General features: G+C 65.7%; 61 protein-coding genes and 1 pseudogene (1 of these 62 cut by a window edge). 26 read left to right on the forward strand and 36 right to left on the reverse strand.

Translation table 11 applies throughout. The annotated features are described in order from the left end of the window. The coding region (locus A5781_RS26205; protein ID WP_231990700.1) for a hypothetical protein at positions 1-253 on the forward strand (253 nt) is incomplete at its 5' end. Positions 254-508: 255 nt separating this feature from the next. On the opposite strand, the gene A5781_RS13155 is transcribed toward A5781_RS26205, so the two are convergent. The 3 genes from A5781_RS13155 to A5781_RS13165 all read right to left on the reverse strand — a co-directional run bounded on the left by A5781_RS13155 (position 509) and on the right by A5781_RS13165 (position 2521). Beyond that, positions 509-1018 carry a cysteine hydrolase family protein gene (locus A5781_RS13155; RefSeq protein WP_231990701.1) on the reverse strand — a complete coding sequence of 170 codons (510 nt, stop codon included), beginning with the start codon at positions 1016-1018 and terminating at the stop codon, positions 509-511. A 354-nt stretch (positions 1019-1372) separates the two neighbouring features. After that, a complete protein-coding gene (locus A5781_RS13160; RefSeq protein WP_067206275.1) occupies positions 1373-1618 on the reverse strand; it encodes a hypothetical protein in 246 nt (81 codons plus the stop codon). A 336-nt stretch (positions 1619-1954) separates the two neighbouring features. Next, positions 1955-2521 carry a dihydrofolate reductase family protein gene (locus A5781_RS13165; protein WP_067206566.1) on the reverse strand — a complete coding sequence of 189 codons (567 nt, stop codon included), beginning with the start codon at positions 2519-2521 and terminating at the stop codon, positions 1955-1957. Between the two features lie 259 nt (positions 2522-2780). Between A5781_RS13165 and A5781_RS13170 the strand changes: the two genes are divergently transcribed. Beyond that, complete coding sequence (locus A5781_RS13170) at positions 2781-4466, forward strand: GMC family oxidoreductase (protein WP_067206278.1); 1686 nt, start codon at positions 2781-2783, stop codon at positions 4464-4466. A gap of 157 nt (positions 4467-4623) precedes the next feature. Here the strand turns inward: A5781_RS13170 and A5781_RS13175 are convergent, their stop codons facing one another. From A5781_RS13175 to A5781_RS13210, 8 genes are all read right to left on the reverse strand, one after another. Next, positions 4624-5232 carry an LGFP repeat-containing protein gene (locus A5781_RS13175; RefSeq protein ID WP_067206281.1) on the reverse strand — a complete coding sequence of 203 codons (609 nt, stop codon included), beginning with the start codon at positions 5230-5232 and terminating at the stop codon, positions 4624-4626. A gap of 289 nt (positions 5233-5521) precedes the next feature. Then, on the reverse strand, positions 5522-7498 hold the full coding sequence (locus A5781_RS13180; RefSeq protein ID WP_369817720.1) for a protein kinase: 1977 nt from the start codon (positions 7496-7498) through the stop codon (positions 5522-5524). A gap of 155 nt (positions 7499-7653) precedes the next feature. Beyond that, complete coding sequence (locus A5781_RS13185; protein WP_067206287.1) at positions 7654-7899, reverse strand: hypothetical protein; 246 nt, start codon at positions 7897-7899, stop codon at positions 7654-7656. A gap of 198 nt (positions 7900-8097) precedes the next feature. Beyond that, positions 8098-8790: a YafY family protein gene (locus tag A5781_RS13190; RefSeq protein WP_067206290.1), complete on the reverse strand. Its 693-nt coding sequence runs from the start codon at positions 8788-8790 to the stop codon at positions 8098-8100. 21 nt (positions 8791-8811) lie between these two features. After that, positions 8812-9216: a nuclear transport factor 2 family protein gene (locus tag A5781_RS13195; RefSeq protein WP_067206294.1), complete on the reverse strand. Its 405-nt coding sequence runs from the start codon at positions 9214-9216 to the stop codon at positions 8812-8814. Between the two features lie 189 nt (positions 9217-9405). Further along, positions 9406-10299, reverse strand: coding sequence for a helix-turn-helix transcriptional regulator (locus A5781_RS13200; protein ID WP_067206297.1), 894 nt, complete (start codon positions 10297-10299; stop codon positions 9406-9408). A gap of 128 nt (positions 10300-10427) precedes the next feature. Beyond that, entirely contained in the window at positions 10428-11234 is an 807-nt protein-coding gene (locus tag A5781_RS13205; protein ID WP_067206300.1) for an SDR family oxidoreductase, read from the reverse strand. A gap of 260 nt (positions 11235-11494) precedes the next feature. Next, a complete protein-coding gene (locus tag A5781_RS13210; protein WP_067206303.1) occupies positions 11495-11740 on the reverse strand; it encodes a hypothetical protein in 246 nt (81 codons plus the stop codon). A gap of 283 nt (positions 11741-12023) precedes the next feature. Between A5781_RS13210 and A5781_RS13215 the strand changes: the two genes are divergently transcribed. Together A5781_RS13215 and A5781_RS13220 are read left to right on the forward strand one after the other, a co-directional pair. Then, positions 12024-12365: a hypothetical protein gene (locus tag A5781_RS13215; RefSeq protein WP_067206306.1), complete on the forward strand. Its 342-nt coding sequence runs from the start codon at positions 12024-12026 to the stop codon at positions 12363-12365. 139 nt (positions 12366-12504) lie between these two features. Next, a complete protein-coding gene (locus tag A5781_RS13220) occupies positions 12505-12993 on the forward strand; it encodes a hypothetical protein (RefSeq protein WP_067206309.1) in 489 nt (162 codons plus the stop codon). Between the two features lie 68 nt (positions 12994-13061). Here A5781_RS13220 and A5781_RS13225 read toward each other — a convergent pair whose 3' ends face one another. From A5781_RS13225 to A5781_RS13250, 6 genes are all read right to left on the reverse strand, one after another. Continuing rightward, entirely contained in the window at positions 13062-15404 is a 2343-nt protein-coding gene (locus A5781_RS13225) for a bifunctional diguanylate cyclase/phosphodiesterase (RefSeq protein ID WP_082939327.1), read from the reverse strand. A gap of 356 nt (positions 15405-15760) precedes the next feature. Then, positions 15761-16867, reverse strand: coding sequence for a methyltransferase (locus A5781_RS13230; protein WP_067206313.1), 1107 nt, complete (start codon positions 16865-16867; stop codon positions 15761-15763). A 440-nt stretch (positions 16868-17307) separates the two neighbouring features. Next, a complete protein-coding gene (locus tag A5781_RS13235) occupies positions 17308-17691 on the reverse strand; it encodes a DUF4267 domain-containing protein (protein WP_369817721.1) in 384 nt (127 codons plus the stop codon). Positions 17692-17712: 21 nt separating this feature from the next. After that, on the reverse strand, positions 17713-18030 hold the full coding sequence (locus A5781_RS13240) for an NIPSNAP family protein (RefSeq protein ID WP_067206316.1): 318 nt from the start codon (positions 18028-18030) through the stop codon (positions 17713-17715). Between the two features lie 45 nt (positions 18031-18075). Continuing rightward, positions 18076-18552 carry a DUF1772 domain-containing protein gene (locus A5781_RS13245; protein WP_067206319.1) on the reverse strand — a complete coding sequence of 159 codons (477 nt, stop codon included), beginning with the start codon at positions 18550-18552 and terminating at the stop codon, positions 18076-18078. A 167-nt stretch (positions 18553-18719) separates the two neighbouring features. Next, a complete protein-coding gene (locus tag A5781_RS13250) occupies positions 18720-19421 on the reverse strand; it encodes an SDR family oxidoreductase (protein WP_067206322.1) in 702 nt (233 codons plus the stop codon). 101 nt (positions 19422-19522) lie between these two features. On the opposite strand from A5781_RS13250, the gene A5781_RS13255 reads away from it, so the two are divergent. After that, on the forward strand, positions 19523-20356 hold the full coding sequence (locus tag A5781_RS13255; protein WP_067206325.1) for a helix-turn-helix transcriptional regulator: 834 nt from the start codon (positions 19523-19525) through the stop codon (positions 20354-20356). 296 nt (positions 20357-20652) lie between these two features. Further along, positions 20653-20952: a hypothetical protein gene (locus tag A5781_RS26210; RefSeq protein WP_082939328.1), complete on the forward strand. Its 300-nt coding sequence runs from the start codon at positions 20653-20655 to the stop codon at positions 20950-20952. Positions 20953-20972: 20 nt separating this feature from the next. On the opposite strand, the pseudogene A5781_RS13265 reads toward A5781_RS26210, so the two are convergent. From A5781_RS13265 to A5781_RS13275, 3 genes and pseudogenes are all read right to left on the reverse strand, one after another. Next, positions 20973-21242 (reverse strand): annotated as a pseudogene (locus A5781_RS13265) (hypothetical protein); the annotation flags it as partial. Between the two features lie 251 nt (positions 21243-21493). Continuing rightward, positions 21494-22306 (reverse strand): PPOX class F420-dependent oxidoreductase, encoded by an 813-nt coding sequence (locus tag A5781_RS13270; RefSeq protein WP_067206331.1) that lies wholly within the window; start codon positions 22304-22306, stop codon positions 21494-21496. A 122-nt stretch (positions 22307-22428) separates the two neighbouring features. Then, a complete protein-coding gene (locus tag A5781_RS13275; protein WP_067206334.1) occupies positions 22429-22659 on the reverse strand; it encodes a DUF167 domain-containing protein in 231 nt (76 codons plus the stop codon). A gap of 218 nt (positions 22660-22877) precedes the next feature. Here A5781_RS13275 and A5781_RS13280 point away from each other — a divergent pair, with 218 nt between their 5' ends. Further along, complete coding sequence (locus A5781_RS13280) at positions 22878-23582, forward strand: DUF899 family protein (RefSeq protein ID WP_067206576.1); 705 nt, start codon at positions 22878-22880, stop codon at positions 23580-23582. Further along, positions 23579-24055: an ATPase gene (locus tag A5781_RS13285; protein WP_067206337.1), complete on the forward strand. Its 477-nt coding sequence runs from the start codon at positions 23579-23581 to the stop codon at positions 24053-24055. The genes A5781_RS13280 and A5781_RS13285 overlap by 4 nt, the downstream gene beginning before the upstream one ends. Before the next feature lie 22 nt (positions 24056-24077). On the opposite strand, the gene A5781_RS13290 is transcribed toward A5781_RS13285, so the two are convergent. Next, entirely contained in the window at positions 24078-26381 is a 2304-nt protein-coding gene (locus A5781_RS13290; RefSeq protein ID WP_197503826.1) for a bifunctional diguanylate cyclase/phosphodiesterase, read from the reverse strand. Positions 26382-26547: 166 nt separating this feature from the next. Here A5781_RS13290 and A5781_RS13295 point away from each other — a divergent pair, with 166 nt between their 5' ends. From A5781_RS13295 to A5781_RS13305, 3 genes are all read left to right on the forward strand, one after another. Continuing rightward, positions 26548-26916: a hypothetical protein gene (locus tag A5781_RS13295; RefSeq protein WP_067206345.1), complete on the forward strand. Its 369-nt coding sequence runs from the start codon at positions 26548-26550 to the stop codon at positions 26914-26916. Between the two features lie 176 nt (positions 26917-27092). Next, complete coding sequence (locus A5781_RS13300) at positions 27093-27404, forward strand: DUF732 domain-containing protein (RefSeq protein WP_082939330.1); 312 nt, start codon at positions 27093-27095, stop codon at positions 27402-27404. A gap of 48 nt (positions 27405-27452) precedes the next feature. Next, entirely contained in the window at positions 27453-28013 is a 561-nt protein-coding gene (locus tag A5781_RS13305) for an FKBP-type peptidyl-prolyl cis-trans isomerase (protein WP_067206354.1), read from the forward strand. 25 nt (positions 28014-28038) lie between these two features. Here A5781_RS13305 and A5781_RS13310 read toward each other — a convergent pair whose 3' ends face one another. Both A5781_RS13310 and A5781_RS25595 read right to left on the reverse strand, forming a co-directional pair. After that, positions 28039-28482: a limonene-1,2-epoxide hydrolase family protein gene (locus A5781_RS13310; protein WP_067206358.1), complete on the reverse strand. Its 444-nt coding sequence runs from the start codon at positions 28480-28482 to the stop codon at positions 28039-28041. A gap of 83 nt (positions 28483-28565) precedes the next feature. Further along, the gene (locus A5781_RS25595; protein WP_197503827.1) at positions 28566-28715 is read right to left on the reverse strand and encodes a hypothetical protein; all 150 of its coding nucleotides are present in this window, start codon (positions 28713-28715) and stop codon (positions 28566-28568) included. A gap of 20 nt (positions 28716-28735) precedes the next feature. On the opposite strand from A5781_RS25595, the gene A5781_RS13315 reads away from it, so the two are divergent. Then, complete coding sequence (locus tag A5781_RS13315) at positions 28736-29386, forward strand: heme oxygenase (biliverdin-producing) (RefSeq protein ID WP_067206361.1); 651 nt, start codon at positions 28736-28738, stop codon at positions 29384-29386. Between the two features lie 37 nt (positions 29387-29423). On the opposite strand, the gene A5781_RS13320 is transcribed toward A5781_RS13315, so the two are convergent. Beyond that, positions 29424-30488: a hypothetical protein gene (locus tag A5781_RS13320; protein WP_067206364.1), complete on the reverse strand. Its 1065-nt coding sequence runs from the start codon at positions 30486-30488 to the stop codon at positions 29424-29426. 41 nt (positions 30489-30529) lie between these two features. Beyond that, positions 30530-31963 carry an FAD-binding oxidoreductase gene (locus A5781_RS13325; protein WP_067206368.1) on the reverse strand — a complete coding sequence of 478 codons (1434 nt, stop codon included), beginning with the start codon at positions 31961-31963 and terminating at the stop codon, positions 30530-30532. A gap of 242 nt (positions 31964-32205) precedes the next feature. Between A5781_RS13325 and A5781_RS13330 the strand changes: the two genes are divergently transcribed. Together A5781_RS13330 and A5781_RS13335 are read left to right on the forward strand one after the other, a co-directional pair. After that, on the forward strand, positions 32206-32889 hold the full coding sequence (locus A5781_RS13330) for a GAP family protein (RefSeq protein WP_067206372.1): 684 nt from the start codon (positions 32206-32208) through the stop codon (positions 32887-32889). Between the two features lie 52 nt (positions 32890-32941). Further along, a complete protein-coding gene (locus A5781_RS13335) occupies positions 32942-33712 on the forward strand; it encodes a class I SAM-dependent methyltransferase (protein WP_067206375.1) in 771 nt (256 codons plus the stop codon). An 11-nt stretch (positions 33713-33723) separates the two neighbouring features. Here A5781_RS13335 and A5781_RS13340 read toward each other — a convergent pair whose 3' ends face one another. Continuing rightward, the gene (locus A5781_RS13340; protein WP_156622721.1) at positions 33724-34959 is read right to left on the reverse strand and encodes an osmoprotectant NAGGN system M42 family peptidase; all 1236 of its coding nucleotides are present in this window, start codon (positions 34957-34959) and stop codon (positions 33724-33726) included. A gap of 202 nt (positions 34960-35161) precedes the next feature. After that, positions 35162-35557: a hypothetical protein gene (locus tag A5781_RS13345; RefSeq protein WP_156624613.1), complete on the reverse strand. Its 396-nt coding sequence runs from the start codon at positions 35555-35557 to the stop codon at positions 35162-35164. Between the two features lie 438 nt (positions 35558-35995). Between A5781_RS13345 and A5781_RS13350 the strand changes: the two genes are divergently transcribed. After that, a complete protein-coding gene (locus tag A5781_RS13350; RefSeq protein ID WP_067206582.1) occupies positions 35996-36742 on the forward strand; it encodes a sensor domain-containing protein in 747 nt (248 codons plus the stop codon). 10 nt (positions 36743-36752) lie between these two features. Here A5781_RS13350 and A5781_RS13355 read toward each other — a convergent pair whose 3' ends face one another. Next, the gene (locus tag A5781_RS13355) at positions 36753-37634 is read right to left on the reverse strand and encodes a CoA ester lyase (protein ID WP_067206381.1); all 882 of its coding nucleotides are present in this window, start codon (positions 37632-37634) and stop codon (positions 36753-36755) included. A 161-nt stretch (positions 37635-37795) separates the two neighbouring features. Between A5781_RS13355 and A5781_RS13360 the strand changes: the two genes are divergently transcribed. Continuing rightward, positions 37796-38719, forward strand: a complete 924-nt coding sequence (locus tag A5781_RS13360; RefSeq protein ID WP_067206385.1) for a class I SAM-dependent methyltransferase — start codon at positions 37796-37798, stop codon at positions 38717-38719. 9 nt (positions 38720-38728) lie between these two features. Here the strand turns inward: A5781_RS13360 and zwf are convergent, their stop codons facing one another. Beyond that, entirely contained in the window at positions 38729-40234 is a 1506-nt protein-coding gene (zwf, locus tag A5781_RS13365; RefSeq protein WP_067206388.1) for a glucose-6-phosphate dehydrogenase, read from the reverse strand. Between the two features lie 161 nt (positions 40235-40395). Between zwf and A5781_RS13370 the strand changes: the two genes are divergently transcribed. After that, positions 40396-40578 carry a hypothetical protein gene (locus A5781_RS13370; protein WP_067206391.1) on the forward strand — a complete coding sequence of 61 codons (183 nt, stop codon included), beginning with the start codon at positions 40396-40398 and terminating at the stop codon, positions 40576-40578. A 2-nt stretch (positions 40579-40580) separates the two neighbouring features. Here A5781_RS13370 and A5781_RS13375 read toward each other — a convergent pair whose 3' ends face one another. Together A5781_RS13375 and hrpA are read right to left on the reverse strand one after the other, a co-directional pair. After that, on the reverse strand, positions 40581-42074 hold the full coding sequence (locus A5781_RS13375; protein ID WP_067206394.1) for an FAD-dependent monooxygenase: 1494 nt from the start codon (positions 42072-42074) through the stop codon (positions 40581-40583). A 115-nt stretch (positions 42075-42189) separates the two neighbouring features. Then, positions 42190-46098, reverse strand: a complete 3909-nt coding sequence (hrpA, locus tag A5781_RS13380; RefSeq protein ID WP_067206397.1) for an ATP-dependent RNA helicase HrpA — start codon at positions 46096-46098, stop codon at positions 42190-42192. Between the two features lie 115 nt (positions 46099-46213). Here hrpA and A5781_RS13385 point away from each other — a divergent pair, with 115 nt between their 5' ends. From A5781_RS13385 to A5781_RS13395, 3 genes are all read left to right on the forward strand, one after another. Continuing rightward, positions 46214-46987 carry an enoyl-CoA hydratase/isomerase family protein gene (locus A5781_RS13385; protein ID WP_067206400.1) on the forward strand — a complete coding sequence of 258 codons (774 nt, stop codon included), beginning with the start codon at positions 46214-46216 and terminating at the stop codon, positions 46985-46987. A 2-nt stretch (positions 46988-46989) separates the two neighbouring features. Next, on the forward strand, positions 46990-47331 hold the full coding sequence (locus A5781_RS13390; RefSeq protein ID WP_082939332.1) for a DUF3253 domain-containing protein: 342 nt from the start codon (positions 46990-46992) through the stop codon (positions 47329-47331). A gap of 105 nt (positions 47332-47436) precedes the next feature. Beyond that, positions 47437-48114, forward strand: a complete 678-nt coding sequence (locus A5781_RS13395) for a cutinase family protein (RefSeq protein ID WP_067206404.1) — start codon at positions 47437-47439, stop codon at positions 48112-48114. 12 nt (positions 48115-48126) lie between these two features. On the opposite strand, the gene A5781_RS13400 is transcribed toward A5781_RS13395, so the two are convergent. Together A5781_RS13400 and A5781_RS13405 are read right to left on the reverse strand one after the other, a co-directional pair. Further along, entirely contained in the window at positions 48127-48801 is a 675-nt protein-coding gene (locus tag A5781_RS13400) for an IF2 family translation initiation factor (RefSeq protein ID WP_067206408.1), read from the reverse strand. Positions 48802-48827: 26 nt separating this feature from the next. Further along, positions 48828-49385, reverse strand: coding sequence for a CsbD family protein (locus A5781_RS13405; RefSeq protein ID WP_067206411.1), 558 nt, complete (start codon positions 49383-49385; stop codon positions 48828-48830). A 246-nt stretch (positions 49386-49631) separates the two neighbouring features. On the opposite strand from A5781_RS13405, the gene A5781_RS13410 reads away from it, so the two are divergent. The 6 genes from A5781_RS13410 (at position 49632) to A5781_RS13435 (ending at position 53634) form a co-directional block, all read left to right on the forward strand. Continuing rightward, positions 49632-49886: a hypothetical protein gene (locus A5781_RS13410; protein WP_067206415.1), complete on the forward strand. Its 255-nt coding sequence runs from the start codon at positions 49632-49634 to the stop codon at positions 49884-49886. A gap of 240 nt (positions 49887-50126) precedes the next feature. Then, positions 50127-50372, forward strand: a complete 246-nt coding sequence (locus tag A5781_RS13415; protein WP_067206418.1) for a DUF6480 family protein — start codon at positions 50127-50129, stop codon at positions 50370-50372. A gap of 1 nt (position 50373) precedes the next feature. After that, entirely contained in the window at positions 50374-50625 is a 252-nt protein-coding gene (locus tag A5781_RS13420) for a hypothetical protein (protein ID WP_067206422.1), read from the forward strand. Between the two features lie 109 nt (positions 50626-50734). Next, a complete protein-coding gene (locus tag A5781_RS13425; protein ID WP_067206425.1) occupies positions 50735-50950 on the forward strand; it encodes a ferredoxin in 216 nt (71 codons plus the stop codon). Continuing rightward, the gene (locus tag A5781_RS13430; RefSeq protein ID WP_067206428.1) at positions 50947-52350 is read left to right on the forward strand and encodes an NAD(P)/FAD-dependent oxidoreductase; all 1404 of its coding nucleotides are present in this window, start codon (positions 50947-50949) and stop codon (positions 52348-52350) included. Before A5781_RS13425 ends, A5781_RS13430 begins: the two co-directional genes overlap by 4 nt. Before the next feature lie 15 nt (positions 52351-52365). Next, entirely contained in the window at positions 52366-53634 is a 1269-nt protein-coding gene (locus A5781_RS13435; protein ID WP_067206431.1) for a cytochrome P450, read from the forward strand. Between the two features lie 4 nt (positions 53635-53638). Here A5781_RS13435 and A5781_RS13440 read toward each other — a convergent pair whose 3' ends face one another. From A5781_RS13440 to A5781_RS13450, 3 genes are all read right to left on the reverse strand, one after another. After that, positions 53639-54442, reverse strand: a complete 804-nt coding sequence (locus A5781_RS13440) for an MOSC domain-containing protein (protein WP_369817723.1) — start codon at positions 54440-54442, stop codon at positions 53639-53641. A gap of 131 nt (positions 54443-54573) precedes the next feature. After that, positions 54574-54855: a DUF732 domain-containing protein gene (locus A5781_RS13445; RefSeq protein ID WP_231987364.1), complete on the reverse strand. Its 282-nt coding sequence runs from the start codon at positions 54853-54855 to the stop codon at positions 54574-54576. Between the two features lie 231 nt (positions 54856-55086). After that, on the reverse strand, positions 55087-55495 hold the 3' portion of the coding sequence (locus A5781_RS13450) for a C39 family peptidase (RefSeq protein WP_067206441.1). 368 nt of this gene lie beyond the right edge of the window; only the last 409 of its 777 coding nucleotides appear in the window; its start codon lies beyond the right edge, outside the window; its stop codon occupies positions 55087-55089.

Below are 55495 nucleotides of genomic sequence, written 5' to 3' on the forward strand. Positions count from 1 at the left end.
CTTCGGCGGCATCGCCCGAGCGCTGTCGAGTGCCCCTTCATACGGTGGCCTGGTGGGCGTTGTGCCGATAAGCGACATTATGTCAAGTTGTAAGTGGTTATTCGCATGCAATGCGCGCACCGCCCGCACCACCCTACTGGCGTCATCGAGTCAGCGCCTCGAGCTGATCAAGACCGTGGCCGAAGCCGACCACGTCGTCGATCGCCGCGCTGATCCTGCTGCTCTACGGCACTCCCGTCAGCAAGATCAGTGAACTCACACTCGATGATGTCGACGTGACACCAGCGCGAACGACGATCAAAGCTCGACCCCGCTTCCCTAGCCGATCTCCTCGGCTACTCAACCAAGATCATGAACATGCACGCAGCCCGCGCCGCCGTCCCGATGGCCACCTACCCAGCGGTCAAAGCGCCACGCGCTAACCGCCACTAACTACCAACGGACGCAAGAGCGCCGCCAAAGCCGTCCGGCAAGCGCGAACGGCACGAGATCAACCGGCAATCGCGAGCTACCTGTCGACCACTCGATCGACGGTCTCGCGATCTGGCGTGCTGAGATGTGCGATCACCGAGTCGGATCGGCACAGGGTCACGCCGATGTTGGTCATCTCGGCGCGGCCGCGTTCGTAGAGTCCGGATACGGCGTCCTCGACCAGTACGACCCGGTAGTCACGCTCGCTGGCCTCATAGATGGTGGTGCGGGGACAGTTCGGGTAGTTGCACCCGGCGATCACCACGGTGTCGACGTGGTTGTCGCGGAGATGCTCCTCGAGCGCGGTGCCGAAGAAGGCACCCCACCGGGGCTTGTAGAGGATGACCTCGCGCTCGCCCAGCCGCTGCGGCCGTCCGGAAAGCAACAGCTCGTCGTCGAATTGTGCGCCCGGGCCGGGCGTTAAGCCCGGAGCTAGCAGACGTCCGGGCGTGCCGGCACGCAGCATCGGGGTTGGGCCGGCAACGAGGTGTCTGCGGGCCGGCTCGGCGTTGCTTCCGTCGCCCAGGTAGAGCCGTACGACGTGCACGATCGGTAGGCCTGCGCCGCGAAATGCCCGGCACAGACCGGCCGATCCGGGGCACAGCGGTCGATGTTCCCGCGATCTCCAGTGCTCCGCCATCGAGGGTGTCGGCTTGAACATCGATCGTCAGCAGAACTGCAGAATCGAAATGCGGTTCGACAAGGGACTGCACGCTCACAGCATAGGTACCTCGACGCGGTGAGCGATACGGCGCCAAACGAGCACACCGCAGAGTCCCACGAAACACCGAAACCGCTGCGCTAGGGTACTTCACGCGCATGACAAGAACAGGAATTAGATGCCGACCCACACGACGATCACCAAGTCTGACAGGGCTCGCCGTCCCCGCCGTATCCGTAGCTAACCTATTGTCAAGATCGCGCCCGCGGCGACGCCAATCACCGCCACGAGGGCCACCAAAATCACCGTGATCGACGCGCGGACGATCTCTTCTTCCTTGAGGCGCCAGCGCGGCTTCAATTCGACGAGAACGGTGTCCTCTAGACAGGCCATTGCGTTCACTTTTGCGGCCGCCAAAAGGACATCGTCATGCCCGTCGGCCGCGTCTTGCTCGATTTGGTCGTGCGCGGCGATTGCGGTCGTCATATCAGCCCCCCAAGGCTCGCAGACGCCGGTAGGCGTTATTTGGAAGGTCGAATGCTTCGGCCTTCTCGTATATCCAAAGATACGAGTGCGAGATCACGATTGCGGTAACGATCCTTAACGGTCACAGCACACAGTCGTGGGCCCACACTGCGCGGCGAGCCGTGTAAGCCGCCGTCAAGTTGCCATCGTGACGGAAGACCTCCCCCGCTCCAGCGCGCGGGAGGGATATGCATGAATCGAATACGGAGGATTACCGGAAACCATTCCGTTTCGGTTGCACGCCAGCGCATTTGGACTCACGTAGTGTGCCCGCAGCTCGTCTAGCCGTGTATTCGATCAGTCGTGTATGGCCTCGTACCTCAGCAGGACGGTGCCGCCCGGGAAGGTGCGGTTCTCCAACAGGCGCAGCGAGATCCATGACGGCAGTGTGGGGAAGAACCGGGTGCCGCCGCCCACGGCGGTGGGCGTGACCACGATCCGGTACTCGTCCACCAGTCCGGCCTGCACGATCGGTGCGGCCAGCGTCGCGCCGCCCACCTCCAGCCTGCCGTCGGTTTCGGCTTTCAGCTTCGTTACCACCTCGACCGGGTCGCCGTGTTCCAGGCGGGAGTTCCAGTCGACGGACTTGAGAGTGCGCGAGAACACGACCTTGGGCATGTCGCGCCAGATGTGGGCGAAGTCGACGATCAGAGGGGTCGCGTCCGGGGCCTTGTCGGCGGTCGGCCAGTACGAGGACATCAGTTCGTAGAGCCGGCGCCCGTAGAACGCGCACGCGGTCTCCCGCTCGAAGTCGTTCCAGTATTGGTGCAGTTCTTCGCTCGGATCGCTCCAGTCGATGTTGCCTTGCGCGTCGGCGATGTACCCGTCCACCGACACGTTGAAGCCATAGATGAGTTTGCCCATGCAGATCAGACTGCACCGGAGGGCGAAACTCATCGCGACGCCACATGGCACACCACAATATGCAGTGATCGAATATGGCGGGTTACCAGTAAAGCCTTCCATGTTCATCAGTTTCACAACAGTTTTCAGATGTCGAGGATGAAACGTAGTGCGTGGTCAATGGCCTGTATCTGTTCGGGGCCAATCACTCTCTTACGAGATGAGGCGGTCATCGCGCACACTAAGACACGCATCCGACGCTTGGAGGACCGATGCTGGAATGAGCCCTGTCGCCGAATTCGACTTCATCATCGTGGGAGCAGGTAGCGCGGGCTGCCTGCTCGCCAATCGGCTCAGCGCCAACCCTGAGCGACGGGTGCTCTTGATTGAGGCCGGCGGCAAGGATGATTGGTTCTGGATCAAGGTGCCGGTGGGCTATCTGTACACGATCGCCAACCCCCGCACCGACTGGTGCTTTACGACCGAGGCGGACCCGGGCCTGGCCGGCCGCAGCATCCACTACGCGCGCGGCCGGGTGATCGGCGGCTGCTCGTCGATCAACGCCATGATCCACATGCGCGGACAGGCCAGCGATTACGACCTGTGGGCACAGGCCACCGGCGACGAGCGCTGGCTCTGGGGTAGCCCGGACAGTCCCGGCGAGACACTGGCGATCTACAGAAAGTTGGAAAACTTCTTCGGCGGAGCCGACGACTGGCACGGGGCCGGTGGTGAGATCCGCGTCGAGCTACCACGGGTGCGCTGGAAGATCTTGGACGCCTGGCAGGCCGCCGCCGCCCAGGTGGGCATCTCCCCGATCGATGAATTCAACCTGGGCGACAACGCCGGCTCTGCGTACTTTCACGTCAACCAACGGCGTGGCCGTCGCTGGTCGATGGCCGATGCCTTCTTGCATCCGATCACCCATCGGCCGAATCTCACCGTCTACACGCAAGCTCAGGCCTTGCGGCTCTTGATGGATGACCAGGTGTACGAGGATCAGCGTCGGGGCGCCTGGACCACGGCGCAGCACCGCATCGCCGGTGTGCGCCTGCTCAAAGGCGGCCAAATCGTCGATGTCCGGGCACGCCAGGAGGTGATCCTGAGCGCCGGAGCTATTGGGTCGCCACATCTGATGCAGGTCTCGGGTCTGGGCCCGGCGGGACTGCTCACCCGGCACCAGGTGCCGGTGGCCGTCGATCTGCCAGGAGTGGGCGAAAATCTCCAAGACCACTTGCAGATTCGCACGATCTACCGGGTCCGGGGCGTCCCGACAGTCAACACGCTGTATCGGAATTGGATCAGCCGTGCGGGCATGGGTCTTCAGTATCTGTTGTTTCGATCGGGGCCCATGACAATGCCGCCTTCCACCCTGGGGGCTTTCGCCAAGAGCGACCCCGCGCTAGCCAGTGCCGATTTGGAGTGGCATGTGCAGCCCCTGTCCTTGCCGAAGTTCGGCGAACCCCTGCACCCCTTCGGAGCGATCACTCCCTCGGTGTGCAATCTGCGACCCACCTCGCGTGGTTATGTGCGCATGGCCAGTGCAGATCCACTGACCAATCCGAAGATCTTGTGCAACTACCTGTCGACCGACGCCGATCGCCAAATAGCGGTGACCGGCCTCCGGATGACCCGGCAGATCATGGCAGCGCCGGCGCTCACCCGCTACGGTCCGCAGGAGTTGCTTCCCGGCCCGCAACTGGTGAGCGACGACGAGCTGCAGCAGGCGGCCGGTGAACTCGGTACGACCATTTTTCATCCGGTGGGCACCTGCGCGATGGGGGCCTTCGACGCCCGCGGTCTGCCGCGGTCGGCCGCCACGGTGCTCGACACCGACTGCCGCGTGTACCGGGTGGCCGGCCTTCGAGTGGTCGATGCTTCGGCAATGCCCAACATCATTTCCGGCAACACCAACGCGCCGACCATGCTCATCGCCGAACGTGCAGCGCGGGCGATCGTGGAATAAGTCGGTTAACGTCGCCCAAGCCGCTCCCCTGCGTCGCGCGACCTGCGTCTGCGCGCCTCCTTGAGGAGCAATACGCACAAAATCGAATATGCAGACTTACCAGTAAGAGGAAGAGTTGCTTTCCAACGTGTTTTGTTGCAGCGCAGCATGATTCGGGCTAGAGCCCGGATGGTACGGCCTTGCCGTTTACCGTCACGTCGACCTGGTCGGTCTTCGGGTTGTACTCGATCTTGCCGTGCTCGAAGTTCGACACGAGCAGATCGCCGACGGCGTTCTGGTCGCTGATGGGGAAACCCAGCGGACCTGCCGAGCCGTTACTGCCCGTGATTGCAGGCGTGCCGTCCGGGGCGCGTGGGATATTCCAGGCCTCCCGGATTTTGCCCAGGGTGATATACGCGGGAGTGCCGGCCTCGCCGTTCTTGGCGGTGATCACGCCGCCCTGGAACTGCTGGAATACCAGGCCGCTCTCCCGTGTCCCGGCGTTGCGGTCACCCGTCAGCGGCTTGCCGAGAGCCTTCTTCTGATCCTCGGTTGCCGACGAGTACTTGGCAGCGATCGGGCCGGTCAGGGTCACCTCGACGTCCCGCTCCCCGATGATCTTCACCTCGGTGGGCGGCGCTGGGGTTGTCGACGTGGGGGTGGCGTTCACCCCGACCGTAGGCGGTGCCGACGCGTCGACGCTCTTGCCATTGCTGCAGCCCGCAGTGATCAGCACGACGGCGGCCAGGCCGACGACTGCCGCGTGGCGGTAAGCGATCGTTCTCATGAGCTTCCTCTCGCGTCTTCCTGTGGTGTGGATCAAGTTGCGGCTGACCTCGCCCGGTCGGGACCATGACCGAACCAACGTTGTGCTCGCGCCGGCCAACGCTCGTCCCCCTGTTTTTGCGCGCCGCCCAAGCCACCCTAAGGCACTGCTTGATACCGGGCTCGTGACCCAAAGGATCACGAAAGTCATTGGGCTACGTCGTCAATCTGGCACCATGGGGTTTTCGGGCCACACGGCACAGCAGGTCGTCAGCGCCAACGGCGAGAGATGGGCCCACCTGTTCCCAGCGTCAGCGTTCGATTACGGTCAACGAGCCATGGTTGAGGTCGTTGGTGACGTAGGCGAAGTGCGTGTTTGGGTCGACGGCGATGGCGAGCGGATTGTCTCCGACGGCAAGGATTTCGGTGACGATGCGCTTGGTGGTGTCGATCACCGACACGGAAGCGCCGCTGTAGTTGGCCACGTACGCGGTGTTCGTCGGCGGGTCCACCGCCACACCCGCGGGGCGCTGCCCGACGGGCACACTCGCGGTGACGCCGAGGGTGGTGGTGTCGACCAACGATACCGATGCATCATCCCCGCTGGCGATATAGGCGGTGTGCGATGCGGTGTCGATGGCGATACCGGCCGGGTGAACGCGAAGCGCGACGGAACCGATGACGGTTCGGTTCGTGGTATCGATGACCGTCACCGTTGGATCGGAATTGGTGACAAACAAGCGGTGGGCGGTCCGATCGATGGCTACCCGGCTTGGTCCCTTTCCGGTGGGCACCGTCGCGGTCACAGCATGCGTCATCACATCGATGACCGACACCGATGCGTTATCACCACTAGTGACATAGGCGATTCGGGCATCCGGGTCTACCACTACCCCGCCCGGATGGCTGCCGACACCTATCCGGGCGATGACCGTGCCGTTGGCGGTGTCGATGACCGACACCGAGGAGTCGTCATAGTTGGTGACGTAGACGGTCCGGGTCGACGGATCCACGGCAACACCCACCGGGTGGCGTCCGACAGCGATGGTGGCAGTGACCGCGCGGCTGGCGGTGTCGACCACGGAGACGGAGTTGGAACCGGTGTTCGCGACATAGGCCGTATGCCCGGCGGAGTCGACCGCGACGCCGAAGGCGCCATTGCCTACCCGGATTGAGGTGGCGATCGTAGGTGGACCACTCGGCGCGGCCGGGGCTCCCGCACTAGGCGCTCCTCCCCTGCTAGGTGCCGATGGCGGCGGCGCGGCCGTCGCAGATCCCGTCGTCTGCGTAGATGCGGTCGTGGATGTGTGTGTGCGCAGAAGGTAAACGCTCGCGCCCACTAACCCCACGACCACTCCAATCACCGCGGCGGCGATCGCCCAAGACCGCTTGGCGCGCTTGCGCTTACCCACCATGTGCTGTGACGGGTCGTGGTGCCATGGTTTCTGCGCTCGCTGCGTCGGCTCGCTCCGCCATGAGGCCACTTGAGTGGGGTCAGTGTCGGTGTGCGACTGCACATTCGGGTCCGCTAGGCGTAGCGGTACCGTGATCGCGTCGCGCGCGGCGCGTGCCATTTCCACAGGGGTGGCGTAACGCTGCTCAGGGTCCTTGGCCATGCCAGTGGCGATGACCGCATCGAACGCCGCCGGCGCGCCGGAGTCAGACGGGCGCGGCGGTGGTGCCGACAGATGCCCCGCCAATTGATGCTCGATGCTGTCACCCGGATATGGGGCGACTCCCGTCAAGCACTCATAGAGCACGCAGGCAAGCGCGTAGATGTCCGAGCGTGCATCGGGCTGGCCGACTCTGAAGCGCTCCGGCGCCATGTAACGCAGCGTGCCGACCACCGCGTCGGTGCCCGTCAGACCGGTCTCGCCCAGAATGCGCGCGATCCCGAAATCGATCAGATACGCAAAGTCGCTTTCATCGAGCAAGATGTTGGAGGGCTTGATATCCCGATGCACCAATCCAATCTTGTGCGCCGCATGCACGGCGCGGGCCACTTGCTCGACGATGTGCACCGCGCGTGGCGGAGACATCGAACCGGAGGCCAGCACGGTTGCCAGGTCGCGGCCGTCGATCAGCCGCATGTCGACGAATAGCCGTCCGTCGATCTCGCCGTAGGTGTGAATCGGCACCACGTGAGGGTTGTTTATTCGTGCCGCCGCATGGGCCTCGCGACGGAATCGCTGTTGAAACGTCCTGTCCGCAGCAAAATGCGCGGGGAGTACTTTCAGTGCGACCATCCGATCGGTGACAGTGTCGTAGGCCCGCCAGACCTCGCCCATGCCGCCTCGGCCGAGCAGATTGATTAGTCGGTACCGGCCGAACGGGGTCCCTTCCATGGAAACCTCCCGAAGGCTGCAATTCAGCAACACCATAGTCCACTGATGAGATGGTTTGGGGAAACTCCCGCAACGGCCGATTCCGGACCTATTCGTTGCTAACCCATTGTCAAGATCGAGCCCGCGGCGACGCCGATCACCGCCACAAGGGCCACCAAAATCACCGTGATCGCCGCGCGCACGATTTCTTCTTCCGTGGGTCGCCAGCGCTGCGTCAATTCGACGAGAACGGTGTCTCCTCGACAGACAATTGCGTTCAGTTTTTGCGACCGCCGAAATGACATCGTCACGTTCGCGGGCCGCGTCTTCTCGACTGGGTCGTGCGCGGCGATTGGGGTGGTCATATCAGCCCCGAGACTTGCGGACGTTGATAGGCGTTATTTCAAGGTCGAAAGCTTCGGCCCTCTCGTATATCCAAAGATACGAGAATATGGAGGATTACCGGTACGAACTCCGTTACGGCGCAGGCCGCGGCTGAAGCGCCCAGCGGTTCCAGCCTATCGAGCTGTCCGGGTCATGCCCCCGGTCGCCGGCTCGGAGCGTCACCCGAGCCGCCGAGTGTGCCACCGCGATAGATCCGCATCGAGCACCGCGGGATCCCGTTCGCGAAAGACCTCTTCAGTGATCTCCAGATGCCGGATGCGGTCGAGGTGAAATCCGCGGATCCCCTCGCGCAGCCGACACCATCCCACGAACATCCACGAATCTCCCCCGCGCAGCAGACCCATCGCCTCCACGTCACGGGTGGCGTGGGTCTCGCCGTCCTCGGAGGTGTAGTCCAACCGGACGATCCGGCGCGCGGCGATCGCCTCGGGAATCAGCGAGATCGCCGCCTCGGACGGCGACGGAGCGTCGATGACGAACATCGATGCCAACGCCTCATCGACCGGCGCGAGCTGATCCTCGCGGCTGATCGCGAGGACCTTCGCCCGCGCCCGACGCGCCGCTGCACCATACGGCGAGTTCTCCAGCAAACCAAGCCCAGCAAGCACCGCCAGCGACTCCGGCACCGTGAGATTCAGCGGCGGCAGGGAGTGTTCCCGCAGGATCGAATACCCGCCCGACACCCCGTGGTCGGCGTAGATCGGAACCCCCGCGAGCTGGAGCGACTGTATGTCACGCTCGATCGTGCGCTTGGACACCTCGAACTCCTCGGAGAGCCGAGCGGCCGACAACGGCCGGCGTGATCCCCGCAGCAGATCGACCATCGCGTACAACCGCTCGGCTCTCCTCATGAATGTGAGTCTCCCCCGGTCTCAGGTGAGGTGCGTGCGCGTTCCGTTCACCGACCACACCTCGCGGATCAGCCCGTCCTCGGTGAAGTCGAAGACATCGATCCCGCCCGCAGCAACCTCCCCGGCCCGCATGTTCCACAGCATCCGGCCGTGCGCGCCGTCCACGGCCCGCGAGACCTCGGTGAACACCACATCCGGATGCTGCTCGCGATACCGATCCAGGAACCGCGCGAAACTCTCCGCGCCCAGCACGTCGTCGCCCGGGTTCGACCCATCCGCCTCGGAGACCAAGAAATGAATCCGGAAATCCTCACTGCAAATCCGACGCGCGATCTCGCTGTCGTTGTTCCACATCTCCAACCACACCGCGAGTGCGGTATCCGCAGCAGCCCAGTCCGTTTCCATCATGTTCGCGTTTTTTGTCATGCCACCAGCATCAGATACTGCCGCGACAACGGTATGTCGGTGTTTGTGTGCCAACTCGGGCGGGCGCAACTGTCGAATGCCTCAGGCACGTGCCGGAGCCATGCCGCAGATGAATCACCCGCTGCGCAATCCGGTTTCACTGCGTGCCGGCGGGCGCAGTCCGTCGATGAAGACATCGACCACGCCTGACTATCTCTTGGGTGCTCTGAGTTCCGTCGCCGGTATCTGTTGGGTGGCCGCCCAAGACGCTAGTAGCGCTAGGCCGTCGGCGGTCGGCGTACCCGCGGCAGCGGTGTAGACGTTGAGGCGCAGGTTGGGTTCGTCGGGCAGTTCCATGGACTCGACGTCCAAGTCAAGTTGTCCCACGACTGGATGGTGCACACGCTTGCGGCCGGACCGGTGCAGTCGCACGTCCTGAGATGCCCACCGTTGCCGGAATAGCTCACTGCACGTTGACAGTTCGCCGACTAGTGCGATCAGCTCCTCATCGTGCGGATTGCGGCCGGCTTCCATGCGTAACTTCGCGGCCGCGTCCCTGGCGATTTGGTCGTAGTCGACAAAAAATTCTCGGGCTGCCTCGGGGTGTAGATAGACGAACCGCGCTGTGTTCGCGGGACGTCGCGGGTCGGCCAGCACCGGCGAATACAGCGCGCGGGCCAGTTGATTCATGGCGAGCACGTCATAACGTCCGTTACAGATCCAGGCCGGTGCATCGGAGATGGCGTCGAGCACCTGCTGCAGTGTCGAGCGCACCGTCACGGCCGGCTTGGGCCGGCGTGGGCCGCTGGGCGTCCCGGATTGGCGTGCGAGGTGGAACAAGTGGTCGCGCTCGGCCTCGTCGAGTTGTAGGGCAGAGGCCAACGCTTCGAGCACGCCGTCGGAGGCGCCAGCGAGACTGCCGCGCTCCATGCGCACGTAGTAGTCGACCGAGACCCCCGCCAGTAGCGCTACCTCTTCGCGACGCAGACCTTTGACCCGACGCTTGCCGCCGTAGGCGGTCAGACCCGCCTGCTCGGGTGCGATGCGGGCGCGACGCGAGCTGAGAAACTCCCGGATATCGGTGCGTAGATCCATCGTGGCCATCCCCCTCACCGTAGGCCTGTCCCGCAGTCTAAGGGAGGCACTGCGGGTACCCCGACGACGGCGTTGAGACCTGACTTGGAGGTGTTCACGAGGGGCCGTGGGCCGCTCGCGAAGCCTTGCGCCGGCTCCTAGGGCGTACCCGTTGCGGTCGTCGCGATGCCGCCATCTACCGGGATGATGGTGCCCGTGAGGTAGGACCCGGCCCGGCTAGCGAGAAACACGGCGATACCCGCCATGTCGTCGTCGCGGCCGAGCCGGCGCAGAGGGGCCGCCGCCGCGATCGTGTCGCCGATGGCATCGAGCGTGGACGCCATCATCTGCGACGGGAACGGGCCCGGCGCTACCGCGTTCACCGTGACGTGCTGCGGGCCCAGTTCTCTGGCGAGCACTCTGGTGAGCTGATGGAGCGCCGCTTTGCTGCTGGCGTACGAGTAGTTGGGCGACTGGGCGACGTGGATGGCGGCGATGCTGCCGATGTTAATGATCCGAGCGGGATCGTCGGCAGTGCCCGCTCTGCGAAGTGCGGGCAGCAGTGCTTGCACTAGCCAGAACGGCGACTTGAGGTTGAGGTCGATCACCGTGTCCCAGGCTTCCTCTGGGAACGTTGCGAGCGGTTCGCGCCACATCGCTCCTGCATTGTTGACCAAAATATCCAGGCGTTCCGACTTCAACGTCACGAGGTTGGCGAGGCGTCGGCACTCATCGTGGCTGGACAGGTCGGCGGGGATCGCCTGGACGTCACCGAATTTCGACAGCTGCTGCTGTGCCTCCGCGCACGCGTCTGTACCGCGTGAGCTGATGACGACGCGGGCGCCTGCCTGCAGAAGGCCGCGCGCAATCATCAGCCCGATGCCCCTGGTGCCACCAGTGACCAGTGCGTACTTTCCACTCAGATCGAAAAGTCCTGTGTGCGCTGTGAATTGGTTCTCTGCCATCTTGACCAGGTTGACAGGCGTGATGGGCCCCTGGGAGACCCTGGCGATACAGGTACCGTGGGAGCCACCCTTGAATCCATAAGGGCGGATCCCAAGCCGCGACGCCTGTGCCTCGGTCGCCAGCTAGACGGTATGGAGGCTGACTCGGCCGAAGGCCTCGGGCTGCAATCGGACGTGGGTTGCCGGGGACGAGTGAACACTCGCGCCGGTAGAGCCACAGTTGCAGATCAGGCGTCTTAAGCCACGCGCCGTATCCGCTACTAGCCCATCGTCAAGATCGCGACCGCGGCGACGCCGATCACCGCGACGAGGGCTACCAAAATCACCATGATCGCCGCGCGCACGATCTCTTCTTCCGTGGGCCGCCAGCGCGGCTTCAATTCGGCGAGAATGGCGTCCGTTCGCCAGGCGATAGCGTTGACTGTCGCTACCGCCGAAGCGACATCGTCGTGCGCGTGGGACGCGAAATTCTCGATTGGCTCGTGCGCGGCTATTGCGGTCGTCATATCGGCCCCCCGGGCTTGCGGACGCGGATCGGCGTATTCGAGTCCGAAGCTTCGGACTTCTCGTAAATCCAATGATAGGAGTGCGCAAATCACGATTGCGGTAACGATCCTTAACGGTCACAGCACAGTAGTCGTGCTCCGGGTTAACCATGCTCGGCGGACGGCACCCCAGCGGCCACGGCGACACCAGGCCAAGTTTGGGATCGGTAGCGACGGGCGCGTTGTCTACTTCAACTCGAAAGCGGCCCGCCACGGGCCGCCACTCGACGGAATAGGAATCGTGATGCGACGAATCGTGCGGTTGGCGACCACCGCCCTGGTGGCCAGCGGTTTAGGTGTCGCGGGTCTCGGGCTCGCCGCAGGCACCGCCAACGCCGATGGCGGCCCGCACCGCTGGTGCCCAGGGGAACCTCTGCCGCCGACCGGTAATCACGTCACCAATCCCGTCATTTGGGACAACAACATCTGCCACACCTACTATTACGTCTACTTCGGGCAGGGCAATGTCGCCCAGAACATTTGGGACGGTGACGACCCGCCGGCGCCGCCACCCCCGCCTCCGCCGGGGCTCATCAACAAGGACAACTGCCAACAGATCCTGGGCATCTTCTGCCCGCACGCGTGACGGGACGGCCTCGCTGCCTACGACGCGACGCAGTGACACTGACCGCCCATGACACCTGCCCGTCCCCGCGGTTGTCAGAGGCCAGCTGATTACCGATGACCTGGCTCCGCGCCGCGCGATCAACGACTAGGTTGATCGCGTGGCCGCAAACAGTTTCCGTACCCGCAGGACCGCCCGGCGGTTGCTGGCGATATGGTGCGTGGCCGTGACCGCGGCCGGTCTGTTCGTCGCGTGGCGCATCGATGAGCGGACGCAACCCTGTTGGGCTGTACGGCAATTCATCGATTTCAACCGTGACACGCAGGCCTCGTTCAAAGCCAAGACGCGGTTCGCGCCGCCGGGCTCCTACGAACAAAACTCGGTACCCGCTGACGCCGACTATCAGGCATGGCTCGACGGCCTCCAGCGGCGAGCCAATGAGGTGACCGCGCCTGGCCTGTCGGCCCACGCGCAACGAGCTGCGGCGCTGGCCCGAGAATTCATGAACGACGCCAACCAGATGAACGACGACCTAGGCAGACAAGACCCGCTGAAGGCGGAACTGCCGCCATCGGCGAAAGCGGTGGCCCGGGTTAACCAGGAGTTCGGCGACGAGATGGCCACCCTGGCCCGCGCCTGCCCCGCGTGAGCGCCCGGCAGAAAATCTTTCCGCCTCTCCGTTCTCAGTCCAGTTGACGCTAGCCAAGAGCCGGCGCCTCACGGCTGGGACGCGACGATGTCAGTCAGATCGGTGGCCCGACCGAACAGATGGCCTTGCGCCAGGCCGCACCCGGCCATGAAGACCGTCTCGGCCTGCTCGGCGGTTTCGATTCCTTCAGCAATGACGTTGAGGCCCAAGGCTTCACAGAGCCCGATGACTGAGCGATACAGCGTGAGGTTTCGTCCCGGCTCGACACCCATCGCCAGCCCGCGGTCGAGTTTCACAATCTGCACCGGCAACTCGTGCCAATAGGTCAACGAGTTGTATCCGGCGCCGAAGTCGTCCAGGGCTACCCTGATGCCCAGGGCATTGAGGCGTCTGATGGCCGCCGCTGCGTCGGCGAGATCCACAATGGGAACCGTCTCGGTGATCTCCACGACGATTCGTTGCGGCGCCAGCCCGTGCCTGGCGAGCGTGCGGCTGATGACCCGTTCGAAATCGACGCTGCCCAACCGCGCGGCACCGATGTTGATATGAACGTCGAGGCCAAGGCCGGACGATTGGATGTCCGCGCAGGCCCGATCGAGTACCAGGGCATCGAGTTCTGCCCCCATGCCGTTGGCTTCGGCCAGGGAAACGAAGGTCTGGGGAGGAATCTGTATGCCGCTCGGTGTGGTCCAGCGGGCAAGCGCCTCGACGGCGACCGGGTTGCCCTGTGGAAGGCCGACGATGGGTTGATATTTCAGCCGAAAGCCCTGTGGAGCACCACCTTTCGCCTGCCGAAGCGCGGTCGGAAAATCCTCGGCCACGGTGAACGCCGGCCGGTAAACCACCGCGGTGTCCTTCCCCAGCCGCTTTCCGGTGTACATCGAGATGTCGGCCTGCCTGAGTAGGTCATCGGAGGTCCGAGGCAGGCCGTCACATCCGGGACTGACCAGGCCCATGCTGGCGCGCACCCGCACCGACGTGCCGTGTAGCGAGAAAGGGCTGCGAAGCGCTACCCGCAGTTGGTCTGCGACCAGTTCGGGTGCCTCCACGACACCGGTGATGAGGATGGCGAACTCGTCTCCCCCGACACGAGCCAGTGTGTCGTCGGCGCCAAGGCAACTCCTGAGCCGCGCGCTGATCGCGCATAGCAGTTCGTCACCGGCGGCGTGCCCGAATCGGTCGTTGACCTCTTTGAAATCGTCGATGTCGACGAAGATCAGCACGAAAGGTCCGTCGCGTATCGCATCGTCCAGCCGCTGCGCCAAGAACAATCGATTGGGTAGGTGGGTCAACGGGTCGTGGTGAGCCTGATGGGCGAGGCGACGTTTGGCGTCGATGAGTTGTTCGGTGAGCATCCGCTGCACGCGCATCGCCACGAAGTATCGGGTCGCGACAAGCACGGCCATCGCAACGTAGGTGCCGATGAAGATGGGGTCGACCCGGCGTCCGATGAGCTCGTGGAAGGTGACGAGAGCGGTGCTGCCCATGAATCCCACGTAAGGCAGCGTGAGCTGCGCCCAGTTGGTTGGCATTTCTTCGTCGTGTTCGGGACGGGCGCGTGGAGGAAAATCGAGCAAACTCCATGCGATCAGCAACGGGGCAATGACGAATCCGGTGCCGATCCACAAGTCCAGCTGCGCCACTCCGACGCTGCGAAGGTAGGCCAGCAGCCGGTCCGAAGACGTCAGGGTTATCACCGCGGCGGCAAGCAGCATGTAATTCGCCCGGCCCGGCCGATCCGGTGGATACCACATCGCCACCAGAAGCGCGCTCACCACCACGACGAGCTCGACCACCGCGATACCGGTTACGACTGCGGTGTTGGTCGACCTCGGCAGCGCGGCTCCGTGCATGGCCCCCAACCGGGCGACATAGACCAGGTGGAAGAACGCCAGTGTCGCCAACAATCCATCAAGGCCCGCGGTGATTACCCTCTGCCGTCCCTGCAGCCACGTTCGCGCCGACGCTCGGTGGCCGGACCGTACCAGCAGAAGTATCGCCGCACCGAACAGCAGTCCGGCAACGAAATAGCCGACCACCGCTGACGACGGCGCGGTCGCGCCGCTATCGGCCGCCCGGACTCGCTGAGAGAGGGTCTCAGCGGCCAGGAAGGTGGCGATGGCCGCCAGAAGGGTCACTCGCCACCACCGAGCCGGGCCGGCCACCCGCCGAACGACAATCAGCCCGGCGAGCAGCGCGACAACGCACAGGGCCGCTTCGAGAACGAACTGCACCCGCTGTGCCGTCGCCACTCCCCACGGCCCGAGCGCGTTGAATTCTGCCGCAGCAACGACGACGGCAGACAGCCCGTAACCCATGCGGCGACTCAGAAACCGCAACGCGCCCCCTCCAGCCCGCGTGACGTGTAAATCTTGGCAGAACAGGACGGCACCGGGACCGTTATCGCTCATGCCGGAGAAACGTCAGCGACTTTTCAGCAAAGCGGAAGCAGCATCGCCTCGAGGCCTGTCAGCTGATGAAGCGATCCATTCCCGACCACGTCTTTGGGGTCGTACGCGTTGCGAGCATTACCGATCGGGAGATCGCGCGCGATGTTGCAGATGTGAGTCAGCGACAGATCCCCGCGATCTCCACGCTGCCGGAAAAACTCCCGCGGAAGAGTTCGGCAAGCCAGTGTTATTCGCTTCGAATATCGAGGATGCAGTCCCCATCACGATTACGCCGCGCACTGCAATCCTGACCTAGCCGACACCCAACCCCTCGTCTGCCGTTGCAGTGTCCTGCCAAGGCGCCGAGGTCGCGTTGGCTACACCCCAATCGCCTCGATGATGCTGAGCGGCGACACGGTGTCGACGACGCGATTCAACCGGAAACCGGCTTGATCGAACAGCCGGCCGTACTCGTCTGCGGTGCGTTCGCGGGCACCGGCGACGACCAGCATCTCGATGTCCACCCACTTGCCGTGGAAGTCCCGGTCGTGGTCGGGAATGACGAACTCGCAGAGCAACAGGCGCGCGCCGGTCCGGGCCGCGGCGCGGACGTTTTTCAGGATGCGCACCGCGTCTTCCTCGGGCCAGTCGTGGATGACGTTTTTGAGCACATACGCGTCGCCGCCCTGCGGCACTGAATCGAAGAACGAGCCCTCTTCGATCCGGACCCGGTCATCGACACCGTGCTTGCGAAACAACTCAGGGGCGCCGGCCACGACCTCCGGAAGATCGAACAGCACGCCGCGCGAATTGGGAGCCGTCTCGAGGATCGCCGCCAACAGCCGACCGTGTCCGCCGCCCACATCGACGATCGTGCCGAACGCACCGAAGTCGTAGGCCGCGGTCAGGGGTACGGTCGAAAACTCGGACACATTGGTCATGGCAGAGTTGAAGATCCCACCTAACTCCACTTCGTCGGCCAGGTACTCGAACGCCGGTTTGCCGCGAAGCTCCGGGAGCACCGGATTGCCGGTTCGAATCGCGTCGGTCAGGTGGCTCCAGTGCTCGCGATGCTGCGGCGAGCCGACCCACCGCGCCATCCCCGCCATTGACACCGGCGCGTCGGTGCGCAGCGTGTCCGCGAGTGGGGTGAGTGCGTAACGCCCGTCGTTACCCTGGCGGAAAATCCCGATGCCGATCAACGCGCGCATGAGTCGACCCAGAGCGTCGGCGTCGGCGCCGACACGGTCGGCCAGCTGCTCGCCCGACAGCGGGCCATCCGCCAGGGCGTCGGCCACCCCAAGATCCGCCGCGGACGTGATCGCCTGGGCCACCCACGCGTTCAAGATCAACTCCATCATCACTGCCGCTGGTGGAGCGAACCGCTGGCGCAGCCGCGACAGGTGATGGCGGGCCTGTTCAACGGCTCGCGCGACCTTGACCGGCGGAACCTTAGACGTCAAGTGACTCCCCTTCTCGTTCATAGTCGCCACAATGGACCCTCTCCGCGGGCCCAGTTCCCTCAGGCGCTCAGGCGGGAATCGCAGAGCCGCCGTTGCCGTGGCAGATCAGCGCACACACTAATGCGCCAACGAAACCCATCCGCCCAAGCGCTCCTGCTGCGCGACCGATCAATTCGTCCGCATAGGAACTATGCCCGCCTACCGGCTATATTTCAATAGTGGTTGAAATAAACGCCCGCTCCCTCTACAGTCTGACCAGGGGCCTGATGAATGGAGTCGCCATGTCACGTCTAGTCACGAAGGTCGTCGTTGCGGCGATCCTTGCATTTACCGCCGTTACAGCGACGGGATGCGTTCCGGCAGCCACTGTGGGGCCTCCCCTAGGGGTCGCGGCAGGTTAAGCCCTTGGGGTGTACCACGTTCGACGGTCAGGGCGGATGGCGCGCACGTTCCGTCCTCCCTTAGGGCACGAGCAGCAGCGCGGTCGTGATGAGCATGACGACGGCCGTGACGCCGTGGACTCCCCACGCGATCGACTTCGAGCCGCCGTTGCGGAGCACGATGGTCGCGTCGACGAGCGGAATGATGGTGGCGGCCAACATCACCCAGCCGATCAGGTGGGTCGCGCCCGCGACCATCAGGATGATGACGAACACCCCCGTGGCGATGTCGCGGATGCCCTTGACGCTTAGGTACGCACCCGCACCCGGTCGGTCCAGATCGGCGAGCACGCCGTAGCCGGCGGCCGCGACGCGCGGCGAGACGAGGAAGCGCGCACCGATGAAGATGATGCCCGCGGCTAGGAGTCCGGCCAGCGTGTAGCCGATTGTGGTGGTCATGGCCATGTCGAGCGCTCCTGGGATTCGCTAGTGAATCGGTGAAAACGGCGTTGGGTCAAGCTGTGTCATCTGAACGTCGACGATGTCCTCGACGTCGAAGCCGGCCATGTCGGCGGCGAATTCGGGGCTGGTCATGACATCCCGGGTGAGTTGTTCAGGGTCGGCGCCCGGCGGGTAGCGGATCAGCGCGACGAGTCGATTCGCGCCGCCGCTGCGCTCGGTCCACACGCCGTGGGTCGTGACCCCGAATGCCTTGAAGGTCGTCAGGTGGCGAGCCCAGTGAAGCGTCACGTACTGCTGCAGAGCTTGAGGTGATCTCAGCGTGTAGATCCTGAGCTGAAACATCGAGCCCGCTCTCCTTCAGTTGAAGTCGACTGGCTTGGTGGCGCGTCAGATCATCAGCACCACGCATAAGGTGGCCACGGCCAGACCCTGCAGCGTCGCGCGGGCGCCGATGATCGAGTCCCACTTCTCTTGCAGCGCACGCCCTTCCGATAGCCGCCGGCTAGCGCCCGCAGCCGCTGTCAGTCGCCGATTGATTGGTGCGCTCACCTTCGTGTACAGCGCAAGCCAGACCAACAGCAGAACCAGCGCGACGCCCGCCGCGATCGCCTGTGCCCAATGCGCTGCCACCGTGGCCAGCACCGCGCTCGTCGCGGTGGCAACAACCCCGAGTGCCCCGGGCACAGGCATGCGCCGGTCTCCGTATTGGTGCACGCGTCCCATGACCACGACCACGGCATCGTCGTCGACCAACGCCAAGGCCGGTCGCAACACGATCGCGCAGAACACGTCGGTCCCGTAGACCACTGCGGTACCCAGTACCGCGACGAGTGCAACGGCACGGGTGATGACGTCCAAAACCATGTCGTAACTCCAATCACGTCCTAACTGCTAGCAACGCTAACCCCGGAGCGCACTGGTGTCAATAGCGTTGCTAGCAGTTCTATCGGCGCTACAATTCCGCAGTGGACGATCGTCGTGAGCGTGAGCGGCGGATGATCGTCACCACGGGATCGGCGGCCGCATGTGGGTCACCACGGGATCGCACCGTCGCGGTTGACGAAGCTGCCGGTCGGACCGTCGGCCCCGATTTGCGCCATGCGGACGATCGCCTCGGCGCCCTCGGCCACCGTCTGCGTACCGGTATTGCCGTTCAGGTCGGTCTTCGTGAACCCGGGATCGACGGCGTTGATCCGGATGTGCGGGAACGCCTTGGCGTACTGCACCGTGACCATGTTCAACGCCGCTTTCGACGCCGGATAGGCCACCCCGGAATACACGTCCGCCGGGGCGGGCGCAAACAGGGTCAGTGACCCCAGCCCGCTGCTGACGTTGACCACCACCGGTGCGGCGGACCTATCCAGCAGCGGCAAAAATGCGTGCAGTACGCGGACTGTCCCGAAGACATTGGTTTCGAAGGTCTTTCGCATCACCTCGGCGGTGACATCGGCGGGCCCGATCACGGCATTGCCGTCGGCTCGTTCTTCGATCGCGGCGTTGTTGATGAGAACGTCGAGACCGCCGTCGACCTCGACGGTCCGGACCGCGGCCCGCACCGATGCGTCATCGGTGATGTCGAGTTGGATGGCTTGCGCGCCCACGGCCTCGGCGGCTCGGCGGCCCAGCTCGGGGTTGCGGCTACCGAGGTACACGGTGTGTCCCGCCGCCGCCAGCTGTCGAGCGGTCTCCAGGCCGATGCCCTTATTGGCCCCTGTGATGAGTGTCGTCGTCATGCCTCCACGGTGCGCCCGGGTTCTACCCCCAGCCAGGAGTCCCGTCTTCCTAGGACTGTCGATACCAGGACGGCCAATCCGAAAAGGCGCACAGTGGAGGCATGGCGACTACGGAATTCGGGCTGGCGTTGCGACGCTGGCGCGACCAGGTGACCCCGGAAGCCGCCGGACTGCCCGTCGGAGGCCGTCGGCGGGCTACGGGCCTGCGCCGCGAAGAAGTCGCGCAGCTGGCCGGGATCTCGGTCGACTACATCACCCGGCTGGAGCAGGGCCGGGCGGTCAATCCATCCGAACAGGTCATCGAGGCCCTCGCCCGCGCGTTGCGGCTGTCCTGCGCCGAACGCGCCCGGTTGTTCAATCTGGCCGGCCGGGTGCCGCCGGGCCAGGGCACGGTGCCGGCCTACATCCCGCCGGGCGTGCAGCGGATGCTCGATCGGCTACGCGAGACGCCGGTGGCCGTCTTCGACGCGGCGATGACGCAGCTGATGGCCAGCCCGCTCTACGTTGCGCTGATGGGCGAGCACATCGGCAACGAGAGAAACGCCTTGTGGCGCAACTTCCTCGGCTCGCCTGGTCGAGTACGGCACACGCCGGAGTCTCTGCTCGACCTGCAGACCGCACAGGTCGCGGCGGTGCGGGCGACGGCGCAGCGCTACCCCGCCGACCAGACCGTTCGACGGTTGATCCACGAAGTACGCGCCGGGAGCGACCTGTTCGCCGCGCTGTGGGATTCGGGCGCCGTCGCAGACCACCAGCTGGCGTCGCGCAAGATCATCGACCACCCGGAGGTCGGCGCCATCACCCTCGACTGCGACGTGCTGACCGTTCCCGGCGCCGACCTGACGATCATGCTCTACACCGCCGAGCCTGGGTCCGAGGATGCCGAACGGCTGGCGCTGCTGGGGGTCATCGGCACCCAGCTGCTCGTCGGCTAGTTCGTCGCCGCGCGCCTGCGGGGAGGCCAGGACGTCGGTCGGCATCGCCTTTTTGATTTCGCAAGGTAGGGCGTCAAATACTCGCCTGATGACAGCGGAAGTAAGTGCCGTGGACACGACCCAGACCCTCTTGAAAGTCGTTGCTGCCGCGGTGTTGTCGGTCCAGGTTGTGACCCGGTCAACGGATAGAGGAAATGTGGCCGAGGTCTGGCGTCGTGTGCGAGCACGGAGCTACAGTGGGGCTGTTGGTCGCACTAGGCGCGCGAATCCAATTTCGGCATGGGCGGTGAGAGACAATGACCGGCACTCTGCACAACGAGCATCTCCAGCACGAGCACGTGCATGGCGCGGGTTGCGGTCACGTCGCGATCCCGCATGCGGATCACGTCGACTACGTGCACGACGGTCATGTTCATCGGCAGCACGAGAACCACTACGACGAATGTGAGCCCGCCGCCCACGAGGTGCACGAGCCGCACGACCATCGGCACGGCGAAGGGTGTGGCCACGTCGCGATCCCGCACGGGGATCACGTCGACTACGTACATGACGGCTGTCGGCACGCCGCTCACGGCGAACATTACGACGAGCACTGACGCCCGAGCGTTAAGGAACCTCAGTCCTCGCTGTCGTGCACTGCTTGGCCGCCCTCCGGGGCCCAGGTGCCTGGAATCATCGGCATGCTGGGCCCGCCGCCGAATTCATCACCGGCCAGATCGGCCGGGCCCGTCGCGGCATCGGTTTCCTTGCGTGCTGCGCCGCTGTACCCCAGATTCCCGGCACCGCGTTCTGACGCCATTGTTGCCGGTTCGTCCCGGTCCGGATCGACGTCGACGTTCATGTCCATGAACTCGTCGCCGTGGCCGCGCTGCCGCGCCCGCTGGCGCAAGGACTTGTCACCCATACCCGTTCCGGCCGACTACGTCCCGGTTACGACTCGGACCGTCTCCGATTTGCCCATCGATGAGCTCACCAGCAGAGGTGAAACGAAGCGGTAGGCCAAACACGACTCGCTCTACCCTCCGTATAACTCCTCCGTCGACAGATACCGCGGACGGGATCAAAGCGGAGCTTAATGCAGGTGCGAAAGGGGCCGTGCCCAAACGTATTTAGGCGAGAGAATCAGCGTGCGAGCGGCTAAGTCCTAGATTCCGACAACAGAGTCACCTCCGCGTGAATCGTGCGGCCGAACTTGCGCCGCATGAGCCGGTGTGCGGACGGCACCAGCACGCCATGCAGAACAGGATATTTCTGCCGCAGCAGACGTGCCGCCTTCTGATATTCAGCCCCCTCTAGCAGACGCACGCGGCCAGGCAGCGCGGTTCCCGTCGGCTTCCCCGATGCCGTCGCCGGGCCGAATTCAACGCTCGGGTTACGGCGAATCCGGCGCACTTTGACCGCCCGTTCGAAACTTCGAAAGTAGGCGCGATCTCCTTCCACCACGATGCTGACCGGGCTCGAGCCCGGAGTGCCGTCCTTGCGAAAGGTGGTGAGCGCGATGGTCTTCTGGCGCACGAAGGGCACCAACGTCGGGTTGGCTGCCGTGCCAACGGAGCCCAGAACGTAGCCGAGTTGACGCAACCGCAGCCCGAATGCCAGGGCCAGGGCAACTGACACCACTCCGAGAACCCACGCTTGCGCGGCCGAACCACCCACGTCGAGGTCCACGACGTGGTTCACCGTGTGCACGGTGTTCGCCGCGATGAATCCCGCGAGCGCCGTTGCCAACGCGTCCGCCCAGATCAGCGCGAGGAGCAGGGTGACGCCCAGGCCCAGCTGGAACGCGCCCACGTCATGCAGGAAGTGCCGATGCGCATCGAATCCGACGGCATCGGCGAACGAATTCGGATCGACTAGGCACCAGATCCCGATCCCAGCGGTGGTCGCCCCCACGGCCGCTGTAACCGCGACCAGGTAGATCTGCGCGACCGTACTCAAGCGATTCATCATGCCGCCCTTCCGACGATGCTTCCTTACTGCTCCTACTCGCTAGACGGAATTGGGCATCAATATGTGACGAGGCGGGCGATGGCGCCGACGGGTGCCCAGGCTTGCGCCGCGTCGCGCGGCACTCAACGGTTCACGCGGAAACGTTTGAGCCGTGTTGTGGTTCCGGATATCAATTCGACCTGGCTCCTTGGCAATCGCAGGTGGGCTGCCAGTAGCCGGGTCACGGCGTCGTTGGCCTTGCCGTCAACCGCAGGTTCCCGAACGTAGACGGTCAGCTCACCGTCAGGACCGACCTCAACGAGGGGCCCCTTGCGACTGCCGGGCTTGACCCTGACGAAGACGGAGTCGCTCATGCCGCGTAAGGCTACCGGCCGGGCACACGCTCCCCTGCCGGTTCCTGGTGGCGCCCTGCCATAGCTGACGTAGGAAGAGGCCACGCTCTGGTTTGCGCCGCTCGACTGGTTGCGTCTCCGGACGATGGCTTGCCCACCATGCGGACGCTCCGATGAATTCCGGACACTTCGGCAGTCAGACCTTTCGGGACGAAGAAATCGAAGCAAAGGTGGATCCCATGTCACCCAAAGCCACGGCCCTGCCGCCGGTCGTAGATCAACAAACGTGGCGCGCCGCGCTCGACGAATTGCGCAAAAGGGAGAAGGCCGCCACTCGAGAATTGGATGAGGTCGCCGCTCAACGCCGGCGTCTGCCGATGGTCGAGTTGGCCGACTACACCCTGATCGGGGCTGATGGCCCGATCCGCCTGGTCGACGTGTTCGCCGGCCGCTCCCAGCTCATCGTGTACCACCACATGTGGTCGGACGGCGCCCAGTGGCAATGCGGCGGATGCACGGGCTTCACGTCGCAGTTCACCCGACTGGAGTTCCTCGACAACTACGACGCCCGGTTCGTCATCGTCACCAACGGACCGATCGAGGAAGCCCTCGCCTACAAGCGGAAGGTCGGCAACCGCATGGAGTGGTATTCGTCGTCGCGGAGCCCCTTCGCCACCGACATGGATGCTCCGCCCGGCGGCGGTTTTGGCGTCAGCGTGTTCCTGCGCGACGGGGACACGGTGTACAGGACCTGGCATACCAATGGGCGGGGCACCGAGCAGCTCAGTCACTCCTTTGGCCTGATCGACATCCTGCCCTGGGGCCGGCAGGAGGAATGGCTCGATTCGCCCGAAGGGTGGCCCTCGCGCCCCACTTACTCGGGTTGGCTCGACTCCCCCGATATCGCAGCCGCCTACGGGCCCGCCAGTGAGGACAACGAATGAGCGCAACCGCCGAACGTTACGTCGTCACCCGCACCATCGCCGCGACGCCGGCCGAGATCTTCGCGGTGCTCGTCGACCCGTCCCGCCACCAGAAAACCGAGCCCACTGACTGGGTCCGTGACGCGGTGGACGCCGCGCCCATCACCCGCGCGGGCCAGATGTTCGCGATGAACATGTACCTCACCCAGGCCGGCGGTGACTACGTCACCCACAACCTGGTCAATGTGTTCGACCAGGACCGTGCCATCGGGTGGATGCCGGGCATACTCGACGACGCGGGCAACCACAATCCCGGTGGTTGGTTCTGGCGCTACGACCTCGCACCTAACGGGAACCACACCGACGTGACGCTCACCTATGACTGGAGCGGCACACCGCAGGAGTTCCGCGAACGAGTCGGCGAGATGCCGATCTTCGGCGAGGACTACCTCGCCGCGTCGCTGGCCACGCTGGAGCGATCGGTCGCGAACTGAGCCGTCAATTGGAAGACGACGACTATGGCGCCGCGAGCGTCGAGATGCCAGAGACTCGCGGGATCTCGGAAGCGGGCAACGGGCGGCAGAAGAAGTTCCCCTGTACGGCGTCGCAACCGTAGTCCTTGAGTCGTTGGGCCGTGGCGAGGTCCTCGACGCCTTCCGCAACGGTCGCGATGCCGAACGCAGATGCCAACTCGATGACCGAGTGCGTAATGATTGCGGCTCGGTCGTCGTGCAGGATCGGCGCGATGAATTCGCGGCCGAGTTTGACTTCGTCGACCGGTAGCTCGCGCAGATAGGTCAGAGTGGCGTAGCCGCTGCCGAAGTCGTCGATCGCCACCCGGATGCCGTTCTCCCGGAGACGATTGAGCACCGTGCGGGCCTTAGCCAGGTCGGCCACCACCAAATCCTCGGTGATCTCAATCGTGAGAGAACCAGGAGACATTGCGTATGTGTGGAGCACGGACATGATCCGGTCGGGCAGCGCATCCTTATCGAGGGAGGGCGCCGCCAGATTGATCGCGACCGGGATCGCGGCGCCTGCCGCATGCCAAGCGGCAGCGTCGGCGACCGCGCGCGACAGCACCAGATCGGTGAGCGCATGCATCAGCCCGTGCTCGCGAACCAGGGGCAAAAACTGGGCGGGCTTCAGTACGCCAAATCGCGGGTGCTGCCACCGGACGAGCGCCTCTACTCCGCGCACGGAACCGGTCAGCAAGCCGAATTTCGGCTGGTATAGCAGGGTCAGTGAGCCGTTCTCAATGGCGCGTCGCAGTTCGCCGAGCAGCTGGAGTCGCGCGATGGCACTGTCGTATGCCGGCGCTCCGCCAAGTTGATCGTCCATCTCGGGTGTGAACGTCCTGACATTGGCCGAGTTCGCCTGCCGGGCAACGGATCGTGCCGAATCGGCCTGTCTGAGGAGATCACCCGGCGTGGGGGCGCCGGCGAGCCCTGAATTAGCCGATGCCACACCGATGCTCACGCGCACGTCCAGGCGGTGATCCTCGATGTCGATGGGTTCCTCGAAAGATCGCGCCAACCCGTTGGCAACCTGCGTTGCCGCGTCGGGACGGTCTTCGACCAGAATCGCGAATTCGTCACCGTTCATCCGCGCAACGGTGTGAATGTCGTTGGTATTGGCTTGGATCCGCTGGCCGACGGCGCGCAGGAGCTCGTCGCCGACGTCATAACCCAGTGTATCGTTCACCAGCTTGAAATCATCGACGCTCACCGTGAGCACGCTGACCGGCACGCTGTGCTGAACGTGCAAGCGCAGCGCGTGCGCCAGGCGATCATCAAATAGTCGCTGATTTGCCAGCCCCGTTAGCGGATCCCGTAGGGCGGCGTCAGAGACCGCGACGAGCAGACGTTGCTTTCGGTCGAGCAGCAAGATGTGGCGGGCCAGGGTGGTAACGAAAAGTACGACGCAAACCAAGAAGATGAACGCCTCGCCCCGGTATGCGGGCCAAAAGTGCACGGTACCAACGACAATGGCCAGCAACACGGGCAGGTAGGGCAGCCACAACGATGCCCTCGAAGAGGGCTGCGAAAAACCGAGGTCGGGTTCCTGGCTCGGCTGAGAAGTGATTCCGGACAGCGCGACAAAGTACATTCCGCCTGCCCACCCGAGAACCACGAGGTTATTCGGCGCCTGGTCGGCGTGATCCGTTGCGACGTGGACCACCCCGGCCACTGCGATGATGCCCCACCCCAGCATCATCAGCGTGGGTGAAAGCTTGCGGCCCGCCTCGGCCTTCCTCACCACGACGAAGGTCGTGGCGACAAGCCCCACATACACGCCCGCGGCGGTGGCCAGCAGGAGCGCTGGCACGCTGACCGTCTGTGATGAGTGCGCCGCGCGACCCAACGCCAGGATGACAAGAACGATCAACAGCGACGCGGTGACGAGGATGCCGTCAAGCAGGAGGCCGATCCCAAATCGCGCGTCATCCCGGCTGGGAATTGCGAGCGCGGCCGCCAGCGCACACAGCGGCAAGATGAGGTAGCCGAAGTTGGCCGCCGAGAGGCCTGCGACCGGAAGACTGCCACCCACCGCGACGTAGCACCACACTGCTTGGCCGGCGGTCCAGCCGAGCAACCCGGTAGACAGAACGGTCCACGCGAGGCGTTGGCGGCCTCGAGAAGCGTGCGCGGCACTGGCTGAACATGCGAGTACAAAGACGCCTGCAATGACGGAGCCTGCCGGGGCGACTAGCCCTCGGCCCGAGGCGCCGTTCGAGATGAACAGCATCGTCGCGAACGCGAGGAGCCCGATAGTTGCCAACACGACCACCACAACGCGGCTTCGTGTCAGAGACAACATTCCCCTCAATCTGCTGGGCGCGGTTTCGCAAGCAGGATAAGACACACCGCAAAGTAGTTCTGCAAATTTGCTTACCTGATTCTCGGCCATTACGGCCCCGAACGGGATCAGGACACCGCACCAGGTCCAATGGCTCTGGAAGCCTCACTTTTGAGAGGGTGGGCGTATGAACGAGACCCGAAACCGCGTACTCCTGCCCACTTTCGCCGCATTGCGGTTTGCGACAGGCCTGAGCGCATGGCTTGCTCCCAAAAAGACAGGGGCTCTGATCGGGTTGGGTTCTGACCGTCAGCAGCCGCTGACCACCCAACTGTTCGGTTCCCGCGAACTAACGCTGGCCATCGCCATCATGGACACCGCCTCACCTCGCCTGCGCACGCGCGCCCTGCAACTGGGCCTTCTAGTCGACACCTTGGACGTCGTCGCAGCGGTCCACGGCATGCGGCGCCAGACGTTGTCGCCGGCCGGCGCGATCGCCTGCGGGGGTGGCGCGGCGCTCTTTGCCGGCTTCGGGCTGGCTGCGCTGACCGGCTAAAGACGGCAAGCGCGACAGTGAATGAGAACGCGGACCCGCCTTCGGGGTTTCTCGCTATTGTTCGTATCTGCGCCGCTTTGAAGCGGCACACTTTTGCGGCCGTGCTAACGCCAAGAAGAATGGAAGGGAATCGAATGCCCTCACCTCGTTGGCTGGCCACACTCGCCATCCCCGTGATGGCCGGCGCCGCCCTGGTTAGCAGCGCCGCGCTTGCGGCTGCCACCCCACAAGACGACGCATACCTCGCACAACTGCGCGCCGTCGGACTCAGCTGGCCGCCCCAGACGGAAGAGGCGCTCATCGGGGAGGCGCACCTCATCTGCTACGACCTCACTTGGGGTTGGACGCCACAACAAATTGCCGACGACGTTCACGCCCACTTGAACGCGAGGGGCGTGACGTTGTTGGACGTCGGCACCATGGTCGACGCCGCGCACTCGATCTATTGCCCCGGCAACGTGTGCGACGCCCCCAGCCTCTGCACCTGACGGGCAGGCGCAGGGCTACCGCCAACGGACAACTCAACTGGCTGTAGCGTGACGGCCGTGAAGTCCTCCCTGGTGTATTCCTCCGTCGCGGCCTGCGTCGCGGCAACCGTTCTGACCCTCGCCGGATCGGGCACGGCAACCGCGGCCGGCTCGTGCCCGACAGCACCCGCACAGAATGGCGGAACGCCGGACTGGACGCTGGCCGGAAGCACCGGCAGCGTAGCGGTTACCGGGTCCACGGACACGACGGCACCGCGCGTGGACGTGACGGCGCCGTTCAGCGTGACCCAGACCCAGGTGCATACGCTGCACGCCGGAGACGGACCGGTGGTCTCCCCCACGGCCACGGTCTCCGTCTGCTACATGGGCGTCAATGGACGTGACGGGTCGGTGTTCGACAGCAGCTATCAACGGGGCGCCCCCGTCGACTTCCCGCTCAACGGCGTCGTGCCCGGATTCCAGAAGGCCATCGCGGGGCAAAAGGTCGGGTCCACGGTGGGCGTCGCGATGACTTCCGCGGATGGATACCCCAACGGCCAACCCAGCGCTGGAATCCGGCCCGGAGACTCGCTCGTGTTCGCGATCAAGATCCTCAGCGCATCCAGCTAGCTCGGCGCGCTAAAACCCCTGTCGCTCAACCGCTCAGCGGCGCGAACATGAGCGCGGGATCAATGCCGAGTTGCTGAGCGACATGGGTGGTATCCCAATACTCGCGCCAGTAAGTGATCGAGCCGTCGCGGACACCGAAGAACGCCGTGACGTAGAACGTGACGGCGACACCGTTCATGGAGTTCACATCGACGCGCTCGACGACGACGCTGTCACCGTCGGACAAGATGGTGCGGATCTCGCTCCCCTCGACCATTCCCGTCGAAAGTGTGTTGTGCTTCTCGAGTTCCGCGCGCGCCGCGTCACGCCCGCGAACGACCGGCGAAAGAGGCACGTGAAGTTGCCAGACAAAGTCGTCGGCCATGAGCGCGGTCATCCCGTCGATGTCCATGCTCTCGCCGTAAGCGGCATGTATAAAATCGACTACGATTTTTTCGTTGTCATTTTTGGGCGCAACGCTTTTCGCCATCTTGCTTCCTTTAGACGTCATCGGCTCTATTCGCTGAACTGTAGATGCCGAGAGCCGTTTGCGTATGGCTTCGCGCGATCAGCTCACGGACGGCGGAGGCTGATGATGGTGACGTCGTCTTCGATGTGGCCCGACGCCATCTCCGTCCAGATTCGGACCGCCGGCGTCGCGCCCGCGCTGCCGAGCGTCTGGGCCAACCGGTCCCGCTCCGCCGCCCCGTCCGCAGCAATCACCCCTGTAATCTGAGCTGGCCATGAGCCCGATCGCCAACTCGACACGCCGCCGCCTGTCGGTCGCGATGAAGGACGGGTCAGCGGCCGAGCACACCGCTGCCGAGCAGAGCCCATTCATCTCCGAATTGCTTGCCGGCCGCGTCACCGTTCACGGGTATTCCGAATACCTGCTTCGGTTACGCGTGGTGTACGCCGCCCTGGAGGACGCCATGCGGGCGCACCGCTACGACCCCATGGTCGCCGCCGTCTACGACCCGGCGTTGGAGCGACTGACCGCCATCGACGCCGATCTGCGACACTGGCGCCCCGACGGCGCCCGCGCAATCGACTCCCCCGCGGCGATGGCTTACAGCGAACGGGTCCGCACACTAACCTGGGGTGGCTCCCTGGTGGCCCACCACTACACGCGATACCTCGGAGACCTTTCCGGAGGCCGGGTCATTTACAAGGCTCTCGACCGCACGTTCGGTCTTCGCGGCGTCGGGCTCGCGTTCTACGAATTCCCGATGCGGTCCAAGCCGTACAAAGACGCCTATCGCGCCCGCCTTGATGCGCTCCGCCCCGGCGCTGATGACATCGATCGCATCGTCGACGAGGTCAGATTGGCCTTCGGCCTGAATCACGCCTTGCTCGACGAGCTCGCCGACCACCTCCCGACTCCAGGGCGTTGACGCCCGTGCACCGTGCGCCGCCCTAGCACAACGGGGCCTACATGGGTCCGGGCAGCTCGCCGAGGTCGGAGAGTTCGGCGAGGACAGAGGTGACAGCCGCCCGGTATTGCTCCTCGCTCAGCGTTTTGTTGTAGTACCGGTTCATCCGCAGCTGGTATTGCAGATCCCGCAATTGCCTGATGCGGTCCAGCCGGGCGATGTCGCCTGGCGAGAACTTCAATTGCTCAGCGGTGATCTGGCCGGCCATGACTTGCTCGATCGGTGCGAGCCGATAGCCGCACCCGGCGAGGTATTCGAAGTACGGCCCGCAATACGCACGTCCGCCCGCTTGCCAGCTGAGGCGGGCGGTGTTCCATTCAAACGCCGCGAGCACCATCGCCAGGGTCACCATGGCCGGCCGTGTGTCGATATCGACTGTCGCACTAAGGTTTTCGTATTTTGCTGCGTCGGTCCCGAGCAGCAGTTGCGCGGCCACGTGCATGCTGGCGCGGCAGTGCAGGTCGGCCAAGTAGTGGAAGTTGCGGGCAATGAAGATGTCGGTCCCGGGCGGTGGCGTGCTCCCGGCGACGATGTTGGTGCGAATCCAGTCGCGGCGCGCCGTGGTGACCGCGGCGGCGCGGCGATCCAGCTCGCGTACTAAGACCCAATCGGTATTGGCCTGTACCGCGGCTTCGGATTGCAGCTTGGTCGGCTGGGCGCCGGTGTATGTGGGGCCGGCCGTCACTTCGTTACGCGCGAGTGGGCGTCCCATGTCCCAGGTCAGGTAGCGGACGTACACATCGAGATCGGGAACGTCTGACCACTTGGCCAGATTGCCCAACGTCGTTTCACCGGGCACCAATCTGCAGATGTGAGGTTCTTGTTTGAGGTCGTCGCGCGTGTAGATCGTGCCAAGGTTGCGTCGGCAGACCGCATCCTTGGTGTTGACGTCGGCAACCCAGCCGGCCGGTCCGGCGATTCCCGGTACATAGTGGGTGATTTCAACCAGCAGGTCGTCGACGGTGGCCGACTCGGGGAAGACCCAGAAAACCCGATGGGACTCGGTGTCGTCGCCCATCGCCACGCTGTCGCGATCCAGCGTGACTTTTACCGTGTCGGTCATGCTGGGGATTATGTCCCGACGTCAGACATCCACGCCATTCACTAGATGTTGAGCCCCGAGAACATGATTCGGCTGGGATCGTACTTCTGGCGCACGGCGGTCAGCCGGGACAGGTTCGAGCTGAAGTACCGCGAGGCCGGTTGGTTAGCCTCGATGTAATTGACGTATCCCCCGACCGAGTACGGCCCAACGGCCTGGTGTGCGGTGTTGAGCCAGTTGGTCGCCGCCGCCGCGTCGCCGGTTTCGACGTACCACTGCACCAGTGCGTACTGCCGACGCCATGGGAAGGCGGTTGCCCCCGGCGCCACATCGGCGAGGGCGCCGTCCAGCGCATGCATGATCGCCAACATGCGGCCCGCTCCCCGCGGAAAGGCTTCGACCGCCTTGGCGATGCCCTGCGCGGTGGCCGCGTTGACGACGGGCAGCACGTCGGATCCGCCGATGTATCCGAGCGGTGACGGGTTTAGGTTCCCGACGGCCAGGTACTGCACCAGGTCGAGATAGTTGAAGGTGTGGTTGTCGGTCCCAGTCGGTTGCACCCCAACGGCTTTGGTGATGGCCGCCCCTACGCTGCCACCCGATCCGACCGGGCACGTCGCCATGATGCGGCAGTGCGTCCCCATTCCGTCGACGGTGGCGTCCGCCAGCGCCCAGCTGTTCCGGTCGGCGGTGCGCAGCCAGTTCTGCCAGCCGACCAGTACTTGCGCGAATGCCTCGGCCGGGAAGTTGAGGTTCACCACGTCAAGATCCGTCGTGGGAAAGGTGGCGAAGGTCAGCGAGGTGGTCACGCCGAAGTTGCCGCCGCCGCCACCGCGCAACGCCCAGAACAGGTCGGGATTGCTGGCGTTGGACGCGGTCACGGCCTGACCGCCGGGCAGCACCACCGACGCCGACAGCAGTTGGTCACAGAGCAGCCCCGCGTGGCGGGAATTGGCGCCCAGTCCCCCGCCCAGGGCGTGCCCGGAGGCCCCGACCGACGGGCAGGTACCTGTCGGGATGCCGCGGCCGGCGCCTGCCAACGTCTGGTGCATCGCGTACAAGCTGGTCGCGGGCGTCACCGTGACGTTCCCCGTGCCGGCGTCGTAATTGATTCCTCCGGACAGCTGACGCAGGTCGAGCACCATGACGCCGTTCGCCGTGGAGGCGCCGATGTAGGAATGCCCGCCGCTGCGCGGCGCCACCTTCAGGTTGTGCGCGGCGGCGAACGCCATGGCCTTCTGCACGTCAGCCGGCGACGTCGGGGTCACGATGGCAGCAGGCGTCGAACCGTTGTAGTTGGTGTTGAACACCTGCTTGGCCGACCCGAAAGCGCCGTTGTCCGGTAGCAGCACTTGTCCACCGATGGCGGTGGACAGACCCTCCCACCCGGTGGGATTGGGGGCGGCGGTGGCCCGGGCGGAGCCGAAAACCGCACCGGCGGCCAACGCTCCGGCGGTACCCCGCAGGAACGCCTGGCGTGAGATCTCACGCGCCACCGTCGGGCTCCCGCGTCTGCCTCATGTCCGGCATTGTCAAACGCGTGACAACGAAAACCTCGGTGCCCCAGGCCGTGTGACCGGATCGAAACCGATACGAGCCGCCCCGGTGATGTACCCGCCGAGCACGGCGGGCTCCGCCTCAAACAGACACGCCGCTCTGCGACTCGTATTGTCTGCAGCATGAGCGCCGCTCCGATGTTCACGCCCGGCCAGTCCCCTCGGTAGCCGGGTTCAGGCGCGTGGGTGCTCTTGTGCTGGCGCTTGCGGGCCTGGCGTTTCTCGACTCGCTGAACGTCCTCAATCTGGGCGTGGTCTCGGCCGTCATTTTCGACAGCCGGTTGAATCGCCGGTCGCCGATTCCGGGTGCCCTGAGCTTCATCGCGGGTGTGTTCGCCGTGACAACAACATTCGGGCTGTGCACGGTACTGGGCCTCAGCTTCTTGACCCACGCCGTCGATTTCCACGTGACACCGGCGATCCGTTTTCGCGGCGAGCTGGTGCTCGGCCTCGTGCTGACCGGCCTGGCGTACTTCCCGTTGACCGCCCAATCATCGGCTCCCGGCTGGGCTCTGGCGGCGATGCGCGAGCGGCCATGGCTGCTCGGGTTTCTCGGATTGGCCGTCGGTAGTGGGCAGGCGCCAACCGCAATCCCCTATCTCACGGGGCTGGCCATGCTCGCCGCCCTGCACCCGAGGCCACCGTTCTGGCCCTTGGCGATCATCGCCTATTGGGCGATCGCGCTTTCCCCACCGCTGCTGATCCTTGCCCTTTCGATGAGACGAACCATGCGCGCCAAGCGCATTCAACGCAGGCTCGTCCGCGCCCTGACCCGCTACGGCCCGATGTCGGTGCGGCTGTTGTTCCTGGTCTTCGGAATAGGACTGGTGGCCGACGCACTCGTCAATCACAGCGCCCTGTGGTGACGCGGCACTCTTTCTCATCTCTTGCATAGCGAGCCGCAATATCTTGTTGCGTGTGACTGATCGTCAAGAGCGCGCGATGTCCTTCGGCTCGATCGCCGAGGACTATGACGGGTTTCGTCCGCACCCTCCGCAGCAAGCCGTGGACTGGCTGATGCCACCCCATTGCGGGGTGGCCGTCGACTTGGGCGCGGGCACCGGGCTGTTCACCCGCACACTTTTGGACAGGGCGGCGGCGGTCATCGCCGTGGAACCCGATGCGCGCATGCGGGCCGTACTCACCGAGCGGTCTCCCGAGGTTCGTGCTGTCGAAGGCGCTGGGGAGTCGATTCCGCTTCGCGACCTTTCCGCGGACGCGGTGTTTGTTTCGTCGGCGTGGCACTGGATGGATCCTCAACGGGCGGTTCCGGAGATCGGCCGGGTACTGCGCGACGGCGGGCGATTCGGCCTGATCTGGACCAGTCGAGATCGTGACGTTGATTGGGTGCGCGACCTCGACCTGCTGCCGGGCGAGGACACACCCGAGGCTGAATCACCCGACCGCTTCCGCCGGCGCCACGAAAATGTTGTGCTCCCCGACCCGCAGATCTTCCACAACGTCGCCCGCGAGACATTCACGTTCGCGCGGACGATGAGCATCGACGACGTCGTCGCAATGGTCGGCACCTACAGCCGGGTGATCATCGCGTCTGCGGATGAGCGCGCGGAGCGACTCGCCAATGCCCGCGCTGGCTTGACTGCACGTTTCCCCCGGGCCGAAGCGATCGAGGTCCCCATGAAGTCCCGGTGCTGGCGCGCCGATCGGATCCCCCGCCGCGACCGTTAGGAGTCGGCGCCTCAGGCCTGGGGGCCCTCGGACGGCGGCCAGTGCGATCCCGGCGACGCCTCGCCGGGTGAATCGTGTTCCCCGCGGGCCAGCGGCACCCACCGCTCGCTCGGGGCAGGCTGCTTCGACGACGGAAAGTCCCGCAGCTTGCCCGACGGCTTGGCATCCCATTTGGCGAAGGTCAGCGGCGTCTGCAGCCAGGTGTGCAGCAGGCAGTACACCGCCTGCAGCGAATCCAGGTGGGTGCGTTCCCAACCGTGGCTGCCGTCAAGCCCGAAGCCGACGAGCGCCGCGCGGGTGCCCGCGCCCGCCTCGATCGCAGCGGCGGCATCGGAGCGGTAGAAGCGAAAGACATCCCGCGCGCAAGGGATTTCCTGCTCCTGCGCGAGCCGGCACAGCCTGCGCGTCAGGTGATAGTCGAACGGACCGTGCAAGTCGGCCATCGGAATGGTCACGCCGTCCTCGATGGAATGCTGGCCGGGCGCGCACACCGCGTTGTCCACCGAGACCAATTCGGCGACATCGGCGGGCAAGCCGTGGCTCGCCCCGTGGCCGACTTCCTCGGTGATGGTGATCATCACCATCGTGCGGTGCGGTAGCACCACCTTGTTCTCGGCGAAATTCTTGGCCAGCGCAAGCGCGATCGCGACGCCCGCTTTGCCATCGAGGTGCCGAGAAACGATGTAGCCGTCGGCGGTCAACTCGGGGCTGGCGATAAAGGCGACGAAGTCGCCGATCTGCAGGCCGAGGCGGACGAGGTCCTCCCGCGAAGACACCTTGCGGTCGACGCGGACCTCGACGTGTTCCCAGTCGGTTGGCTGCAGGTCGATCTCGTCGCCGAAGGCGTGCCCACTGGCCTTGAGCGGCATGACCGTGCCGGTGATGAATTCGTCGGGGTCGTCGGAAAAGATCCGCACCCGGGCGCCCGCGGCGAACCGGGCCGAGAAGGTGCCGACCGGAATGACCTCGAGACGGCCGTTGTCCTTGAGCCGTCGCACCATGCAGCCGATGGTGTCGGCGTGAACGACCACCGCGCGGTCGATGGCCGCCGATTCCCCGGGGAGTTCGGCGGTCAGCGCGCCGCGCCGGGTCAGGGAGAACGGCACACCAAAGTCGTCGAAGATGTCGCCGATGAGCTGCATCACCGCGTCCGTCCGCCCCGCCGGACTTGGCGTCTGCAGCAGCGCGAGCAGCGTGTCAACCATCCACGTGCGGTCGGCCTCGGCCATGGCCGCGCTGTGACGCACGGTGTCTCCTCTCGAGTCGTCCGGAACCGCGTTCAACCTACCGCGTGGTCGCCGTCGACTTACCGGTCCGGGCAGGTGTCCCCGCCGAAATTGGGCACCCCTGTCCCCCGCCTGCCAACACGGTAGAGCACCTGGTGCCCGGACGCCCGTTGGCGCAACCGGATTCGCTCGCGCGAAGGCGGCGGACTCAGCTCATCAGATGTTATGGGTTGACGTTGGGACACACCTGCTTGATCCAGGCGGTAAGCGCATCCCTGTTGGCGTTGAGGTCAGGATCGTTGGGTTGTGCGCCGACGGTGGTGACGAAGTGCTCGATCGCGGCCTTCGCCGTTTCGGGAGGCCCGTACTTTTCCAGCGTGTCGGCGAACTTGCGCGCATCCTCGGGTTTCTGGGCCACCATCAGGTTGTCTTTCGTGAAGGAAATGTCCAGGCAGGTGGATTGATCGAAGGAGCCGCCTTGCGTGGAGGACGAAGGTGTCGTCGCCGGCGGCGCCGAGCTGGGCGCCTGCGAGCCCGAGGTCGCCGACTGGCTGGACGAGGAGCCCGACGTTGACGTGCCGTTCGAGCACCCCGCTGCAACGATCGTGATGGCGACCACTCCCGCGATCATGGTTCGGTCTAGCCGCATCGGAGACTCCTCTGTTCCAACGAATGGCGTTTGCTGCATGCACCTTACCGGTAACTGACATACCCCCGGCGCGGTTTTAATTCGTATGTGAATCGGAGACGCGCTGCGGTACCTGCGTTGGTGGACGGCACTCGCCGGCTTTGTTGCCCTAGGAAACCCTTGATCTGCGAACGATTCCCGGTTGCGGGGCGCCGAGCGGGGCCGATCCGTCGGTCTTGGCTCGGCCGGCGCGCTACGCGATCGACATGAATCCCGAGGCTCAAACGACGATTCACGGAACACTTTTCGAGGAATCACGCAATTTGCTGTCCGAGCGGTTATGCTTCCGTCCACCTCTCAGCTTCGTGGATGAGTCTGGCCGCGCGGAAGCTTGAAGAGCTGAACGCGACCGTGAAAGGTGAGCTACACATGCGCCGACTGTCAGCCGCGATCTCCATCGCGGCCATCGGATTACTGGTTGCCGCGTGCGGCAGTAGCAACGAACGTGGCCCAGGCTCGTCGACGACGACCTCGACGCGTCCGCCGGTCGCGCAGGCGGCGCTGTCGGGGTTGTTGCTCGGTTCGGCGGAGATCGACAGCGGGCTGGGTGTGACCGGATCGAAGAGCAAGGAAAAGAACGACAAGCTCCAAGACGACAACGCGAAGCAGCCGTGGCCCGCGGGCTGGAAATTCCCCGACGACTGCGTCTATGCCATCGGCCCCGGTCAGGCTCCCGTGTATGCGGGCAGCGGTTACACCGCGGTCAGCGGCGACGACGAGGTTGCGTCCCTTCCCCCGAATTCCAATGAACCGGATCCCGAGGTGGGCCAGGTACTGGTGCTGTTCCCGTCTCCCAAAGAGGCGAATGCCTTCTTCAGCAGCTCGGCGCAGCGCTGGCCGGCCTGCGCCAACCGGCAATTCACCACTCCCGCCGGGCAGGACACCCCCGAGACGGGGTGGCAGGTGGGACCGGTCTCCAACGCCAACGGGATGTTGAGCACCACCCTGACGATGACACTGCGCGACAACGGCAACGTCCTGCTGACCATGACCTGCCAGCGCGCGCTGACCGTGCGCAACAACGTGGCGATCGATGTCGGTGTGGTCCGCAAGGAACCGGCGGACTTGGCGGTCAAACTCGCCGGCCAGATCGCCGGCCGAGTCGACAAGCAATGAGCCCGTACGCCTAGGAGGCGGACGCCAGTTCCGCGATGAGGTCCGCGAGCGCGAGGATCCGCTCCGCGTTGCGGACATGCAGGCTCTCGACCATCCGACCGTCCACCGTGATCACACTGGTCCCCGCGGCCCGCGCCTCCTCGTAGGCCGCGACAACCTTACGGGCGTCGGCGACTTCCTGCTGCGACGGACCGAACAGGTCGTTGGCCGGGCCGATCTGGGACGGATGGATCAAAGTCTTGCCGTCGAAACCCATTTCGCGGCCCTGCCGAGCCTCGGCGCGAAATCCGTCTTCATCGGTGATGTCGTTGAACACGCCGTCCAAAATCACCTTTCCCGCCGCCCTGGCACCCAGCACCGCCAACGCCAACGCGGGCACGACCGGCGCGCGGCCAGGCACGTGCAATCCGTGCAGATCGTTCACCAGGTCGTTGGTGCCGATCACCAGCGCGGCCAGTCGCTCGCTGGCCGAAGCGATCTCCTCGACCTTGAGGAAGGAGCGCGGCGTTTCGATCATCACCCACAGCTGCAACGACTCCGGGGCGCCGAGCTTGACCAGCGTCGCGGTCAGCGCTCGGACCTGATCGCCCGACTCGACTTTCGGCACCAGTACGCCGTGGGCGGCCGAACCGGCCACGGCGGCCAAGTCCTCGTCGTGCCACTCGGTGTCTAAGCCGTTGATGCGCACCACGACCTCCCGGGGCCCATAGCTGTCCGGACAGATCGCGTCGCACACCGTGGCCCTCGAGTCGGCTTTGGCGTCGGGTCCTACGGCGTCCTCGAGGTCGAGGATGACCACGTCCGCGGGCAGCGATTTCCCCTTCTCCAATGCGCGGGTCTTGTTGCCGGGCAGGTACAACGCCGAGCGGCGCGGGCGCAGAGTCGGTGCCATCCAGTGATTCGCTTCCTGTCTCGAGCTCAGCGGGGGCTTGGTGAGCGCGGCTTAGGCAGAAAGTACCCTTCGATCTCAGGTGGTGTAGCCGCGCAGTCCGTTGGCGGCGAACATCCGAAATCCTGCCGCCGCGGCGGCCGAATCCCAGAAGGGAGCGGCGAGTGTCTTCACTTGGTTCGGCGCGCACCGAGGGCGACAGCTGGGATTTGGCTTCCAGCGTTGGGGCGACCGCGACGATGGTCGCCGCGTCCCGGGCGCTGGCTTCCCGCGGGCCCGATCCGCTGCTGGATGACCGGTTCGCCGAGCCGTTGGTGCGCGCGGTCGGGCACCCGTTCTTCGTCCGCATGCTCGACGGCCAGATCCCGCTCGACAACGACGACATGCCCCTGAGCCTGCAGCAGCGTCGCGAGCAGATCGCCGTGCGCACCAGGTTTTTCGATGAGTTCCTCACATCGGCGTCCAGCGCCGGGATACGTCAGGCCGTGATCTTGGCCGCCGGGCTCGACGCCCGCGCCTATCGGTTGGCCTGGACGGCGGGCACGGTGGTTTACGAGGTTGATCAGCCCGAGGTCATCGCCTTCAAGAGCGAAACGCTGGCCCGGATCGGCGCCGAACCGACCGCCGAACGCCGAACGGTAGGCATCGACCTGCGCGAGGATTGGCCAACCGCGCTGCGTGGCAACGGATTTGACCCGACGGCGCCGACGGCCTGGATCGCCGAAGGCCTGCTCCCCTACCTGCCGCCGCAGGCGCAGGACCGCCTCCTGGACAGCATCACCACGCTCAGCGCATCGGGCAGCCGGCTGGCCACCGAGAACATCACGAACATGGGCGTGTTCACCGACGAGCGCGCCCGGGCGATGCGCACCACGTGGCGCAAGCACGGACTGGACATCGACGTCGCCGATCTGGTGTGGGAGGGGGCGCGCCAACCCGCCGGAGAACACCTGGCTGCCGCCGGCTGGGTCGTCACCCCTCACCCCACCGATCAGCTATACGCCGACTACGGCTTCGTCGTTCCCGACAACGAAATGCTCAAGGAATTTCGGCACGCCATCACCTACATCAGCGCAGAACTGGGCTGACCGCGCCGACTAGGAGTCCGGCCTGGCGTCGCGCCACTCCCGCTCGAAGGGCAACCGCCACGCATTGGGTGCGATCAGTTGATGGATGGCATTGGGGCCCCAGGTGCCCGGTTGATACATCTTCGCCGGCGGGGGGTCGTCGAGCAGATCCTGCGAACGCTCCCACAACGATTCGATGCCCTCCGCGGTGTTGAACAGCGTGTGGTCACCCCGCATCGCGTCGAGGATGAGCCGTTCATATGCCTCCAGCACGTCCACGACGGTGTCGATCTCCTGCGAGGAGAACTGCATGGACAACTTGTCCAACTTCATCCCGGGGCCCGGCCGTTTGCCGTAGAAAGACAGCGACACCTTCGAGTTGTCGGCGAGGTCGAACGTCAGGTGGTCGGGACCCTGAGTCCCGACCCCCGAGCCGGGCGGAAACATCGTCCGGGGCGCCTCTCGGAACGCGATCGAGATGATGCGGATTCCCTCGGCCATCTTCTTGCCGGTACGCAGATAGATCGGCACACCCGCCCAGCGCCAGTTGTCGATGCCGACCTTGAGGGCGATGAACGTCTCGGTGTCGGAATCCTTTGCGACGCCTTCCTCTTCGCGGTATCCGTTGTACTGGCCGCGCACCACATTGGAGGGCTTGACCGGCAGCATCGAGCGGAAAACCTTGTTCTTTTCTTCGCTGATGGCAAAAGGTTCGAGCGCCGTGGGCGGCTCCATGACGACGAACGCCATCACCTGGAACAGGTGGGTCACGACCATGTCCTTGTAGGCGCCGGTCTCCTCGTAGAAGTTCGCCCGTTGATCCAGGCCGAGGGCCTCGGGGATGTCGATCTGGATATGGTCGATGAAGTTGCGGTTCCAGATCGGCTCGAACAGTCCGTTGGCGAAGCGGAACGCCAGAATGTTCTGCGCGGCCTCCTTACCCAGGAAGTGGTCGATACGGAAGATCTGGGATTCCTCGAACGTTTCGTGCACGAAGTCGTTGAGCGCCACCGCGCTGGCAAGGTCGGTTCCGAACGGCTTCTCCATCACCACCCGCGAGCGCTCGACGAGTTTGGCGTCGCTCAGCATGGTGATGACTTCGCGCGCGGCTTTGGGGGGCACCGACAGGTAATGCAGCCGCCTGACGTTCGGACCCAACTCGGCTTCGGCTTCGGCCACCGCCGCCGCCAGCGCTTCGGGTCCCTTCTCCTGCGGGACGTAGGTGACGATTTTCGCGAAATTGGCCCACTGTTCGGACGTGAGCTTGTGCGTGCCGAACGACTCGATCGCGTCCTTGGCGATCTCGCGGAAGTCGTCGTCACTGAGGTCTTCCAGCGACGTCGCGACGATCTGGATGTCGGGCGCAAGCTCGGACTGGTCCAGATAGGCCAGCCCGGGGAGCAGCTTGCGTTTCGCAAGATCCCCGGTCGCACCAAACAGAACGATAACGTGGGGATCGAGCGGCTCGGTTTCGTGGCGGCGCGGACGCCTGTCGGCCGCCGGGTACGAGATGGTCTGCGGTTTCTTATCGGCCACCCCTGCGATACTTCCACCGCCACGGCGTAATGTCGCGTCCGTCACTCCTAGTTCGGCCAACGCGGCCGTTGCCGCCGTGAACCGAGGATCACAATCGCCGCCCGGTTACCAGCCGGCGGATGGGGTACTGGATAGCGACGGGCCGTGCCCGACCACAGTCGATGGAAAGCGATATGACGAAACCCGACAAAGACCCCCGGGGCCACTCCCAGCAGCTCGAAGACATCGTCGACCGGCTCGAGGAGAAGGTCGCCGACGACCGGGAGGCCGAAGGCGTTGCCGGCAAGCCCAGCGACCGGGAACGCGCCCCCACCGTCGGCTCGGGCGATGAACCGCCGGATTAGACCTAAGGGCCGGGCGGGGCGCCGAACCAGGCCGTGAGCGCGTCGCCCAGGCCCTCATTAGTGCCGTTTCCGACCCAGGCGACGTGCCCGTCCGGACGAATCACGACCGCGTCGGGAGCCGGTACGGTGCCGACTGCCGGAAGTTCCCAGTTACCGCCATATTCCGCGTCGACCAGCTGGACCGTGTCCGCCCGGGAAGCCAGGTCGAATCGGCCCGCTCCGCCGAGGTTGAGCAGCACCGGTCGGGCCCGGTGTAGCAGCGTGAAAACCCGTAGTGGCCCCTCGGCGGTGACCAGGTCAAGATCGGGCATGCGCCGTCCGAGCAGCGGGTGTGCGTCGCCCAGGTCGTAGCGGATGTCCAGGCCGGACATCATGGCGGCGAACCGTTGGCGAGGTTCGTCCATGGCGAGCAGGTCGGCCATGGTGTCGCGCAAGGCCTTGGTTCGGTCGTCGGGGCGAAGAAGCGCCATCTGGGCGATAGCGTTGCGCAGCACGCGCGCGGCGACCGGGTGCCGTTCGGTGTGGTAGCTGTCGAGCAGGCTGCCGGGGGACGTGCCGTTGACCACCTGCCCCAGCTTCCACCCCAGATTGACCGCATCCTGCACGCCGGTGTTCAGCCCCTGGCCGCCCACCGGGTGGTGGACATGCGCGGCGTCCCCGGCCAGCAGGACGCGCCGGTCGCGATAGGTTGCGGCTTGCCGCGCCATGTCGGTAAATCTGGAAAGCCAAGCGGGACTGTGTATCCCGTAGTCCGTTCCGTAGACGGCGATCAGCGCCTCACTCAGGTCGCCTAGCGTGGGTTCGCTGCTTGACCCCAGGCGCCGCTCGGTGACCATGACACGCACCGGCCCGCCCTCCTCCGACGCGGAAAGGGAATGCACGCCGAGTGCATCGTGGCGGATGCCCCATACCGGCGAATCGCCTGTCCCGAAATCCATTTGGACCTCGCCGAGCAGGTAGCTGGTCGTCGGCTCCCAGCCGGGGAAATCGATGCCGGCGGCTTTACGGACCACGCTGCGCCCGCCGTCGCAGCCGACGAGGTATGCCCCTCGCAGGAATCGACCATCGGACAATGCGACGTTGACGCCACTGTGGTCCTGGGCGATGCCCGTGACCTCATGTTCGCGATAGAACCGCACCCCCAACTCGTGCACCCAGTCGGCGAGTATGCGTTCGATCTCGTTCTGCCACAACGCGAGACCGTAGGGGTGCCGGGTGGGAAAGTCGCTGATGTCCAGCCGAATCTGGGAGAACCCGGCGACCTGGGCGACCTGGCCCCGGGCAAGAAACCGATCGGCGATGCCCCGCTGATCGAGGACCTCGATGGTGCGCGCATGCAGACCCCCGGCGCGCGCACCGATGAGGTCCTGGCCTGCGCGCCGCTCGACTATCGCCACATCGACCCCCGCCAACGCCAATTCACCGGTCAACATCAGTCCTGTCGGGCCTCCTCCAGCGATCAGCACCGCGTGGTCGACGTTCTCGTGTGACAACACTCCCAACCCCCTGCTAAGAGCGAAAATTGGCTTCGGCCAGCGATTGTGCGGCATCACCCCGCCCTTGCCGCAAGCCCCCCGGTGCGCTATAGGTTGAGAGTGGGAGGGCAATAATTCACGTACGGTCGCGTAGCGCCTCGATTGCTCGGTAGATCCGCTGCTCGCTCACCGGTCGCGGGGTGCCCAGCTGCTGGGCCCACAGGCTCACCCGTAATTCTTCGATCTGCCGCCCAAGGTCGCGGACGTCGGACGCCGCCTGCCGCGCGGGTGGCAGCGACTGTGTCAAATCGTCGTAGGCGCGCTGCACGGCGCGTACCCGCTGCATTCGCTCCCGGTCCGCGTCGATCCCGTGCGGCAGCCTCTCGAGGCGCCGGCGGATTGCGCTCAGGTAGCGGGTGAGATCGCCCAGGTGGGCAGTTCCGGTGGCGGCGACGAACCCCGGCGCCAACAGTCGATCCAGCTGAGCGCGGACGTCGGTGATCGCGTCGGACTGCGCGGGCGGCGGCCGGCCGGGCAGGGCGAGTTGCACGTCCTGCGCGGCGGCCAACACCTGCTCCACGCGGGCCACGATGTCGGCGGTCGCGGACACGAGCGCCTTGCCCACCCGCTCGCATAGCGCGGCGAACTCCTCGCGGGTCCACACCGGCCCGGGTACCAGCGTGTCCCCCGCGGCGTCGGCGCAGTCCTCGAGCAGCGCGGTCAGCGAGCCGTCCGGGTTGGCGCCGAGCGCCAGGCGGGTCCGTGGGCTCAGTTGTCGCTCAACGGCTTTCACCGGCGACGCCACGCTCAGCCGCACCAACCGGCGCATCCCGAACCCCAGCGCGTTGTCCCGCTCCGCGGGCGTCGCAAAGACCCGCAGGTCGACCGCGCTGCCCGCGTCGACGAAGCCGGGGAAGCCGCGCACGGCGCGCCCGTCGACCGTTCGCTCGACGACACGCGGCAGCACGTCGAGGTCGTCGGGCCAGGTGCGCAGGCCCGCCCGTTCCAGCCCGCCGGCGACCGCCCCCGCCACGGCCTGACGAGCGGGCGCGGCCAGCCGTCGTTGCAACGCGTCGAGGTCCTTTCCGCGGGCGACCTCGGTGCCGTCGGGGGACTCGACGGCGAAGGTCACCCGCAGATGCCCCGGTAACTTGTCGGGGTCGAACGCGTCGACGGGCACCAGAACGCCGGTGCGACGGCGCAATTCGCGCTGCAGCGCCTCCAGCAACGGCTCCCCCGCCGGGTCGATCCCTGCCAGCACCGCACGGGCGGTGTCGGGGGCGGGAACGAAGTTGCGGCGCAAGTCTTTTGGCAGTGAGCGGATGAGCGCGGTCACCAGCTCCTCGCGCAGCGCCGGCACCTGCCAGGCGAACTCGTCTCCGCCCAACCGCGCGAGCACGTCGATCGGCACGTGCACCGTGACGCCGTCGTCGGCGGCACCCGGCTCGAACCGGTAGGTCAGCGGCAGCGTGACGTCGCCGGAATGCCAGGCGGTCGGCCGCTCGGCGTCGGCGGTGTCGCCGGTGCGCAACAGGGCGTCCCGAGTGAAGGTCAGCAACTCCGGTGTCTTGTGGCGCTGCTTCTTCCACCACCCGTCGAAGTGCCGCGCGGAGACGACTTCGGCCGGGACGCGGGCATCGTAGAGCGCGTAGACCTCGTCGTCACCGACGAGGAGATCGCGTCGGCGGGCGCGCTCCTCCAGCTCCTCGAGCTCGGCGCGCAGCCGCGCGTTGTCGCGAAAGAAGTGGTGGCGGGTCTGCCAGTCGCCCTCCACCAGCGCGTGCCGGATGAACAACTCCCGCGCCATCGCCGGCTCCACCCGGGCGTAACCGACGCGCCGTCGCGCAACCAGCGGCAGGCCGTAGAGCGTTACCCGCTCGTAGGCCATCACCTCGCCGCGCCTGGCGTCCCAGTGCGGTTCGCTGTAGGTGCGCTGCACGAGGTCGCCCGCGATCCGCTCGACCGCCTCTGGCTGGATGCGCGCGGCGGTGCGCCCGTACAGGCGGCTGGTTTCGACCAGCTCGGCCACGACCACCCAGCGGGGTGGTCGTTTGGTGAGCGCTGAGCCCGGTGCGAGGACGAATTGCGAGTTGCGCGCCCCCAGGTACTCGCGCCCGTCCTCGCGGCGCATGCCCACGTGCGACAGCAACCCGGCCAGCAGCGCCGCGTGCACCTGCGCCGGGTCGGCGGGTTCATCGGATGCGGTGCCTTCAACGATGCCCAGGTCGCGGGCGATGCCGCGGAGTTGCCCCACCAGGTCCTGCCACTCGCGGATGCGCAGGTAGTGCAGAAACTCATCTCGGCACATGCGGCGAAATCCGCTGCCCGTCAGCGTCTTCCGCCGTTCGCCTAGGTAGCGCCAGAGGTTGAGGTAGGTAAGGAAGTCGGAGTTCTCGTCGGCGAAGCGGGCATGCTTCTGACGGGCGGCCTCCTCGCGGTCGGTGGGCCGCTCCCGCGGGTCGTGGATGGTCAGCGCCGCGGCCAGCACCAGCACCTCCCGCACGCATCCCTCGGTGTTGGCCTGCAGGATCATCCGGCCCAGGCGCGGGTCGACCGGCAGGCGGGCCAGGCGGCGGCCGAGGTCGGTGATGGCGCCCTCGGCGTCGAAAGCTCCCAACTCCTGCAGCAGCTGCACGCCGTCGCGCACACTGCGCCGGTCCGGCGGGTCGAGAAACGGGAAGTTCTCCACCTCGCCGAGCCGCAGTGCCGCCATCTGCAACAGCACCGCGGCGAGGTTGGTCCGCAGGATCTCGGGCTCGGTGTAGCGCGGACGGGCCGCGAAATCCTGCTCGGAGTACAGGCGGATGCACACGCCGGCCGCGACCCGGCCGCAGCGGCCCGCCCGTTGAGCGGCAGAGGCCTGCGAGATCGGTTCGATCGGCAACCGTTGCACCTTCAAGCGGCGGCTGTAGCGCGAGATGCGGGCGTTGCCGGGATCGACGACGTAGCGAATACCCGGCACCGTCAGCGACGTCTCGGCGACGTTGGTCGCCAGGACGACCCGGCGCCCGGTGTGGGGCGCGAACACCTTCTGCTGCTCGGCGGTCGGCAACCGGGCGTACAGCGGAAGCACCTCGGTGTTTCTCAGTCCGCCCAAAGCCTCGGCGGTATCCCGGATTTCGCGTTCGCCCGAGAGGAATACCAGGACGTCCCCGGCTGGTTCGGCCTCGAGCTCAGCGATCGCGTCGACGATCGCCTCGACCTCGTCACGGGTCTCGGTGCGCACGATCTCGTGGTCTGGGTCGTCGGGATCATCCTCCCGGCCGCTTGACACGGGGACTTCCAGCGGACGGTAGCGGATCTCGACCGGGTGCGTACGCCCGGACACCTCGAGGATCGGTGCACCGCCGAAGTGGTCCGCGAACCGTTGCGGCTCGATGGTCGCCGAGGTGACGATCACCTTCAGGTCCGGGCGGCGCGGCAGCAGCTCGCGCAGGTAACCCAGTAGGAAGTCGATGTTCAGGCTGCGCTCATGGGCTTCGTCGAGGATCAGTGTGTCGTAGCGCAGCAGCCGGCGGTCCCGCTGAATCTCGGCGAGCAGGATGCCGTCGGTCATCAGCTTCACCAGGGTGCGGTCGCTGACCTGATCGGTGAACCGGACCGTATAGCCGACAGTCTCGCCGAGCGGGCCGCCCAATTCGTCGGCGATGCGCTGCGCGACCGTGCGGGCGGCCAGCCTCCGGGGCTGGGTGTGCCCGATGGTTCCGCGGACGCCCCGGCCGGCGTCAAGACAGATTTTGGGCAGTTGCGTGGTCTTTCCCGAACCGGTTTCACCGGCGACGACGACGACCTGGTTCGCCCGAATCGCGTCGGCGATCTCCTGCCGCCGCCCGCTGACCGGGAGATCGGGATAGCTGATGGCCGGCACCGCGGCCTGCCGCATGGCGACGAGCGCCTCGGCCCGGGTGATCTGCTCGGCGAGCTGCCGCAGCTGGTCGGGTTTGGCTCCGCGCAGGTTCTTCAGGCGCCTTCCGAGGCGTGCGGCGTCGCGGGCTGTCAGACCGTCAAGGCGGGTGCGCAGTTCCGCGACGGACAGTTCGGCCACTCGGGCCAGGGTAGGCGTGCGGTCGCCGTGGGCCGTTCGCCGAGCGTGGGCCTACGAACGAATTCGAGCCAGTTTTCATACGTAGGGCCCACACTCGGCGCCCTAGGGTGAACCCATGAGTCTCGTCACGTATGAGCTTGACGACCACGTCGCCACCATCACCCTCAACCGCCCCGAGGCCCGCAACGCCATCAACGGGCCTCTGCGCCAGGACTTGAACGCGGCGTGGGAGCGGTTCCGCGACGACCTGGACGCGTGGGTCGCGATCCTGACCGCCAACGGCAACGTCTACTGCGCCGGCGGCGACCTCAAGGACGGCGAGGGCTCGGTGGGCACCTTCGGCGGCACCTTCTGGGAGAAGCCGACGATCAACTCCTTCGAGTCCGGGATGGAGTTGTTCAAGCCGACCATCGCCGCCGTGCACGGGCCTTGCATCGGCTACGGAGTGACCGGCGTGCTCTTCTGCGACTTCGTCATCGCCAGCACCGAGGCGACCTTCTGCTTTCCGGAGGTGTCGATCGGCGTGCCCACCATCGTCGGGGCCATCCGGCTGCCCCAGCGGGTCGGCTGGGCCAACGCCATGGAACTCCTCCTGACCGGCAAGCCCATGAGCGCCGAGCGGGCCAAGGAGATCGGCCTGGTGTGGAAGCTCGTAGAGCCGGACGACTTGCAGGCTGAGGCCCGGGCCTGGGCCCGGACCCTGACCGAGGCCGCTCCCCTGGCCCAGCGGGCGACCAAGGAAGTGGCGTGGCGGACGGCGGACATGGGCTGGATCGAGGCCGTTCGCTTCGGGGAGACCATGCGCAAGGTGGCCGGGGCGACCGAGGACGTCGCCGAGGGGCTCCGGGCGTGGGCCGAGAAGCGCAAGCCCCAGTGGCGCGGCCGCTAGGAATGGGTGAGCGATTGCGTGCCGAGCTGGGCATGGTCCGTGAGGGCGGTGGGCCCGGCGCCGACCATGCCGAGATCGCGCTCGGGGACGGGCCGATCAGGCGGCGACTGGAATCGTCGATCCGCGCGCTGGCCGAGCACTGCGGCCCGCGGAGCAGCATCTGCCCGTCGGACGCTGCCCGGGCCGTGGGTGGCGAGAACTGGCGCGAGCTGATGCCCGACGCGCGTGACGTCGCGCGGCAGCTCGCCAGATCGGGTGACGTGGAGATCACGCAGCGCGGCACCGCCGTCGATCCCGAGGGCGACTGGACCGGCCCCATTCGCATCCGGACTACCGCCGACTGAGAGCTTCCGTTGCGCCGCAACATGATTCGGCGGTATGCGTTCGCTTCCTCGCCCCAGCGTCAACCGGTGGGACCGCTGCGGCCGGTGATGTGACAGGATTTCGGCATGAGTGGACGCAGATTTGGTCGCATAGTTGGTGTGTCGGTGGCGACGACCTGGGCTGCGCTGAGCATCCCGGTCTGGGAATCGTCAGCCCTGCCCACCGCTGCCGCCGACGCATGCTCCGACGTCTCGGTGGTCTTCGCCCGCGGCACTCATCAGGAGCCCGGTCTGGGCAACATCGGGCAGGCGTTCGTGGACTCGCTCACCTCGCAGCTCGGCGGTAAATCCGTCGACGTCTACGCGGTCAACTATCCGGCCAACGACGACTACCACAACAGCGCGAACGCCGGATCCACTGACGCGAGCACGCACATCCAAGACACCGTCGCCAGCTGCCCGAACTCGAGGATCGTCCTCGGCGGATACTCGCAGGGCTCGACGGTGATCGATCTGGCGACCAACGCGATGCCGCCCTCGGTCGCCGATCACGTCGCCGCCGTCGCCCTCTTCGGCGAGCCCAGCAGCGGATTCTCGTCCATGTTGTGGGGCGGACAACCACTACCGACGATCAACCCGGCGTACGGATCCAAGACAATCAGCCTGTGCGCCCCCGACGACCCGATCTGCTCCGGAGGCGGCAACATCATGGCGCACGTCTCCTACATCGACGCCGGAATGACCGCCCAGGCCGCGACGTTCGCGGCCAACAAGATCAACCAGGGGCCGGCGCCGCGCGTCTGAGGCGCGCGCCCGTCAGTCGTTCGCGCGTTCCTCTTGCCGCTGCCGCTTCTCGGCGGCCGCCAGTTGCGCGACGCGGTCTGCCTCGGAGCGCTTTTCGGCGGCGTCGCCCAGCTTGTCCTCGGCCTCGTCGATCTTCGCCGCCGCCGCCTTGGACGCAGCCTTCTCGGCGGCCTGAGTCCTGGTCTCCACCTGGCGTTTAGCCGACTCGACCGTCCGCTTCTGCCTGTCCGCCGCCTCGTCGGCGCGCCGCTTCGCCGCGGTGCTCTGCTGCTGGGCCGATTGCGCGGTTTCCCGTTTGCGTTGCTCGGCGGCGTTGCGGGCCTCTGTGATCTCCTGCTGCGTGGCCGCCTGCGCTTCCTGCCGGTCCTCGATCGCCTCGTCGCGGGCGCCCTTCAGCTTCGCGTCGGCCTGTTCCTTGCGGGCCGCGGCCTTCGCGTCCAGCTGCGCCGCGCGGCCCAGCGCGTCGCTGCGCTCGACGAGCGCCGTCCCCCGATCGACCAGCTTCGGGTCATCGAGCACATTGCCGACCGTGGTGTCCAGCATGCCGAGCGAGCGCTCGAACAGCAGCCGCGCGGGCGCTTCGGTCGGGATTCGGGTGACGACCCGGTCCTCGATGACCTGCAACGGGAATCGGGCCAGCTGGTAGTGGAACCGCAGAACTGCGAGCGGGACTTCGGATATTCTCATCAACTTCTCCTGTGTGTGGCCCGCCGTCAGGGCAGGTCGGCTTCGTCGGTCACGTTCTGGGCTTGACGTCGCAGGCGGTCGGCCTCCGACTCTTCGTTGCGCGCCACCTGGACCGACGTCTGGTGCTCGGCGACGGCGTCGATGATGTCCTCCGACGCTTCACGGATCTCGGCGCGCTCTTCGGCCTTCGCTCGCTGCGCTTCCCGCTGCGCGTCCAGCTCGGCCTGGGTCGTCTCGGCGGTCGCCCGCTGCCGCGCGGCCTGCTCGGCGGCCCGCTTCTGAGCCGCCGCCTGGGCTTCGATCGATTCCTCGGCGGCGACCGCTTGTGCGTTTGCCGCGACGCGCTCTTGGGCGCCCTGTACCTTGGCCTCGGCCGCGGCGTCCTGCGCCTGCTTGGCCTGCGCCTCGGCGACGGCCTCCATCGCGTTCGCTTCCTTGCGCTCGTGCGCCTGGGTCTGCTCGAGTTGCCCCTCGGCAGTCAGCGACTCGTTGCCGGTAACGGCCCCGACGACCTCTTTGGCTTTGCCTTTGACCGAATCGATCAGGCCCCTGCGCGCTTCGTCGGCTTTGTTCTGCTCGCTCATCGAAAATCTCCTTGCGGCCTTTAGCCAAGAATTGCGTGCGTTCGTGTCACGCCAAGTGATTCCACCGATGACGCCGATCAAACCCGCATGTGACCTGCGTCACCCACGCGTGGAGCCGGATGGGCGGCCCGGGTGTTAATGAATTCGCCAGCGCTGCAACAAAATTCGAGTCTGGTGCGGTTGTCGCGGATGGGCGACACTCATCGCGGTACAGGCGCGGGTGGCCGATCGACTACGGTCGACCGTATGTCGAAAGCCTCCGGTAACGACCTCATCGACGACGTCACCCCTGGCGACTTCATCGCCGTCGACCGTGGCTCGGGCGAACAGCCCTACAAGGTGGTGTTCAAAGACTCCACCGACGCCGGTTACACCGTCACCTTCCAGGGCGACGACGGGGAGACCTTTCAGCTCGACCTGCCCGCCGGCACCACGGTGACGAGGTCGCTGGAGTCGAAGTGGGAATCCGTGCAAAGTCCCACTCCGCACTCGGAATCCTAGGTACTCGGCTTCCAACCGCCCGGATGCTGCTCATACGCGACGCGATCGCACGGCGGGCGCCGCTGATTGCCCAGTAATCGCAGCATTCCGTTTGGGCGCGTTCTGGGCGGGAATGCAACGTCCCAACGGAGCGGCGTGAGTTGTTCGAGAACACGGACGACTGCGTCCGGGTGGCGATGCGACCCGGCATGAAAGCCGGGTGAGCGACACCGAAAGCCCAGGAAAGGACGGGCGTCAGCGATGACAGCACAGCCCCCTAATCCCGACCCGGTACAAACGCCGGGGCTCGAGGCCGGTGGCGGCGTCCCACCGGGATCCACTCCCCCTGCGGCGCCGCAAACAGCGGGCCTGGGTGAGCACCAACCGCCGCACACCGGGCGATTCACCCCCAGTTCCGTACTCACGGTGATCGCCGTTTGCGTCTTCGTCGTCGTCTTCCTCGCGGTAGCGGTGCTGCTCGTCATGAAAATGGTTGGGGCGTCTTAAGATGACCGTCACCGCTGACGATGTCCGGCGGCTACTCGACTGCCAAGATGAGCAAGCCGCGCTGGTCGCGATCGAGGGCCGCATAGACGTGGCCTCGCCGGCGGAGTTGGATGCGCCGGATTACCGTGGCGCCCTACAGATCGCGACGCGCCAAGAGGTGCTGGACCGGGCCGGGGGCGCGCAGCTGTCGGAACGCGAGCTGGCCGAACAGGCCGAGGAGCTCGACACTGCGCTCCGCAATTTGGGTGCCTGACACTCGCTGCGACCGCTGCAGGAAATCTCCGCGAACTCCGCAGCCGAAGGCCGCAGCGAAGTAGTCTGCCCGGAAGGGGGCTAGTAGCCGACGGGCGGAAGGTCGGATCATGCGGCTGGTCGTCGATCTCAACAAGTGCCAGGGATACGCGCAGTGTGTCCCCCTGGCCCCCGACGTCCTGCAGCTCGTCGGCGAGGAAGCGCTGGCCTACGACCCCAACCCGAACGACTCCCAGCGCCTGCGCGTGCTGCGCGCGGCGGCCTCCTGCCCGGTGCAGGCGATCATCCTCGAAGTGGATCCGCCCGCTGACCGGGACGCCCGGTGAGCACCGCTTCCCTCGTCAGCCAGCTCGTCGATTCGTTCAAGTCCGATGGCCGAATCGTTATCGTCGGCGCCTCACTGGCCGGCCTGCGTGCGGCCGAAACGTTGCGGCAGAAAGGGTTTCGAGGCCCGCTCACCATCATCGGTGACGAGCCGCATGAGCCCTACGACCGCCCGCCCCTGTCCAAGCAGGTATTGAAGGGTTGGGTGCCCGCCGACCACACGAAGCTGCCCCGCCTGAGAACCGTCGACGCGGACTGGCGGTTAGGCGTCGCGGCGGTGGGATTGGACCGGTCCAACCGTCAAGTGTTGCTGGCCAACGGCGAGAAGGTCGACTACGACCGGCTGCTGATCGCCACCGGGACCAGGGCCCGGCCATGGTTCAACCCGGAGGAGGCCGCCCTGACCGGTTTGTTCACCGTGCGCACCCGCGATGATGCGGCAAGGTTGGCCGCCGCGCTGAAGGACCGACCCCGCCGGGTCCTCGTCGTCGGGTCCGGTTTCGTGGGTTCAGAGATCGCGTCGGTCTGCCGGGACCTCGACCTGCCGGTGACGGTCGCCGAGCGCGGCAAGGCGCCGCTCGCCGGCGCGCTCGGCGGCGTGATCGGCGATATCGCCGCACGAATGCAGATCGAGGCCGGTGTCGACCTGCGCACGGGTGTGGCGGTCGACGGCCTCGACGGCGACGCCGACGGCCGCGTTTGTGCCGCCCGCCTCTCGGACGGCACCCTGCTGGACGTCGACGTGGTGGTCGCCTCGCTGGGATCGATCCGCAACGTGGAATGGCTCGACGGCGCACAGCTGGCGAGTGGCTTTTGGGGAGTGGCGTGCGACGCCGGCTGCCGCGCGTTCGACATCAACGGTGTGGTGACCGACAACATCTTCGTCGCCGGAGACGTCGCGCGCGCGCCGCATGTCCTCTACGAGTACCAGTTCATGTCCCAAGAGCATTGGGACAACGCAGTTTTCGGCGCCGAGGTGGCGGCGAACAATATGATCAGCCTGGAGCTGGGGCGCCGGCCGCACCTGCCGCTGCCGTCGTTCTGGTCCGGCCAGTTCGGCGTCAACATCAAAAGCGTCGGAGTGTGCTCGTTCGGCGACGAGATCGTCTTCACCCAGGGTTCGATCACGGAACGCCGCTTCGCGGCCGCCTACGGCTACCGGGGTCGAATCGTGGGGGCGGTGACGTTCAACCATGGCAAATGGTTGCCGTACTACGCCTCGCTCATCGAGCGGTCGGCGCCCTTCCCGCCGCCCCCGCCGGGATACGACCGTCCGGTCATCTTCGAGCCGATGCCGGCCCGGTTCCCCGATCCCCGCGAACCGACCGCCATGCCCGACGTGGTGCTGACCGGACACGACCCGACCTCGCGTGGTGCCGAATTCCGGCCCCGGGTCCGCTGACGGTAGGAGACGACGATGGACGCCGCAACCGCCTGGGCCGAAGCGATGAAGTTCGGGAACCGCCCGAACCCCTACCCTTATTTCGAGGAGCTGCGCAGGACACCGGTGGCCAAGGTCGCCGACAAGACCTACGTCGTCACCGGCTATCAGGAGCTGCTCGCCTTGGCCCACGACCCGCGGATCAGCTCCGACATCAGCCGCAGCCCGGCCGGCGTCGGCGGCGACAAAAGCGAGCCCGAACCCGGTGGCGAGCACATGCAGGCCTACGGGCGCGAGGCCAGCATCATCGTCTCCGACCCGCCCGACCACGACCGGGCACGCCGTCAAGTGATGCGCCACTTCGGCCCGCCGCACTCCCCCGGCCTGATCCCGAGCATGGAACCGTTCGTCGTGCGGCTGGCCGGCGACCTGCTCGACAAGGTGAAAGCCCGCGGCGGCACCCGGCTGGACGTTGTCGAGGACTTCGCCTACCCGATCCCCGTGGCCGTCATCTGCAAGATCCTCGGCGTGCCGGTCGAAGACGAGCCGATGTTCCATGCGTGGATCTTCGACTTCATGATGGGCGCCGACATGGGTCCCGAGGGCGACACCGACAAGGGGCGCGCCCTGGCTGAGAAGGGCCGTGTCAGCACCGCGGCGTTGCTGGACTATCTGGGCGGCTTGGTGAAGAGGTACGCGAAGGCCCCCGGTGACGGCCTGCTGTCCAAGCTGCTGCACGACAACGGACCCGACGGTCCCATGTCGGTCAGGGAGGCGACGTCCAACGCCATGCTCCTGCTGATCGCGGGCCACGACTCCACGGTCAACACCATCACCAACTGCGTGATGACCCTGCTGCGCAATCCCGGCTCGTGGGATCTGGTGCGCGACCGCCCGGAGCTGATCCCGCGCACGATCGAAGAAGTGCAGCGGCTGCAGTCGGCGGTGCAATTCTTCCCGAGCCGCAGCGCCACCGCTGACATCGAGGTCGGCGGGACGGTGATCCCCGCGGGGTCGGCGGTGCACCTCATCTACGCGGCGGCCAATCGGGATCCGCGTCGGTTCGACAGTCCGGATCGCTTCGACCCGCTCCGCGAAGACAACGAGCACTTCGGTTGGGGCAGTGGCATCCACACCTGCATGGGCGGGCCGCTGGCGCGCCTGGAGGTCAACCTGGCGCTCGAGACGTTTCTACGGCGCGTCGATTCTCCGGAATTGGTGGTCGACCCGCCGCCGTATCGCCACAATCAAGTGTTCCGCGGGCCGCGTCATCTCTGGGTTGACTTCGCGGCGATCGCCGATTAGACCCTTACCGGCCGATCGTGACGCGGTCACCCACGCGGATGACGCCCTGCGCCAACACCGCGAGATAAGCACCCGCGCACGGCTGAGCGCCGTGACCGCCTGTGTCCCAGCGGTTTTCGGCTGCCGGTGTGCGGAGCGCCTGCGGCGCGCGCGGCAGTGGGCCGTGTTCGAGCGTCGGCACGACGCACCGTGATGTGGCGGTCAGGACCCGCAGCCGCGCGTCGCCGACGGCGATTTCCGAGCCAACCCAATCGTTTTCGGCGTAGGGCGGGTAGTCCGGCGGCGTCGTGATCACCAGGTTGGGCCGGTACCGCAGTGCCTCGACGCCGATGTGCTCGAGCGTGGCGGTGGTGATCGCGTGCAGCGGGGCCTCGTCGGTGAACGCGTCGCCCGGGGTCGCCTTTGCGATCTCGAGAATGCGGCCGCTGACCTCGGCGTCCAAGCCCAGCTCGAGCAACTTCTCCGGGTCCGGACGCACCAGCGTGGCGCCCTCGGGGCGCTGGGCGATCAGGCGAACCGGTCGACCCATCAGCCGCGAAAGCAGGTCGTCGATGCCCGGGTCGTCGACCGTCACACTGGTGCCGTCGGGCAGCGCGATGTTCACCCGACCGGCGTCTGCATTCGCGGTGCACTTCAGCAGGCCGCGCCACAACCGGGCGTTCTTGGCACTGGCGACATGCCCGGTGGCGGCGTCGAGCAACGCCAGCCGCCGGTCGCCTTCGGCGCCGTGCTCGTCGACGAACATGCTGGGCACGGATTCTCCGAGCATCGACTTCACGGGGTAGCGGAGCAGGCTGTGCACCTGCATGTCCACCGCGGCGAAACCTGAAAAGGCCGTCGAATCCTCCACTGCCCATCCCCACTCGGCGAGACCGCACCAACTATCCCGCTCAGCGTATGCGGGAGGGGCGCTAAAACCGGTGGTGGGTCAGGAAGCGATCAGCCCGGGCAGTAGGTCGACTCCGCCGCGCTGACCCAGCCGGTCATGTCCGAGAACGAGAAGCCCTTCGAACTCATGCTGGAATGCAAATCGGCCGCGATCGCATCCGGTGTTTTGCCGGCCATCCGGTCGGCGCAGACTGCGTGCCCCATCGCGATCATGTCGGAGTCACTTCCCGACGACCAGGTGAATCCGAGGTTGTGCAGCTTCGCGAGGTATGCGTCGTCCGTGCTGTCGGCCGAAGCAATGGCGGTGGTTGCGGTGAGGGCAGCGCCAACCATGACGGGAATTGTCAGTTTGGCCAGCCAACGCGGTGCAAGCATTTCGTGCCCTTCTTTTCTTTGTCGGTGTCGAGGTGGGGTCAGTATATGAGTGAGCGATGCCGCGAATATTAAAACTAAGAAAATTGCTGCGGCCAGTGCGTAACCGGCGGCGGGGACCACATTTGCGGGACCTGAGCGTGAGTATCGAGCGCACAAGCACGGCCGGCACGCCTGCCCGAAAGCCGGCGCTCAGCCAGGAGCCGCGGTGACGACAATCGATTCCTGTCCGGTTTGCCAGCCGGTCACGAAGGTTGGAATGGTGACCTGTTCGTCGGGGTGATCGGCGCCCGGGTCGTTGAGGTGGATGATCTCCCTATTGGTGTCGATACCGGTGACGACCAGGAAGTGATCGGCCTTGGTCCGCTGGTCGCTGGTGTTCCAGATGACGGCGGAGTTGACCCAGGCGATCACCTTGCGATTGCCGGCGAGGTACCGCTTCAGTGCGGGTAGACCGGTCTGATCCGGATGCGCCACGTAGGTCATCTCCGACTTGATGCCGTAGTGGTCGAGTAGCACTACCGCATCGGCCATTTCGATGCCGCCGTCGCCGTTGCTATGGCTCGGGTCGTCGCGCGGTGCGTAAATGGGGCCCGGATTG

This window comes from Mycobacterium sp. 852002-30065_SCH5024008 (assembly GCF_001665645.1).
GTDB lineage: Bacteria > Actinomycetota > Actinomycetes > Mycobacteriales > Mycobacteriaceae > Mycobacterium > Mycobacterium paraffinicum.

Excerpts from the sequence above, each read along its gene's own strand:
- A5781_RS13160 (WP_067206275.1), bottom strand. The coding sequence starts at position 1,618 with ATGACGACCGCAATCGCCGCGCACGACCAAATCGAGCAAGACGCGGCC.
- A5781_RS13165 (WP_067206566.1), bottom strand. The coding sequence starts at position 2,521 with ATGGGCAAACTCATCTATGGCTTCAACGTGTCGGTGGACGGGTACATC.
- A5781_RS13170 (WP_067206278.1), top strand. The coding sequence starts at position 2,781 with ATGAGCCCTGTCGCCGAATTCGACTTCATCATCGTGGGAGCAGGTAGC.
- A5781_RS13175 (WP_067206281.1), bottom strand. The coding sequence starts at position 5,232 with ATGAGAACGATCGCTTACCGCCACGCGGCAGTCGTCGGCCTGGCCGCC.
- A5781_RS13180 (WP_369817720.1), bottom strand. The coding sequence starts at position 7,498 with ATGGGCGAGGTCTGGCGGGCCTACGACACTGTCACCGATCGGATGGTC.
- A5781_RS13185 (WP_067206287.1), bottom strand. The coding sequence starts at position 7,899 with ATGACCACCCCAATCGCCGCGCACGACCCAGTCGAGAAGACGCGGCCC.
- A5781_RS13190 (WP_067206290.1), bottom strand. The coding sequence starts at position 8,790 with ATGAGGAGAGCCGAGCGGTTGTACGCGATGGTCGATCTGCTGCGGGGA.
- A5781_RS13195 (WP_067206294.1), bottom strand. The coding sequence starts at position 9,216 with ATGACAAAAAACGCGAACATGATGGAAACGGACTGGGCTGCTGCGGAT.
- A5781_RS13200 (WP_067206297.1), bottom strand. The coding sequence starts at position 10,299 with ATGGCCACGATGGATCTACGCACCGATATCCGGGAGTTTCTCAGCTCG.
- A5781_RS13205 (WP_067206300.1), bottom strand. The coding sequence starts at position 11,234 with ATGGCAGAGAACCAATTCACAGCGCACACAGGACTTTTCGATCTGAGT.
- A5781_RS13210 (WP_067206303.1), bottom strand. The coding sequence starts at position 11,740 with ATGACGACCGCAATAGCCGCGCACGAGCCAATCGAGAATTTCGCGTCC.
- A5781_RS13215 (WP_067206306.1), top strand. The coding sequence starts at position 12,024 with ATGCGACGAATCGTGCGGTTGGCGACCACCGCCCTGGTGGCCAGCGGT.
- A5781_RS13225 (WP_082939327.1), bottom strand. The coding sequence starts at position 15,404 with ATGAGCGATAACGGTCCCGGTGCCGTCCTGTTCTGCCAAGATTTACAC.
- A5781_RS13230 (WP_067206313.1), bottom strand. The coding sequence starts at position 16,867 with ATGAACGAGAAGGGGAGTCACTTGACGTCTAAGGTTCCGCCGGTCAAG.
- A5781_RS13235 (WP_369817721.1), bottom strand. The coding sequence starts at position 17,691 with ATGGCCATGACCACCACAATCGGCTACACGCTGGCCGGACTCCTAGCC.
- A5781_RS13240 (WP_067206316.1), bottom strand. The coding sequence starts at position 18,030 with ATGTTTCAGCTCAGGATCTACACGCTGAGATCACCTCAAGCTCTGCAG.
- A5781_RS13245 (WP_067206319.1), bottom strand. The coding sequence starts at position 18,552 with ATGGTTTTGGACGTCATCACCCGTGCCGTTGCACTCGTCGCGGTACTG.
- A5781_RS13250 (WP_067206322.1), bottom strand. The coding sequence starts at position 19,421 with ATGACGACGACACTCATCACAGGGGCCAATAAGGGCATCGGCCTGGAG.
- A5781_RS13255 (WP_067206325.1), top strand. The coding sequence starts at position 19,523 with ATGGCGACTACGGAATTCGGGCTGGCGTTGCGACGCTGGCGCGACCAG.
- A5781_RS26210 (WP_082939328.1), top strand. The coding sequence starts at position 20,653 with ATGACCGGCACTCTGCACAACGAGCATCTCCAGCACGAGCACGTGCAT.
- A5781_RS13270 (WP_067206331.1), bottom strand. The coding sequence starts at position 22,306 with ATGATGAATCGCTTGAGTACGGTCGCGCAGATCTACCTGGTCGCGGTT.
- A5781_RS13275 (WP_067206334.1), bottom strand. The coding sequence starts at position 22,659 with ATGAGCGACTCCGTCTTCGTCAGGGTCAAGCCCGGCAGTCGCAAGGGG.
- A5781_RS13280 (WP_067206576.1), top strand. The coding sequence starts at position 22,878 with ATGTCACCCAAAGCCACGGCCCTGCCGCCGGTCGTAGATCAACAAACG.
- A5781_RS13285 (WP_067206337.1), top strand. The coding sequence starts at position 23,579 with ATGAGCGCAACCGCCGAACGTTACGTCGTCACCCGCACCATCGCCGCG.
- A5781_RS13290 (WP_197503826.1), bottom strand. The coding sequence starts at position 26,381 with ATGTTGTCTCTGACACGAAGCCGCGTTGTGGTGGTCGTGTTGGCAACT.
- A5781_RS13295 (WP_067206345.1), top strand. The coding sequence starts at position 26,548 with ATGAACGAGACCCGAAACCGCGTACTCCTGCCCACTTTCGCCGCATTG.
- A5781_RS13300 (WP_082939330.1), top strand. The coding sequence starts at position 27,093 with ATGGCCGGCGCCGCCCTGGTTAGCAGCGCCGCGCTTGCGGCTGCCACC.
- A5781_RS13310 (WP_067206358.1), bottom strand. The coding sequence starts at position 28,482 with ATGGCGAAAAGCGTTGCGCCCAAAAATGACAACGAAAAAATCGTAGTC.
- A5781_RS13315 (WP_067206361.1), top strand. The coding sequence starts at position 28,736 with ATGAGCCCGATCGCCAACTCGACACGCCGCCGCCTGTCGGTCGCGATG.
- A5781_RS13320 (WP_067206364.1), bottom strand. The coding sequence starts at position 30,488 with ATGACCGACACGGTAAAAGTCACGCTGGATCGCGACAGCGTGGCGATG.
- A5781_RS13350 (WP_067206582.1), top strand. The coding sequence starts at position 35,996 with ATGCGCCGACTGTCAGCCGCGATCTCCATCGCGGCCATCGGATTACTG.
- A5781_RS13355 (WP_067206381.1), bottom strand. The coding sequence starts at position 37,634 with ATGGCACCGACTCTGCGCCCGCGCCGCTCGGCGTTGTACCTGCCCGGC.
- A5781_RS13370 (WP_067206391.1), top strand. The coding sequence starts at position 40,396 with ATGGAAAGCGATATGACGAAACCCGACAAAGACCCCCGGGGCCACTCC.
- A5781_RS13385 (WP_067206400.1), top strand. The coding sequence starts at position 46,214 with ATGAGTCTCGTCACGTATGAGCTTGACGACCACGTCGCCACCATCACC.
- A5781_RS13390 (WP_082939332.1), top strand. The coding sequence starts at position 46,990 with ATGGGTGAGCGATTGCGTGCCGAGCTGGGCATGGTCCGTGAGGGCGGT.
- A5781_RS13395 (WP_067206404.1), top strand. The coding sequence starts at position 47,437 with ATGAGTGGACGCAGATTTGGTCGCATAGTTGGTGTGTCGGTGGCGACG.
- A5781_RS13400 (WP_067206408.1), bottom strand. The coding sequence starts at position 48,801 with ATGAGAATATCCGAAGTCCCGCTCGCAGTTCTGCGGTTCCACTACCAG.
- A5781_RS13405 (WP_067206411.1), bottom strand. The coding sequence starts at position 49,385 with ATGAGCGAGCAGAACAAAGCCGACGAAGCGCGCAGGGGCCTGATCGAT.
- A5781_RS13410 (WP_067206415.1), top strand. The coding sequence starts at position 49,632 with ATGTCGAAAGCCTCCGGTAACGACCTCATCGACGACGTCACCCCTGGC.
- A5781_RS13415 (WP_067206418.1), top strand. The coding sequence starts at position 50,127 with ATGACAGCACAGCCCCCTAATCCCGACCCGGTACAAACGCCGGGGCTC.
- A5781_RS13420 (WP_067206422.1), top strand. The coding sequence starts at position 50,374 with ATGACCGTCACCGCTGACGATGTCCGGCGGCTACTCGACTGCCAAGAT.
- A5781_RS13425 (WP_067206425.1), top strand. The coding sequence starts at position 50,735 with ATGCGGCTGGTCGTCGATCTCAACAAGTGCCAGGGATACGCGCAGTGT.
- A5781_RS13435 (WP_067206431.1), top strand. The coding sequence starts at position 52,366 with ATGGACGCCGCAACCGCCTGGGCCGAAGCGATGAAGTTCGGGAACCGC.
- A5781_RS13440 (WP_369817723.1), bottom strand. The coding sequence starts at position 54,442 with ATGCAGGTGCACAGCCTGCTCCGCTACCCCGTGAAGTCGATGCTCGGA.
- A5781_RS13445 (WP_231987364.1), bottom strand. The coding sequence starts at position 54,855 with ATGGTTGGCGCTGCCCTCACCGCAACCACCGCCATTGCTTCGGCCGAC.